General features: G+C 62.4%; 51 protein-coding genes, 1 other RNA gene and 1 pseudogene (2 of these 53 cut by a window edge). 35 read left to right on the top strand and 18 right to left on the bottom strand.

The genetic code is table 11. From position 1 onward, the window contains the following. From ACU8HS_RS16485 to ACU8HS_RS16505, 5 genes are all read left to right on the top strand, one after another. Positions 1–813, top strand: the 3' portion of a protein-coding gene (locus tag ACU8HS_RS16485) for an ABC transporter substrate-binding protein (protein WP_112757411.1). Its footprint begins 447 nt before the window's first position; only the last 813 of its 1,260 coding nucleotides appear in the window; its start codon lies beyond the left edge, outside the window; it ends in the stop codon at positions 811–813. A 281-nt stretch (positions 814–1,094) separates the two neighbouring features. Continuing rightward, positions 1,095–2,042 carry a carbohydrate ABC transporter permease gene (locus ACU8HS_RS16490; RefSeq protein ID WP_112564671.1) on the top strand — a complete coding sequence of 316 codons (948 nt, stop codon included), beginning with the start codon at positions 1,095–1,097 and terminating at the stop codon, positions 2,040–2,042. 13 nt (positions 2,043–2,055) lie between these two features. After that, positions 2,056–2,898, top strand: a complete 843-nt coding sequence (locus tag ACU8HS_RS16495) for a carbohydrate ABC transporter permease (protein WP_112564673.1) — start codon at positions 2,056–2,058, stop codon at positions 2,896–2,898. Then, positions 2,895–3,962, top strand: coding sequence for a Gfo/Idh/MocA family protein (locus tag ACU8HS_RS16500; RefSeq protein ID WP_112757409.1), 1,068 nt, complete (start codon positions 2,895–2,897; stop codon positions 3,960–3,962). Before ACU8HS_RS16495 ends, ACU8HS_RS16500 begins: the two co-directional genes overlap by 4 nt. Positions 3,963–3,972: 10 nt before the next feature. Beyond that, positions 3,973–4,974 (top strand): ABC transporter ATP-binding protein, encoded by a 1,002-nt coding sequence (locus tag ACU8HS_RS16505; protein ID WP_112703144.1) that lies wholly within the window; start codon positions 3,973–3,975, stop codon positions 4,972–4,974. A 157-nt stretch (positions 4,975–5,131) separates the two neighbouring features. Here ACU8HS_RS16505 and ACU8HS_RS16510 read toward each other — a convergent pair whose 3' ends face one another. From ACU8HS_RS16510 to ACU8HS_RS16530, 5 genes are all read right to left on the bottom strand, one after another. Next, a complete protein-coding gene (locus ACU8HS_RS16510; RefSeq protein ID WP_112703145.1) occupies positions 5,132–6,193 on the bottom strand; it encodes an ABC transporter ATP-binding protein in 1,062 nt (353 codons plus the stop codon). Between the two features lie 12 nt (positions 6,194–6,205). Beyond that, entirely contained in the window at positions 6,206–6,994 is a 789-nt protein-coding gene (locus tag ACU8HS_RS16515) for an ABC transporter permease (RefSeq protein WP_112564681.1), read from the bottom strand. Next, complete coding sequence (locus ACU8HS_RS16520; protein ID WP_112564683.1) at positions 6,991–7,884, bottom strand: ABC transporter permease; 894 nt, start codon at positions 7,882–7,884, stop codon at positions 6,991–6,993. Before ACU8HS_RS16520 ends, ACU8HS_RS16515 begins: the two co-directional genes overlap by 4 nt. 76 nt (positions 7,885–7,960) lie before the next feature. Further along, the gene (locus tag ACU8HS_RS16525; protein ID WP_112564685.1) at positions 7,961–9,064 is read right to left on the bottom strand and encodes an ABC transporter substrate-binding protein; all 1,104 of its coding nucleotides are present in this window, start codon (positions 9,062–9,064) and stop codon (positions 7,961–7,963) included. Between the two features lie 189 nt (positions 9,065–9,253). Then, on the bottom strand, positions 9,254–10,126 hold the full coding sequence (locus ACU8HS_RS16530) for a MurR/RpiR family transcriptional regulator (protein ID WP_112564687.1): 873 nt from the start codon (positions 10,124–10,126) through the stop codon (positions 9,254–9,256). 177 nt (positions 10,127–10,303) lie between these two features. Between ACU8HS_RS16530 and ACU8HS_RS16535 the strand changes: the two genes are divergently transcribed. The 7 genes from ACU8HS_RS16535 (at position 10,304) to ACU8HS_RS16565 (ending at position 19,081) form a co-directional block, all read left to right on the top strand. After that, positions 10,304–11,074: an N-formylglutamate amidohydrolase gene (locus ACU8HS_RS16535; RefSeq protein WP_112753292.1), complete on the top strand. Its 771-nt coding sequence runs from the start codon at positions 10,304–10,306 to the stop codon at positions 11,072–11,074. A 120-nt stretch (positions 11,075–11,194) separates the two neighbouring features. Then, entirely contained in the window at positions 11,195–12,742 is a 1,548-nt protein-coding gene (locus ACU8HS_RS16540; RefSeq protein ID WP_112753293.1) for an amino acid permease, read from the top strand. A 146-nt stretch (positions 12,743–12,888) separates the two neighbouring features. Further along, positions 12,889–14,253 carry a glutamine synthetase family protein gene (locus tag ACU8HS_RS16545; RefSeq protein WP_112753294.1) on the top strand — a complete coding sequence of 455 codons (1,365 nt, stop codon included), beginning with the start codon at positions 12,889–12,891 and terminating at the stop codon, positions 14,251–14,253. 101 nt (positions 14,254–14,354) lie between these two features. Further along, complete coding sequence (locus ACU8HS_RS16550) at positions 14,355–15,740, top strand: aldehyde dehydrogenase family protein (protein WP_112753410.1); 1,386 nt, start codon at positions 14,355–14,357, stop codon at positions 15,738–15,740. Next, positions 15,737–16,891 (top strand): iron-containing alcohol dehydrogenase, encoded by a 1,155-nt coding sequence (locus tag ACU8HS_RS16555; RefSeq protein ID WP_112753295.1) that lies wholly within the window; start codon positions 15,737–15,739, stop codon positions 16,889–16,891. The genes ACU8HS_RS16550 and ACU8HS_RS16555 overlap by 4 nt, the downstream gene beginning before the upstream one ends. A 237-nt stretch (positions 16,892–17,128) precedes the next feature. After that, positions 17,129–17,839, top strand: a complete 711-nt coding sequence (locus ACU8HS_RS16560; protein WP_112703150.1) for an AAA family ATPase — start codon at positions 17,129–17,131, stop codon at positions 17,837–17,839. A gap of 126 nt (positions 17,840–17,965) precedes the next feature. After that, positions 17,966–19,081, top strand: a complete 1,116-nt coding sequence (locus tag ACU8HS_RS16565; protein WP_112753296.1) for a helix-turn-helix transcriptional regulator — start codon at positions 17,966–17,968, stop codon at positions 19,079–19,081. 6 nt (positions 19,082–19,087) lie between these two features. Here the strand turns inward: ACU8HS_RS16565 and ACU8HS_RS16570 are convergent, their stop codons facing one another. Continuing rightward, positions 19,088–20,473: a L,D-transpeptidase gene (locus ACU8HS_RS16570; protein ID WP_113414140.1), complete on the bottom strand. Its 1,386-nt coding sequence runs from the start codon at positions 20,471–20,473 to the stop codon at positions 19,088–19,090. A 256-nt stretch (positions 20,474–20,729) separates the two neighbouring features. Between ACU8HS_RS16570 and ACU8HS_RS16575 the strand changes: the two genes are divergently transcribed. The 4 genes from ACU8HS_RS16575 (at position 20,730) to ACU8HS_RS16590 (ending at position 22,830) form a co-directional block, all read left to right on the top strand. Next, on the top strand, positions 20,730–21,569 hold the full coding sequence (locus ACU8HS_RS16575; protein ID WP_112703153.1) for a DUF4432 family protein: 840 nt from the start codon (positions 20,730–20,732) through the stop codon (positions 21,567–21,569). A gap of 83 nt (positions 21,570–21,652) precedes the next feature. After that, complete coding sequence (locus tag ACU8HS_RS16580) at positions 21,653–21,991, top strand: TIGR01244 family sulfur transferase (RefSeq protein WP_112564702.1); 339 nt, start codon at positions 21,653–21,655, stop codon at positions 21,989–21,991. A 131-nt stretch (positions 21,992–22,122) separates the two neighbouring features. After that, a complete protein-coding gene (locus tag ACU8HS_RS16585) occupies positions 22,123–22,464 on the top strand; it encodes a RidA family protein (protein WP_112703155.1) in 342 nt (113 codons plus the stop codon). A gap of 129 nt (positions 22,465–22,593) precedes the next feature. Beyond that, positions 22,594–22,830, top strand: a complete 237-nt coding sequence (locus tag ACU8HS_RS16590; RefSeq protein WP_447014713.1) for a hypothetical protein — start codon at positions 22,594–22,596, stop codon at positions 22,828–22,830. A 30-nt stretch (positions 22,831–22,860) separates the two neighbouring features. On the opposite strand, the pseudogene ACU8HS_RS16595 reads toward ACU8HS_RS16590, so the two are convergent. The 4 genes and pseudogenes from ACU8HS_RS16595 to ACU8HS_RS16610 form a co-directional block, all read right to left on the bottom strand. After that, positions 22,861–24,511: pseudogene (locus ACU8HS_RS16595) on the bottom strand (thiamine pyrophosphate-binding protein). A gap of 29 nt (positions 24,512–24,540) precedes the next feature. After that, positions 24,541–25,740 (bottom strand): CaiB/BaiF CoA transferase family protein, encoded by a 1,200-nt coding sequence (locus ACU8HS_RS16600; protein WP_112703158.1) that lies wholly within the window; start codon positions 25,738–25,740, stop codon positions 24,541–24,543. Positions 25,741–25,789: 49 nt separating this feature from the next. Next, positions 25,790–26,746: a DMT family transporter gene (locus ACU8HS_RS16605; protein ID WP_113414142.1), complete on the bottom strand. Its 957-nt coding sequence runs from the start codon at positions 26,744–26,746 to the stop codon at positions 25,790–25,792. A 1-nt stretch (position 26,747) separates the two neighbouring features. Beyond that, on the bottom strand, positions 26,748–27,692 hold the full coding sequence (locus tag ACU8HS_RS16610) for an alpha/beta fold hydrolase (RefSeq protein ID WP_447014714.1): 945 nt from the start codon (positions 27,690–27,692) through the stop codon (positions 26,748–26,750). Positions 27,693–27,851: 159 nt separating this feature from the next. Between ACU8HS_RS16610 and ACU8HS_RS16615 the strand changes: the two genes are divergently transcribed. The 4 genes from ACU8HS_RS16615 to metF all read left to right on the top strand — a co-directional run bounded on the left by ACU8HS_RS16615 (position 27,852) and on the right by metF (position 32,430). Further along, the gene (locus ACU8HS_RS16615) at positions 27,852–28,589 is read left to right on the top strand and encodes a ribonuclease T2 family protein (RefSeq protein ID WP_113414143.1); all 738 of its coding nucleotides are present in this window, start codon (positions 27,852–27,854) and stop codon (positions 28,587–28,589) included. Positions 28,590–28,697: 108 nt separating this feature from the next. Then, on the top strand, positions 28,698–30,347 hold the full coding sequence (gene ettA, locus ACU8HS_RS16620; protein ID WP_112564717.1) for an energy-dependent translational throttle protein EttA: 1,650 nt from the start codon (positions 28,698–28,700) through the stop codon (positions 30,345–30,347). Positions 30,348–30,504: 157 nt separating this feature from the next. After that, positions 30,505–31,530, top strand: coding sequence for an ArsR/SmtB family transcription factor (locus ACU8HS_RS16625; protein WP_112753304.1), 1,026 nt, complete (start codon positions 30,505–30,507; stop codon positions 31,528–31,530). Further along, the gene (metF, locus tag ACU8HS_RS16630; RefSeq protein WP_447014715.1) at positions 31,531–32,430 is read left to right on the top strand and encodes a methylenetetrahydrofolate reductase [NAD(P)H]; all 900 of its coding nucleotides are present in this window, start codon (positions 31,531–31,533) and stop codon (positions 32,428–32,430) included. Positions 32,431–32,853: 423 nt separating this feature from the next. Here metF and ACU8HS_RS16635 read toward each other — a convergent pair whose 3' ends face one another. The 5 genes from ACU8HS_RS16635 to ACU8HS_RS16655 all read right to left on the bottom strand — a co-directional run bounded on the left by ACU8HS_RS16635 (position 32,854) and on the right by ACU8HS_RS16655 (position 37,991). Further along, a complete protein-coding gene (locus ACU8HS_RS16635; RefSeq protein ID WP_447015915.1) occupies positions 32,854–33,747 on the bottom strand; it encodes a DMT family transporter in 894 nt (297 codons plus the stop codon). Positions 33,748–33,851: 104 nt separating this feature from the next. Continuing rightward, positions 33,852–35,078, bottom strand: coding sequence for a lytic murein transglycosylase (locus ACU8HS_RS16640; protein WP_112564724.1), 1,227 nt, complete (start codon positions 35,076–35,078; stop codon positions 33,852–33,854). A gap of 82 nt (positions 35,079–35,160) precedes the next feature. Further along, entirely contained in the window at positions 35,161–35,958 is a 798-nt protein-coding gene (locus ACU8HS_RS16645; RefSeq protein ID WP_112564726.1) for a glycoside hydrolase family 25 protein, read from the bottom strand. A gap of 120 nt (positions 35,959–36,078) precedes the next feature. Next, positions 36,079–36,732: a class I SAM-dependent methyltransferase gene (locus tag ACU8HS_RS16650; RefSeq protein ID WP_447015916.1), complete on the bottom strand. Its 654-nt coding sequence runs from the start codon at positions 36,730–36,732 to the stop codon at positions 36,079–36,081. A 14-nt stretch (positions 36,733–36,746) separates the two neighbouring features. Then, on the bottom strand, positions 36,747–37,991 hold the full coding sequence (locus tag ACU8HS_RS16655) for a DUF3419 family protein (RefSeq protein ID WP_112703166.1): 1,245 nt from the start codon (positions 37,989–37,991) through the stop codon (positions 36,747–36,749). Positions 37,992–38,188: 197 nt separating this feature from the next. Between ACU8HS_RS16655 and ACU8HS_RS16660 the strand changes: the two genes are divergently transcribed. Continuing rightward, positions 38,189–39,580, top strand: a complete 1,392-nt coding sequence (locus ACU8HS_RS16660; protein WP_447014716.1) for a serine hydrolase domain-containing protein — start codon at positions 38,189–38,191, stop codon at positions 39,578–39,580. Positions 39,581–39,603: 23 nt separating this feature from the next. Here the strand turns inward: ACU8HS_RS16660 and ACU8HS_RS16665 are convergent, their stop codons facing one another. The 3 genes from ACU8HS_RS16665 to ACU8HS_RS16675 form a co-directional block, all read right to left on the bottom strand. Beyond that, on the bottom strand, positions 39,604–40,572 hold the full coding sequence (locus ACU8HS_RS16665) for a transglycosylase SLT domain-containing protein (protein ID WP_112564733.1): 969 nt from the start codon (positions 40,570–40,572) through the stop codon (positions 39,604–39,606). Positions 40,573–40,733: 161 nt separating this feature from the next. Next, positions 40,734–41,369 (bottom strand): LysE family translocator, encoded by a 636-nt coding sequence (locus tag ACU8HS_RS16670; RefSeq protein ID WP_112564735.1) that lies wholly within the window; start codon positions 41,367–41,369, stop codon positions 40,734–40,736. Positions 41,370–41,426: 57 nt separating this feature from the next. Further along, a complete protein-coding gene (locus ACU8HS_RS16675) occupies positions 41,427–42,638 on the bottom strand; it encodes a pyrophosphate--fructose-6-phosphate 1-phosphotransferase (protein WP_447014717.1) in 1,212 nt (403 codons plus the stop codon). A gap of 464 nt (positions 42,639–43,102) precedes the next feature. Here ACU8HS_RS16675 and ACU8HS_RS16680 point away from each other — a divergent pair, with 464 nt between their 5' ends. The 14 genes from ACU8HS_RS16680 to ftsW form a co-directional block, all read left to right on the top strand. Then, positions 43,103–43,810, top strand: coding sequence for a TerB family tellurite resistance protein (locus ACU8HS_RS16680; protein ID WP_112564739.1), 708 nt, complete (start codon positions 43,103–43,105; stop codon positions 43,808–43,810). Further along, complete coding sequence (locus tag ACU8HS_RS16685; RefSeq protein WP_112703170.1) at positions 43,807–44,568, top strand: N-acetylmuramoyl-L-alanine amidase; 762 nt, start codon at positions 43,807–43,809, stop codon at positions 44,566–44,568. Before ACU8HS_RS16680 ends, ACU8HS_RS16685 begins: the two co-directional genes overlap by 4 nt. Positions 44,569–44,831: 263 nt before the next feature. Beyond that, on the top strand, positions 44,832–45,473 hold the full coding sequence (locus ACU8HS_RS16690; protein ID WP_112564743.1) for a lytic transglycosylase domain-containing protein: 642 nt from the start codon (positions 44,832–44,834) through the stop codon (positions 45,471–45,473). Positions 45,474–45,555: 82 nt separating this feature from the next. Next, positions 45,556–46,731: an FAD-dependent oxidoreductase gene (locus tag ACU8HS_RS16695; protein WP_447014718.1), complete on the top strand. Its 1,176-nt coding sequence runs from the start codon at positions 45,556–45,558 to the stop codon at positions 46,729–46,731. A 56-nt stretch (positions 46,732–46,787) separates the two neighbouring features. Continuing rightward, positions 46,788–47,182: RNase P RNA component class A (gene rnpB / locus ACU8HS_RS16700), an RNA gene on the top strand. 430 nt (positions 47,183–47,612) lie between these two features. After that, on the top strand, positions 47,613–48,050 hold the full coding sequence (gene mraZ, locus ACU8HS_RS16705; RefSeq protein WP_377310608.1) for a division/cell wall cluster transcriptional repressor MraZ: 438 nt from the start codon (positions 47,613–47,615) through the stop codon (positions 48,048–48,050). A gap of 17 nt (positions 48,051–48,067) precedes the next feature. Next, entirely contained in the window at positions 48,068–49,093 is a 1,026-nt protein-coding gene (rsmH, locus tag ACU8HS_RS16710; RefSeq protein WP_112757375.1) for a 16S rRNA (cytosine(1402)-N(4))-methyltransferase RsmH, read from the top strand. A 1-nt stretch (position 49,094) separates the two neighbouring features. Then, on the top strand, positions 49,095–49,526 hold the full coding sequence (gene ftsL, locus ACU8HS_RS16715) for a cell division protein FtsL (RefSeq protein ID WP_112753313.1): 432 nt from the start codon (positions 49,095–49,097) through the stop codon (positions 49,524–49,526). Next, positions 49,526–51,274: a peptidoglycan D,D-transpeptidase FtsI family protein gene (locus tag ACU8HS_RS16720; RefSeq protein ID WP_112703175.1), complete on the top strand. Its 1,749-nt coding sequence runs from the start codon at positions 49,526–49,528 to the stop codon at positions 51,272–51,274. Before ftsL ends, ACU8HS_RS16720 begins: the two co-directional genes overlap by 1 nt. Before the next feature lie 64 nt (positions 51,275–51,338). Continuing rightward, positions 51,339–52,799 (top strand): UDP-N-acetylmuramoyl-L-alanyl-D-glutamate--2,6-diaminopimelate ligase, encoded by a 1,461-nt coding sequence (locus tag ACU8HS_RS16725; RefSeq protein WP_447014719.1) that lies wholly within the window; start codon positions 51,339–51,341, stop codon positions 52,797–52,799. Further along, positions 52,796–54,229, top strand: coding sequence for a UDP-N-acetylmuramoylalanyl-D-glutamyl-2,6-diaminopimelate--D-alanyl-D-alanine ligase (locus tag ACU8HS_RS16730; RefSeq protein WP_113414152.1), 1,434 nt, complete (start codon positions 52,796–52,798; stop codon positions 54,227–54,229). The genes ACU8HS_RS16725 and ACU8HS_RS16730 overlap by 4 nt, the downstream gene beginning before the upstream one ends. 20 nt (positions 54,230–54,249) lie before the next feature. Then, positions 54,250–55,350, top strand: a complete 1,101-nt coding sequence (gene mraY, locus ACU8HS_RS16735; RefSeq protein ID WP_112564759.1) for a phospho-N-acetylmuramoyl-pentapeptide-transferase — start codon at positions 54,250–54,252, stop codon at positions 55,348–55,350. A 7-nt stretch (positions 55,351–55,357) separates the two neighbouring features. Then, entirely contained in the window at positions 55,358–56,770 is a 1,413-nt protein-coding gene (gene murD, locus ACU8HS_RS16740) for a UDP-N-acetylmuramoyl-L-alanine--D-glutamate ligase (protein WP_447014720.1), read from the top strand. A 1-nt stretch (position 56,771) separates the two neighbouring features. After that, on the top strand, positions 56,772–57,277 hold the 5' portion of the coding sequence (gene ftsW, locus ACU8HS_RS16745) for a putative lipid II flippase FtsW (RefSeq protein WP_112564763.1). The gene runs 649 nt beyond the window's last position; only the first 506 of its 1,155 coding nucleotides appear in the window; its start codon is at positions 56,772–56,774; its stop codon lies beyond the right edge, outside the window.

Consider the following 57,277-nt stretch of genomic DNA (forward strand, 5'->3'; position numbering starts at 1 on the left):
TTCGACAAGCTCGGCATCGCTGTTCCGAAGACGGAAGACGAGTTCTTTGCCGCCCTCGACAAGATCAAGGCCGACGGCACCTATATCCCGCTCGCCATGGGCACGAAGGATCTCTGGGAAGCCGCAACCATGGGCTACCAGAATATCGGCCCGAACTACTGGAAGGGCGAAGAGGGCCGCGAAGCCCTGATATCCGGCAAGCAGAAGCTGACGGATGCCGACTGGGTCAAGCCCTATGAAGAGCTTGCCAAGTGGAAGCCCTATCTCGGCGACGGTTTCGAAGCCCAGACCTACTCGGACAGCCAGAACCTCTTCACGCTCGGCCGCGCCGCCATCTATCCGGCCGGTTCCTGGGAAATCGCGCTGTTCAACACGCAGGCGCAGTTCAAGATGGGCGCCTTCCCGCCGCCGGTTCCGAAGGCCGGCGACCAGGGCTACATTTCCGACCATCCGGATATCGGCGTCGGCCTGAACGCCAAGAGCACCCACCAGGAAGAAGCCAAGAAGTTCCTCACCTGGGTCGCTTCGCCCGAGTTTGCCGATATCTACGCAAACGCACTGCCGGGCTTCTTCAGCCTGAATTCCAACCCGGTCAAGATGAGCGATCCGCTCGCTCAGGAATTCGTTTCCTGGCGCGGCCCGTACAAGTCGACCGTCCGCTCGACCTATCAGATCCTGTCGCGCGGCACGCCGAACCTCGAAAACGAGACCTGGGTTGAATCGGCAAACGTCATCAACGGCACGGATACGCCTGCCGCTGCTGCCGAGAAGCTCCAGAAGGGTCTGGACAGCTGGTACAAGCCGGCAAAGTGATGTGAAGGAAAACCCCTCCGCAACCCCTCCCCGCAAGGGGAGGGGCTTCGCGCGCCGCAGGTGTTGCGGTTCCGGCAGGGAGGGGATCGCGCCCAAAAGTCTTCTTCCCCCTTGCGGGGAAGAGGTCCGGCTGGCCGGAAGGGGTCTTTTGTCATGTCACAGGCATGGCAGTTCGCTATAGCGAAGCGACACCTGAGAGATGGACAAAGTTCAGCTTTTCGGCCCCAGTTTCGATCCGTGCTGTGCTTCCATGCCAGTCAATAACAACAAGGCGAGTGCTAATGAGCGAAGCCGACAACGCAGTCGACGTGGTCCCGATCAAGCGTCCGATACGCTGGCATATCGGGATTTTCCTTCTTCCGGCCTTCATCGTCTATTCGGCGATCATGATCCTGCCGCTGATCGAAACGCTCCGGCTTTCCTTCTACAATACGGTCGATGGGGCCTCGACCTTCGTCGGGCTCGCCAATTACAAGGTTCTGTTCGGCGATCCGCGCTGGGTGCATGATTTCTGGAATGCGCTGCGCAACAACGTGATCTTCTTCATCATTCACATGTGCGTGCAGAATCCGATCGGTATTGCGCTGGCGGCACTGCTTTCGACGCCGCGCCTGCGCTTCGTCGCCTTCTACCGCACGGCGATCTTCCTGCCGACGCTGCTGTCCTTCGTCATCGTCGGCTTCATCTGGAAGCTGATCCTGTCGCCGATCTGGGGTGTCGCGCCCTGGCTGATGAGCCTCGTCGGCCTGAAATGGGCCTTCGCGCCCTGGCTCGGCCAGTCCGGCCCGGCGCTGATCGCGGTCTCGCTGATCTCCAACTGGCAATATATCGGCATCCCGATGATGCTGATCTATGCCGCACTTCTGAGCATTCCGGAGGAAGTGATCGAGGCTGCCGAATGCGACGGCATTACCGGCTGGGCGCAGTTCTGGAAGATCAAGCTGCCGCTGGTGCTGCCGGCGATCGGCATCATCTCGATCCTGACCTTCGTCGGCAATTTCAACGCCTTCGACCTGATCTATACCGTGCAGGGGGCGCTTGCCGGCCCCGATATGTCGACGGATATTCTCGGCACGCTGCTCTACCGCACCTTCTTCGGCTTCCAGCTGCAGCTCGGCGACCGGTCCATGGGGGCGACGATCGCCACCGTGATGTTCCTCATCATCCTTGCCGGCGTGTCCTTCTATCTTTTCGCCATCCAGCGGCGCATGCGTCGCTACCAGTTCTGAGGAGTGTGAGCCTATGTCGAACAGAGCGCGCACATCCCCCATCCGCACCGGCCTCGTGCATCTGGCGCTGATCGCCTATACGCTGATTGCCGTCTTCCCGGTATTCCTGACGATCGTGAACTCCTTCAAGGACCGCAACGCGATCTTCCGCTCGCCGCTGCAGGTGCCGACACCCTCGACCTTCAGCCTGATCGGCTATCAGACCGTGCTGGGGCAGGGTGACTTTGCTACCTATTTCCAGAACAGCTTCATCGTGACGATCGTTGCGATCTTCCTCGTGCTGCTGTTCGGGGCGATGGCGGCTTTCGCGCTGTCGGAATATCGGTTCAAGGGTAACACCCTCATGGGCCTCTACATGGCGATCGGCATCATGATCCCGATCCGCCTCGGCACGGTCGCCATCCTGCAGGGCATGGTGGCAAGTGGCCTCGTCAACACGCTGACGGCGCTGATCCTCGTCTACACGGCGCAGGGCATCCCGCTTGCGATCTTCATTCTCTCGGAATTCATGCGCACCGTCTCCGACGACCTGAAGAATGCCGGGCGCATCGACGGGCTCTCGGAATATGCGATCTTCTTCCGCCTCGTGCTGCCGCTGGTGCGGCCGGCCATGGCGACGGTCGCCGTCTTCACCATGATCCCGATCTGGAACGACCTGTGGTTCCCGCTGATCCTGGCACCGTCCGAGGCGACCAAGACCGTGACGCTCGGCTCGCAGATCTTCATCGGCCAGTTCGTGACCAACTGGAACGCGGTTCTGGCGGCGCTGTCGCTGGCGATCCTGCCGATCCTCGTTCTCTACGTCATCTTCTCGCGGCAGCTGATCCGCGGCATAACCTCGGGAGCCGTCAAGTGAGCCAATCCGAAAAGCCGATCCGCGTGCTCGTTGCCGGCCTCGGCAATATGGGCCGCAGCCATGCGCTCGCCTATCACAACAATCCGGGCTACGAGATCGTCGGTCTCGTCAACCGCTCCAAGCCGAGCCAGTTGGCACCCGAGCTGGAGCAGTACACGATCCATCCCGATTTCATGACGGCACTTGCCGAGCTGAAGCCGGATCTCTGCTCGATCAACACCTATTCCGACAGCCATGCCGATTATGCGGTCGCCGCCTTCGAGGCCGGTTGCGACGTCTTCGTCGAAAAGCCCTTGGCAACGACGGTTGCCGATGCCGAACGCGTCGTTGCAGCCGCGAAGAAGGCGAAGAAAAAGCTGGTGATCGGCTATATCCTGCGCCACCACCCCTCGTGGATCAAGCTGATCGAGGAAGCGCGCAAACTCGGCGGTCCCTATGTCTTCCGCATGAACCTCAATCAGCAGTCCAGCGGCCCGACCTGGGCGACGCACAAGTCGCTGATGCAGACGACCTCGCCGATCGTCGATTGCGGCGTCCACTATGTCGACGTCATGTGCCAGATCACCGATGCCAAGGCAGTCGAAGTGCGCGGCATGGGCCTGCGCCTGTCGAACGAGATCGCGCCCGACACGTATAATTACGGGCATCTGCAGGTGCTCTACGAAGACGGTTCCGTCGGCTGGTACGAGGCCGGCTGGGGGCCGATGATTTCGGAGACCGCCTTCTTCGTGAAGGACGTCATGTCGCCGAACGGGGCCGTTTCGATCGTCATGGACCCGAAGGCGAAGTCCGACGATATCGACACGCATACCAAGACCTCGGTCATCCGGCTGCACACGGCGGAAACCGGGCCTGACGGCAAGTTCATCCGTCCCGATCAGGACATGACCATGACGGGCGAGCCCGGCCACCAGCAGCTTTGCGACCTGGAGCAGGCCTTCGTGCTGCGCGCCGTGCGCGAGGATATCGACCTTACCCGCCACATGGACGATGCCGTGGCTTCGCTGCGCATCTGCCTTGCCGCTGACGAAAGCGTGCGCACCGGCCGACCGGTTAGACTATAAGGAAAGACTAGTGGGATCGCTTCAACTCAAATCCATCCGCAAGGCCTACGGCACGCATGAAGTGCTGAAGGGCATCGACCTTGAGGTTAAGGACGGCGAATTCGTCATTTTCGTCGGCCCGTCCGGCTGCGGAAAATCGACCCTGTTGCGCAGCATTGCCGGCCTGGAAGACGTCACCTCGGGTGCCGTCATCATCAACGGCAAGGAGGAGACGCTGACGCCGCCGGCCAAGCGGGGCATTGCCATGGTGTTCCAGTCCTACGCGCTCTATCCGCACCTGACGGTGAAGGACAATATGGGCCTTGGCCTCAAGCAGGCAGGTACCGCCAGGGACGAGATCGAAAAGCGCGTTACCAGGGCCTCGTCGATGCTGTCGCTCGAACAGTATCTCGCCCGCCGCCCGTCCGAGCTTTCGGGCGGCCAGCGCCAGCGCGTGGCGATCGGTCGTGCGATCGTGCGCGAACCGGAACTCTTCCTGTTCGACGAGCCGCTGTCCAACCTCGATGCGGCGCTGCGCGTGCAGACGCGCCTTGAAATCGCCCGCCTGCACCGCAGCCTCAAGGCGACGATGATCTACGTCACCCACGACCAGGTCGAGGCCATGACGCTCGCCGACAAGATTGTGGTGCTGAATGCCGGCGCGATCGAGCAGATCGGCTCGCCGATGGAACTCTACAATCGCCCGGCCAATGTCTTCGTTGCCGGTTTCATCGGCTCGCCGCAGATGAACTTCATTCCCGGCGACAAGGTGGGCGACGGGCAAGCCAAGACGGTCGGCATCCGGCCGGAGCATCTGACGCTGTCGCGCGACAGCGGCACCTGGAAGGCGAAGACCGTGCATGTCGAGCATCTCGGTGCCGACACCATCGTCTACCTGGAATCCGAGCAGTGCGGGCTCATCACCGCGCGTCTCTTCGGCGAGCATAAGTATGAGCCGGATGAGATCGTCTATGCGACGCCGGATGGCACGCATATCCATCGCTTCGACGCAAACGACAGGGCGATCCGCTGATCGCTGGTCGAGTGAGGAAGCCCCGCCATCGAGCGGGGTTTTCTGTTCTTGAGACGCAAGCGCCTTCAACCGGGAACCGGGCGCATGACGCTGCGCTCGCAGCAAACGAAAAAAGGCGCCGTGCGGCGGCGCCTTCATCGCAAGTTTTTCTGTGCGATCAGTCGCGGATGACCAGCAGGTCGGCGGCCATGAAGCGCAGCGTTACGGTTTCGCCGGCCGACGGCGGCGTGACGCCGGGGCTGTTGAACATGTCGAAGGAGATGACGTTGCCGCCGACATCCATGCGGGTGCGGATGACCGAGCCGAGGAAGTGGGCGGAGACGACCTGACCGGTGAGCGCCGTATCGCTGCGCGCGCCTTCGGCGAGCGAGCCGGCCTCCGGACGCAGCGCCAGCTGGACGGTGTCGCCGGCCTTGTAGGTCTGGACCGACTGCTTCAGCGTGACACCCTGATCGCCGATCTGGATGCGGTTGCTGTCGGGATCGACCACCTTGGCTTCGATGAGGTTCAGCGTGCCGACGAAGGAGGCGACGAAACGCGTTGCCGGCGTGTTGTAAATCTCGTAGGGCGTGCCGATCTGGTCGGCCTTGCCGGCGTTCATGACGACGATGCGGTCGGAGATCGACAGCGCTTCTTCCTGGTCGTGCGTGACGAAAACCGTGGTGATGCCGAGCGACTGCTGGATCTGGCGGATTTCCTCGCGCAGCGATACGCGGATCTTGGCGTCGAGGGCCGACAGCGGCTCGTCGAGCAGCAGGACCTGCGGCTTGACGGCCAGGGCACGGGCAAGGGCGACGCGCTGCTGCTGGCCGCCCGACATCTGGTAGGGGAAGCGGTCGGCCAGATGCTCCAGCTTGATGAGGCCGAGCATTTCCTTGACGCGCTTGTCGATTTCCGGCTTTGCGGCGCCCGCGACCTTCAGGCCGAAGGCGACGTTGTCATGCACCGTCATGTTCGGGAAGAGGGCATAGGCCTGGAAGACCATGCCGATGTTGCGCTGGTTCGGCTTCAGCGCCCGCTGGTCCTTGCCGTCGATGGTCAGCGTGCCGCCGGTCGGCGTTTCGAAACCGGCGATCATGCGCAGAACGGTCGTCTTGCCGCAGCCGGAGGGGCCGAGGAAGGAGATGAACTCCCCTTTCTCGATGTTCATGTTGAAGTTCTTGACGACCTGTGTCTGGCCGAAAGATTTCTGAATGTTGGTCAGCGTAAGAAAAGACATGAGCCAAATACCTTATGCTTTAGCCGGGCGGGCTTTGCCAAAGCGTGAAACGAGGTTGAGCAGGCCCATGCTGAGCCAGGTGATCGAGAATGCGATAACTGCGAGCGCAGACGGCTCATAGGCCTTGTTCGCACCGACGAGCTGCAGGTAGGGGCCGAAGGCCGGGCGGTTCAGAAGGGCTGCGAAGGTGAATTCGCCCATGACGATCGCGAGCGTGATGAAGGCGCCCGAGAGCACGCCGCTCATGACGTTCGGGAAGATGCATTTGAACATGATCGTCGTCCAGCTGGCGCCGAGGCTTTCGGCCGCTTCCGTCAGCGTGCGCACGTCGATGGCGCGCATGGCGGTATCGACCGAGCGGTACATATAGGGCAGCGAGAGCGTGATGTAGGAGATGACGAGCAGGATGTTCGTTCCTGTCGTGAAGCCCGTCAGCGGCAGGATCGAGGACGAGTTATACATTCGCAGATAGCCGAAGACGATGACGATCGCCGGGATGACGAGCGGCAGCAGCGTGATGAATTCGACGATCTGGCGCATCTGCGGAACGCGCAGGCGAACCCAATAGGCCGTCGGCACGACGAGCAGCATGCCGAAGACGATGGTCAGCAGCGCCATCAGCATCGAATAGCCGAAGGTTTCCTGGAACTGCGGGTCGGAGAAGACGGAGCGGTAGGCATCGAAGCTGTAGACACCGCGGCGCATACGCAGCGAGAATTCCAGCGTGCCGAGGAGCGGTACGAAGAAGTAGATCGCACCGATGATGATGGCGATCCAGGCGCCGATACGTTGTCCGGTCATTTCTGCCACCGTTCGGCGCGCATGCGCAGCATGAGATAGAGGACGTTCGAAACGCCGGTGATGACGATCATGCCGAGCGCGATCGCGTAACCGAGGTTCGCGTTGTGAAGCACGTCGCCGCGGATCTGCGCATAGAGCAGGATCGGCACGATGTTGAGCGACGAACCGGTCAGCGCGTAAGCCGTGGCGATAGCACCGAAGGCATTGGCGAAAAGCAGCAGCGTCGTGCCGAGCAGGCTCGGCCACAGGATCGGCAGGGCGACCATGGTCCAGTACTGGCGGTTGGTGGCGCCGAGGATCTGGGAGGCTTCGCGCCATTCCTTTTTCATGCCGTCGAGAGCCGGCGTCAGGATCAGCACCATCAGCGGGATCTGGAAATACATGTAGGTGATAGTCAGGCCGAAGAAGGACAGCAGGTTGAAGCCCGTGCTGTAGAGATCGAAGCCGAACCATTCTCGCAGAAAGACAGTAGCAAGGCCGGTGCGGCCGAGCGTCGCCAGGAACGAGAAGGCGAGCGGAATGCCGGCGAAGTTCGAGGCCACGCCGGAGAAGGTGAGCAGCGTCGAGCGGACCCAGGTCGGCAGGCCGCCGAGCACGACGGCCCAGGCAAGGAAGAAGCCGATCAGCGCGCCGCCGAGGGCGGAAGCCACCGAGACCTTGATACTGATCCAGTAGGCGCTGAGGATCGACGGCGTGAAAAGGTCGCCGATGTTCCTGAAAGTGAATTGTCCCTCGGGCGTAAAAAACGCGCCCACGACCAGGTAGAGCGTCGGTATGATCAGGAATAACAGCGAGAATATAATGAAAGGCGCAATGCCCAGCCAGTCGATCACTCTGTCTTTGTTGATCAAGGGCGCGGCGCTGACCATAGGCGTTGAAACTGTGCTCATGGAAAAGCTCTTCCTGGGGCCACGGAACGAGAAAGGCCTCCCCGTCGATTAGAGACGGAGAGGCCGGGTCAGTCAATTACTTGACGTTGGCGCCTACAACGCTGTCCCACTGCTTGGTGATGACGGCAGCACCGGCGTTCTGTTCTTCAACAGACGGGAAGACGGCCTTTGCGTAGCCTTCAGCCGGCGGCAGCTTGTCGAGCAGTTCCTTCGGAACCAGGCCCTTCTGGGCGAGGTCGTTGAAGCGGATCGGGTGGCAATAGCCCTTCAGCCAGCCGATCTGGCCTTCGTCCGAGTACAGGAATTCCATCCAGAGCTTGGCAGCGTTCGGATGCGGAGCGAAAGCGGAGATTGCCTGCACGTAAACGCCGGCAACAACGCCCGTCTGCGGAACGACGACTTCGACCGGCGGGTTGCCGTTCAGGCTGTCGCGCCATGCGAGGCCGTTATAGTCCCAGCCGATGACGATCGGGGTGGAGCCCTGAGCGAGCGAGGCGGACTTGCCGATAACCGGAACGAGGTTGCCGGCCTTGTTGAGGTCGCCGAAGAACTTCAGGCCGGCTTCACCGGCCTTGGCGGCATCCTTTTCACCGGCAGCCAGGCCAGCGGCGTAAACAGCCTGGTAAGCCTGGTTGGAAACGCGCGGGTCGCCAGCGAGCGAAACGGTGTTTGCGTATTCCGGCTTCTTCAGGTCGGCCCAGTCCTTCGGGACGTTCTTGACGATGTCGGTGTTCACGATGAAGGTCAGGGCACCGTAGTAGTCGCCGTACCAGTAGCCTTCGGCGTCCTTGGCGGAGTCCGGAATGGAATCCCAGGTGGAGACCTTGTAAGGCTGGATCAGGCCGTCCTTCTTGGCGGACGGGCCGAAGGAGAGGCCGACGTCGACAACGTCGGGAGCCTGCGGGCCGGTGTTGCCCTTGTTGGCCTTGATGGCTTCGATTTCGTCGCCCGAACCGGCGTCCGGGTTCAGTTCGTTGACTTCGATGCCGTACTTTGCCTTGAAAGCAGCGATCAGATCGCCGTAACCGCACCAGTTGTGCGGCAGAGCGATCGTCGTCAGCGTGCCTTCCTTCTTGGCGGCAGCGATAAGATCGGCGCTCGGTTCAGCGGCTGCGATCGCAGTCGAAGCTACGATCATCGCAGTAGAAAGCGAAAGCAGTCGAGAAATGTTAGAGATCACTGTTGTTCTCCTTCGGGTTTTCAGTGTCCGATGTGCTGTTACTGTCGTTAGATGAAGCTTGTATGACAATTGCATGACGTTAATTTTGCCATGAATAGCAGGCGCTTGCGGCAGATGTTTCGTTTGCGACAGGCTGTTCTGTTTCCGCGAAATCCGTCATTGTTTTTGCCCTTGTTTTAGTTCTCCCTCCTAACCGGGTTTGCGGAAAAGCCGGGTCTGTTCGAACAGGCCTTCCAGCGTTTTCATGCGCTCCTTCGTCTCGTCCCAGGTCGAATTCTGCACCGCTTCGATGAGCGCCTCGACGATGAAGAGCGTGACGACGGAGGAATCCCATGCCGACGGCGCCTCGATCTGCACGCGAAAGGCGTGGCGGGCGAGCTTGGCTGCGGGCGAGGCCCACTGGTCGGTAAAGACGACGATCTCGGCGCCGCGCTTGGCTGCGGCGGTGGCAAGGCTGACCATTTCCTGCTCGTAGCGGCGGATATCGAAGATGATCAGCAGGTCGCCCGGATTCATATTGAGGACATATTGCGGCCAGCTCGACGAATTGGAGGAGAGCAGGGCGGTGTTCGGGCGGATGACCTGCATATGGGTGAAGAAATATTCCGCAAGCGCGCCGGTGATGCGGCCGCCGACGAAATAGAGCGTGCGTTTGCGGTCCGAGAGCAGGGCGGCGACATTGTCGAAGGTCGCGGTGTCGAGATCGCTGAGCGTCTGGCGCAGATTGCCCATGATGGCATCGGCGAAACGGTTCAATATATGCGTGCCGGGCGCGTTCTGAGCCCAGCGGTCGTGCTTGGCGATGGGGTTGGAAATCGTCGCCTCGACTTCCTGATGCAGGTGCTGCTGGAAATCGGGATAGCCCTTGTAGCCGAGCTTCTGGACCATGCGCACGACCGTCGGCGTCGATACGCCGGCATTTTCGGCGATGGTGGTGATGCTGCCGAGGCCCGAAACGGGATAGTTGTCGAGCAGGCTTTCGGCCAATTGTTTTTCAGCGCGCGTGAGCACGCCGAGATGCGAATGAATGACGTCCGAAACGGTCTTGGCCGCGACACTCACGTGATTTTGCTCCCCGGGATGGTCTGGCGCCACTTTCCCACCGAAAGTTAACAACGCTGTCACAATCCATGTCAATGACTGTCATGAAAAGAAATTTTCAGAGTGCGCTTGACACTCTCGTGAAGCTGAAGAATTCTTTTCTTATAAAGAATTTATTAAGCGATGGGGGAGGTGCCGTTGGTGCTGGCTCAGGCCCGAATTCTCAGCGAAGCGGACGGTGATTGCGTCGCAATCGAACGCGCTCACGGCCAGAGCCCGGTGCTGCTGGTCTGCGAGCATGCATCCCGCACGCTTCCTGAACATTTCGGCAATCTCGGCCTCTCCGACGAAGCGCTGTCGAGCCATATCGCCTGGGATCCGGGCGCGCTGGCCGTTGCCCGCGCCATTTCGTCCGCTCTGGATGCGACGCTGATCTACCAGCGCTTCTCCCGGCTGATCTATGACTGCAACCGGCCGCCGGACTCGCCAGGCGCCATGCCCGAGGTCAGCGAGATCTATGCGATACCCGGTAACAAGGATTTGAGCGAAGACGAGCGCAAGGCCCGCACGGAGGCGCTCTACCTGCCCTTCCATGACGGGGTGCGCGCGCTGATCCGCGACCGGCAGGCGAGGGGGCAGGATAGCGTGATCGTGACGATCCACAGCTTCACTCCGGTCTATAATGGCAGGCCGCGCGCCGTGGAGCTCGGTATCCTCCACGATGAGGACAGCAGCCTTGCCGACCGCATGCTGGGTTTTGCGGCCGAGGCGCCGCTTTACCGCACCGAACGCAACGAACCCTACGGACCGGAGGACGGCGTCACGCACACGCTGATCCTGCACGGCATTTCCAACGGGCTTCGCAATGTCATGATCGAGGTCCGCAACGACCTCATCGCAGACGATACCGGCCAAGGGGTCGTGGCCGACTATCTCACAAGGCTGCTCCAGCAAAGCCTGGACGCCTGAATAAAAAGAAGACCCCGGGGAGCAGTTTAACTGCGAACAGCCCGCAAGGCGAAAAGCCACGGGCACTATTGGCACAGGATCGCCGGCAATCCCGCGGGCGATTGTCAACAGGGGGAAGTCATGTCGGACTATTCCGAAAGTGATAAGAAGCAGGATATGCATATCCTGCATTCCATGGGCTATGCCCAGGAACTCGAACGGCGGATGAGCTCGTTCTCGAATTTCGCCGTTTCCTTCTCGATCATCTGCATCCTGTCGGGCGGCATCAACTCGCTCGCGCAGGCAACGGCGGGTGCCGGCGGTGCCGCAATCGGCATCGGCTGGCCGCTCGGCTGCTTCGTTTCGCTCGTCTTTGCCGTCGCCATGGCGCAGATCAGCTCCGCCTATCCGACGGCGGGCGGCCTCTATCACTGGGGGTCGATCCTCGGCAACCGCTTCACGGGCTGGCTGACCGCCTGGTTCAACCTGCTCGGTCTCGTCACGGTTCTCGGCGCCATCAACGTCGGCACCTATTATTTCTTCATGGGTGCCTTCGGCACGAGCTATCTCGGGCTGACGGACACGACGGTGGTGCGCATCGTCTTCCTGGTAATCATCACCGGCGCGCAGGCGCTCGTGAACCATATGGGCATCGGGCTGACCGCAAAGCTTACGGACTTCTCGGGCTACCTCATCTTCGCAACCGCGATCGTGCTTGCTGCCGTATGCCTGCTTGCCGCACCGTCCTACGAGTTCGGCCGCCTCTTCACCTTCGCCAACTATTCCGGCGAGGCTGGCGGCAACGTCTGGCCGACGACCTCGGGCGTCTGGGTGTTCCTGCTCGGCCTGCTGCTGCCGATCTACACGATCACCGGCTACGACGCTTCGGCCCATACGTCGGAAGAGACCGTCAAGGCGGCGCATTCCGTTCCGCGCGGCATGGTGTCCTCCGTGCTCTGGTCGGCGCTCTTCGGCTACATCATGCTGTGCGCCTTCGTTCTGATGCTGCCCAATATGGACGACGCGGCAAAGCAGGGCTGGAACGTGTTCTTCTGGGCGATGGACACGCAGGTCAATCCGGTCGTGAAGGACATTCTCTACCTCGCGATCCTCGTCAGCCAGTGGCTGTGCGGCCTTGCAACCGTCACCTCGGTTTCGCGCATGATCTTCGCCTTCTCGCGTGACGGCGGCCTGCCGGCCTCCAAGGCGCTGTCGAAGGTCAGCCCGAGTTACCGCACGCCGGTTGCCGCCATCTGGACGGGCTCGATCCTTTCGGTGCTGTTCGTCTGGGGTTCGTCGCTGGTTTCGATCGGCGAGACGCCGGTCTACACGATCGTCGTGTCGTGCACGGTCATCTTCCTGTTCTTCTCCTTCGCGATCCCGATCACGCTCGGCCTGTTCGCCTGGGGAACCTCGAAGTGGGACAAGATGGGGCCATGGAATCTCGGGGAGGGCATGTTCAAGCTCTTCGCCGTTCTCTCCATCCTCGCCATGGTCCTGATCTTCGTGCTCGGCATCCAGCCGCCGAACGACTGGGCGCTCTACATCACGGTCGGCTTCCTTATCCTGACGGGCATCGTGTGGTTCGGCTTTGAAAGCCGCCGCTTCAAGGGGCCGCCGATCGGCGAGGAAGTGGCAAGGCGCCAGGCCGAAATCGCAGCGGCCGAGAAGGCCGTCGGCGAAGTCTAAGAACTGAGGCTTCCCTCTCACATGGCGGGGCCGCACCGTGCGGCCCCATCACGGTTCAACGAAAAGGCATCGGGCGGGTTTGTCCCGGCGGTCGCATGCCGTTTCGCTGTCCCGATTTCCCAGGTTCAATTTCAGGCGGATACATCATGAGCAGCTACACTCTCGACGATCTCAGACAGGACGTTGCCGACGGGCGCATCGATACGGTGCTGGCCTGCCAGGTGGACATGCAGGGGCGCCTGATGGGCAAGCGTTTCCAGGCGGAATATTTTCTCGAAAGCGCCTGGAAGGAAACGCACAGCTGCAACTATCTGCAGGCGACCGACATGGAGATGGAAACCGTCTCCGGCTACAAGGCCACCAGCTGGGAAAAGGGCTACGGCGACTATACGATGAAGCCGGACCTTTCGACGCTGCGTATCATTCCCTGGCTCGAAGGCACGGCTCTGGTGCTCTGCGACGTGCTGGACCACCATACGCACGAGGAGGTTGCCCATTCGCCGCGCGCGATCCTGAAGAAGCAGGTCAAGCGCCTGGAGGCCATGGGCATGAAGGCCTACATGGCCTCGGAACTCGAATTCTTCCTGTTCGACCAGACATACGAGGCGGCGCAGGCGTCCGGCTACCGGAACCTGAAGCTCGCCAGCGCCTATAACGAGGATTACCACATCTTCCAGACGACCAAGGAAGAGGAGGTGATGCGGGCGATCCGCAAGGGGCTGCAGGGCGCCGGCATCCCGGTCGAGAATTCCAAGGGCGAGGCATCTGCCGGCCAGGAAGAAATCAACGTGCGCTACGCCGACGCGCTCACCATGGCCGACCGGCATGCGATCATCAAGAACGGCTGCAAGGAAATCGCCTGGTCCAAGGGCAAGGCAATCACCTTCCTCGCCAAGTGGCACTACAATGCCGCCGGTAGCTCCTCGCATATCCACCAGTCGCTCTGGAGCCTGGAAGAAAAGCCGCTGTTCTTCGACCATACCGGCCATCACGGCATGTCGCCGCTGATGCAGAACTATATTGCCGGCCTGCTCACCCATGCGAGCGAGATCACCTATTTCCTCGCGCCCTATATCAATTCCTACAAGCGCTTCATGGCCGGCACTTTCGCGCCGACCAAGGCGGTCTGGAGCAAGGACAACCGGACGGCCGGCTACCGCCTCTGCGGCGAGGAGACCAAGGCGATCCGCATCGAGTGCCGCGTCGGCGGCTCCGATCTCAACCCCTATCTCGCCTTCGCGGCGCTGATCGCGGCCGGCATCGACGGTATCGAGAAGAAGCTGGAACTGGAGGCGCCCTATGTGGGCGATGCCTATTTCGGCAAGGATATCCGCGAGATCCCGCGCACGCTGCGGGCCGCCACCAGGGCGATGACGGAATCGGAGATGCTGCGCGCAGCCTTCGGCGACGAGGTGATCGACCACTATACGCGCGCGGCCGAATGGGAGCAGGAAGAATACGACCGCCGCGTGACGGATTGGGAAGTGGCGCGAGGCTTCGAGAGAGCTTAAGAACATATCCGAAGCGGAAAGCCGCGCCCCCGGATTCTCCTGATGAGGAGGGCGTGGGCGCGACATTCGCGACGGCCCAGAAGAAAACAGGATTTTTGATCATGACAATGATCCAATGCATTTCGCCGGTCGACGGCTCCGTTTATGCGGAGCGTCCGGCTCTGTCGCTCGACGCCGCCAAGGAAGCGGTGGCGCGTGCGCGCAAGGCGCAGAAGGCATGGGCCAGACGCCCGCTCGAAGATCGCGTCCAGCTGGTGCTGAAGGGTGTCGCCCGTCTCAACGAGATGTCCGATGTCGTCGTGCCCGAGCTTGCCTGGCAGATGGGCCGGCCGATCAAATACGGCGGCGAATATCGCGGCTTCAACGAGCGTTCCAACTACGTCGCCTCGATCGCCGCCGACGCTCTGGCGCCGCTCGTCGTCGAAGAGAGCGACAGGTTCGAGCGCCGCATCGAGCGCGAAGCCCATGGCGTCGTCTTCGTCGTGGCGCCCTGGAACTATCCTTACATGACGGCGATCAACACGATCGCCCCGGCGCTGATGGCCGGCAACACGGTCGTGCTCAAACATGCGTCGCAGACGCTGCTCGTCGGCGAGCGGCTGGTGCAGGCCTTCGTCGAGGCCGGGATTCCCGAGGATGTGTTCCAGAACGTCTTCCTCGACCACGAGACGACCTCGGCGCTGATTGCCGCCGGCAGCTTCAACTTCATCAATTTCACCGGCTCGGTCGAGGGCGGCCGCTCGATGGAGCGCGCCGCGGCCGGCACCTTTACCGGCCTCGGCCTGGAGCTCGGCGGCAAGGATCCGGGTTATGTGATGGAGGATGCCGATCTCGATGCCGCCGTCGATACGCTGATGGACGGCGCGACCTATAATTCCGGCCAGTGCTGCTGCGGCATCGAGCGCATCTACGTGCATGAATCGCTCTATGACGCCTTCGTCGAGAAATCGGTCGCCTGGGTGTCGAACTACAAGCTCGGCAATCCGCTCGACCCCGAAACGACGCTCGGCCCGATGGCGCACAAGCGCTTCGCCAAGGTGGTGCGCGAGCAGATCGCCGATGCGGTTGCCAAGGGCGCCAAGGCGCTGGTCGATCCCAAGCTTTTCCCGGCCGATGACGGCGGCGCCTATCTCGCGCCGCAGATCCTCGTCAATGTCGATCATTCCATGGCCTTCATGCGCGAAGAGACCTTCGGCCCGGCCGTCGGCGTCATGAAGGTGAAGAACGATGACGAGGCGCTGGCGCTGATGAACGACAGCCAGTACGGCCTGACGGCTTCCCTCTGGACCAGGGATGCGGAGCGGGCAGGGCGGCTCGGCCGCGAAATCGAAACCGGCACCGTCTTCATGAACCGCGCCGACTATCTCGATCCGGCGCTGTGCTGGACCGGTGTGAAGGAAACCGGCCGCGGCGGCTCGCTGTCGATCATCGGCTTCCACAACCTGACGCGCCCGAAATCCTACCACCTGAAGAAAGTCACAGCATGAGCAGCGCCAACATCACCGCCAACTGGAGCTATCCGACATCAGTCAAGCTCGGCCGCGGCCGCATCAAGGAACTGGCCGACGCCTGCAAGAGCCTCGGCATGAAGAAGCCGCTGCTCGTCACCGACCGCGGCCTTGCCGCGATGGCGATCACCCGCAACGCGCTCGGCATTCTCGAAGACGCCGGCCTCGGCCGGGCGATCTTTGCCGATGTCGATCCGAACCCGAACGAGAAGAACCTCGAAGCCGGCATCAAGGCCTTCCGTGACGGCGGCCATGACGGCGTCGTCGCCTTCGGCGGCGGCTCGGGCCTCGATCTCGGCAAGTGCGTCGCCTTCATGGTCGGCCAGACGCGCCCCGTCTGGGATTTCGAGGATATCGGCGACTGGTGGACCCGCGCCAGCGTCGAAGGCATTGCGCCGATCGTTGCCGTGCCGACGACGGCCGGCACCGGCTCGGAAGTCGGCCGCGCCAGCGTCATCACCAATTCGGTGACGCATGTGAAGAAGATCATCTTCCACCCGAAGTTCCTGCCGGGCGTCGTCATCTCCGATCCGGAACTGACGGTCGGCATGCCGAAGATCATCACGGCCGGCACCGGCATGGATGCCTTCGCGCATTGCCTGGAAGCCTATTCCTCGCCCTTCTACCACCCGATGTCTGCCGGCATCGCGCTGGAGGGCATGCGGCTCGTCAAGGAATTCCTGCCGCGCGCCTATAAGGAGGGCACGGATCTCGAAGCCCGCGCCAACATGATGTCGGCCGCCGCCATGGGCGCTGTCGCCTTCCAGAAAGGGCTTGGTGCCATCCACGCGCTCTCGCACCCGATCGGCGCCGTCTACAACACCCATCACGGCATGACCAATGCCGTCGTCATGCCGGCAGTATTGCGCTTCAACCGTCCGGCGATCGAAGAGAAGATCGGACGTGCCGCTGCCTATCTCGGCATATCGGGCGGTTTCGACGGTTTTTACGACTACGTGCTGAAGCTGCGCTCGGAACTCGGCGTGCCGGAAAACCTTTCTGCCATGGGAATCACCCCCGACCGGATCGACGAACTGGCGGCAATGGCGATCGAGGACCCGAGTGCGGGCGGCAATCCGGTTGCGATGACGCTGGAAAATACCAAGACTCTGTTCAAGGATTGTTTCTGAACAGACAAGAGGCGGACCTGCAAACTGGCCCGGAAAGCCTTGGCTTTCCGGGCCTTTTTGCGTTTCAGGGCGTCCGTGTTCCTGAGGGTGCGAGAAATCGAGGCCGCAATTTCGGCGGGCGCGTTTAGAATTTGTTAACCACGATTGGAAAGGATGGGTTAACCGCACGATGCTCCGACAGTGCGAATAGAAAAAGAGCGATGCCGGCTCGCGCCATTCCCTTTCGAGGACTCACATATGCCAGTCATCACATTCGCAAATACCAAGGGCGGCGCCGGCAAGACCACGGCCGTATTGCTGCTTGCCACCGAGCTTGCCCGCCAGGGCTACCGCGTCACCATCCTCGATGCCGATCCGCAGCACTGGATTTCGCGCTGGCACGAAATCTCCGGCCATGTGCCCAATATCAGCGTCATCGATTTCGTCACGACGGCCTCGCTGCCGCAGCACATCAGCGAAAACAAGCAGAATACCGATTATTTCATCGTCGACCTGCCGGGCGCGCGCAATCCGCTGCTGGCGACGGCCGTCGGTCTTTCCGACCACGTGCTGATCCCGATCCAGGGCTGCGCGATGGATGCCCGCGGCGGCGCCCAGGTTCTCGAACTGCTGCAATATCTCGACGAGAAGGCGGGCATCAGGATCGGCCATTCCGTCGTGCTGACCCGCGTCAATTCCATGGTCACGACCCGCGCGCTGCAGCTCGTCAAGGCATTGCTGAACGAGCGACATGTGCCGGTTCTCGACACCGCGATCATCGAACGCTCGGCCTTCCGCGACATTTTCGATTGCGGCGGCACGCTGCACACGATGGACCCGATGCGCGTCAGCAACCTCGACAAGGCCCGCGAGAACGCCCACTGTTTCGCAGAGGAAATCATTCGCAAGGTGCCGGGCCGGCTTCCGGTGGCAGTTCGGCTGGCAAATGCGATGGGCCGCGCCGCCTGACCAGAATATCCGAGTAGAAAATTGATGCCTCGGCTGTCGCCGGGGCATTTTCTATTTGAAATTACATTTGCTCGCTGATGTAATGATTGGCAGATTGCAGGAATCCCTTCATCGGCGAAGAAATGCATGAGCATCACGCGGCAAGTCGACGACAAGCTTATCGATTCCATCTACGGAATCGTTTTCGGTGAAGAGCGATGGGATAGGTTCCTGACGGAACTGAACGGATTGCTGCCGGGCGGGGGAACCAGCCTGTTCTACCATGACGCGGCGCGGGCGGAAGGTTCGTCGCAATTCCACATCAACATGGATCAGGCCTGGATCGACACCTATTCGCGTTATTACTGCCGGCTGAACCCGTGGATATCGGGCCTGAACGCCACGCCCACCGGGCAGGGGGCGATCGGCGAGGATTTCATATCCTATGCGGAGCTTTCCAGGACCGAATTCTTCAACGACTTCTGGCACCGGCACGAGGGGCACGGCGCCGTCGGCATGGCGATCCTGCGGGAGGGGAGCCGGTCCTTCAATCTTTCGATCACCACGACCCGCTGGACCGATCCGGACGAGAGCCGGGCCTGTGCCGCACTGCTGACACGGATCGGGCCGCATCTGAAGCGCGCCTTTGTCGCGGTCGAATCCGGCGGCCGGCAAAAGAGCCCTTCGGAGATCGACGGGCGCCTGTTCGATGCCATCGGCGTCGGCGTGCTGCTGCTGAATTCGGAGCGGCGACTGGTCTCTGCCACCGCCATCGGGGAGGCGGTGCTCGAACAGGGGCGCGGTTTGTGGCTGTCCCCGCTCGGAATCCTGCATCTTGCCGACAGGGATGCCGATGACCGTCTTACGCTGATGCTGCGGCACGGGGAGGAGGCGGAACGCCAGCAGACGGTCATGGCCGATGGCCGGAAGATCACCCTGCTCAAGCTCGAAAAGAGCCGCCAGCCGCGATTTTTCGAGCGGCCGGTCGTCGCCATCCTGATCGAGCCGAAACAGACTGCCACAGGGCTGAGCGACGAGAAACTGCGCCGCGATTTCGGCCTCACGCCGGCCGAAATCAGGGTGGTGAGGGCGCTGATTTCGGGAGGTTCGGTTGCGGGGCTGGCGGCCGAGACCGGCCGTTCGCGGGAGACGATCCGCTCGCAGGTGCGGTCTGTCTACATGAAGACGGGCACCAGGAAGCAGGTGGAGCTCTTGCGTCTCATCCAGCTCGGCGAGCGCCCGGCCGGGACACCGGGCGAATAGATTTCCTCAATCGACGAATTCGACCGTCACGCCGGGCTTGACCATCTTGGCAAGCTCCGTCGCGTCCCAGTTCGTCAGGCGGATGCAGCCGTGGCTCTGGGTGCGGCCGATCCTGGAAGGGTCGGGCGTGCCGTGAATGCCGTAGGTGGGCTTGGAAAGCGCCATCCAGACGGTGCCGACCGGGCCGTTCGGGCCGGGCGGGATCTCAAGGATCTTGTCGTTGGCGCCCTGCTGGAAATTGATCTTCGGATTGTAGGTGTAGCCCGGATTGAAGGCGACGCGCTCGACCGTCACGGTGCCGGACGGCGAAGGCGTGTCGGTGGAGCCGATCGAGGCGGGATAGGCGGCAACGAGATTGCCGGCGTCGTCATAGGCGAAGACCTGCTTGCGGCCCTTGTCGGCGAGGATCTTGGTGACGGTGCCGGTCTTGTTCTCGCCGGGATTGACGACCTTGATGACGGTGCCGGGGATCGTGAAATCGACGCCGGGGTTCATTTCCTTCAGGAAGTTCTCGTCCATGTGGAAACGTTCGGCGAGCGCTTCGGTGACCGACGTATAGGCGAGCGACGGCAGCAGCGCCTTCTGCGAATAATCTTCCGGGATCTGCGCCACATAGGGGCCGGCGGCATCGGCGTCCGTGATCGTGTAATTGACGACCGGCAGGCCGCCGTTCATGCGCAGGTCTTCGAGGATCGCATCCGTATTGTTCGGATCGAGCTTGGTGCCGGTCATCTGTTCGTAGGCGTAGATCGCCTTGGTGACGTTGGAGCCCATATGGCCGTCGATGACGCCGGGCGAAACGCCGGAACGGTCCAGAAAGACCTGAAGCGCGACGATCTCGGGCTTCGACTTGTCCTTGAGGGTGATTACAGGCTCCTGCGGCGCCGGGCGCGGTTCGTCGGCCGGCGGAATCTGCTGATCGGGCTCGACTGCCGCGTAATCCTCCTGGCCCTGCTGATCGCCCGGATAGGGCTGATCCTCAAGCGGCCGGCGCTCGATCGCCGCATCCTGCGGAATGGAGCCGGTGACCGGCCCGCGCTCGGAATAGCGCGTGTCGCCGTAAGGGTTCTGGTCGGGATAGTAGGGATCGTTGTTATAGGCGTCGTTATAGGCTTCGCGGCTGGTGCGCGGCGAATAATAGCCGCGGGCGCGCATTTCGGTGGCGACGATATTGCCGTAGCGGTCGATCAGCACGCGGTTGCCGCGATAGTCGTGGGCATAGACGAAGCCGCGACCGGGCGGCACGTAATCGAGGATTTCGCCGCTCGGCGTCACCAGCACGATGTCGCTTCTGTTACGGCCATATTGCTGCGCGTCGGCCCGCGGGGCGACGGCGGCGAGCGCAAGAAGCATGGCCGAAAGGGAAAGGGCCGATTTCATAAAGCGATTCACGACTCACACCTCGATCAGTGGCTCGGCAGACACACACCTGCGAATCTTGACGCTAGTGTGGAAATTTTGAAGCCGTGCTGAACAAAACATAAAAACAGCAGTATTTCGCGTTTACTCATAAACGCTTGCGCGAAAATGACGTTCCCGTGAAGTCGCCGGTTGCGGCCTTTCCTGTTGCCGCTTTTGCCGGCCGATTGACTAGGCTGGCACCACCACCTAACCCTACGGCAGCCGAGAATCCCGGGAGGACAGACCGATGATCGAATTTGCCGCCGCGCGCGGGCCGCGCCTGATGCTGGATGAAACATCGGTTCTCGATATCGGCGGCTGCGTCGTGGAAGGCGTCGATCTCGCGCCGAAACGCGCCATTCCCGACGATGGCGATGCGCGAATCGATCACTCGCTGGAAGGCTTTCTCTTCACCTGCGGCCCCGACCATATCCGCCATCGCCAGCCGATACCGGGCGCTGACGGCAAGATCTATCCGCTGCATGGCTCGGCCTCCGGTCACGCGGCCAGGGTGCTGCGGACGACGTTCGAAAACGGCAATGCCGAATGCCGTGCCGATATCGACATCACCACGGTCGAAGGCCTGCCGCAGCGCATCGAACGCCTGTGGCGGATCGACGGGGCGACGGGCGAGGTCTTTCTGGAAGACCGCGTCGTCAATACGAGCGACCGGACGGTGCCCACCTTCCTGATGTATCATATGAACATCGGCGGCAAATGGCTGGACGCGGGGACACGGCTCGAAGGCGAAATGCTGGACGGAGGCGGTTTTCCCTGGACCTTCGGCGAGGAGCCGGGCGGCATCTTCTGCGTCGAAGCGCCCGCCACGGTTGATGGTTTTGCCGAAGTGCGGCTCGGTCCGATCGCCGCCGTCAACGGCAGGACGCTGCGGGTGCGCTTTCGCGCCGATACGCTGCCGCATCTGCAGATCTGGCGGAACCAGAAGGCGCCGGCCCATATTATCGGCATCGAGCCGGTGTCGCACCGCTGGGTGCTGCGCGATGAACTGGAGGCGGCCGGCGAGTTCAACTGGCTGAAGCCCGGCGAAAGCCGCAGCTACGGATTGCGTTTCGCGTTCGTCCAATGAAGGGGCGTTCGGCGAAGACGTGTTGACGCCTCCGGGTGTGCGTCGTAGACCTTCAGCCCACCATTTTCGAGGAGATTGAGACGATGGATATCCGCCAGATCGACGATGAATACTCCGTTTCCGGCCAGATCACGGTTGACGAACTCGACCAGATCAAGGCGCTCGGCTTCAAGTCCATCGTCTGCCATCGTCCGGATGGCGAAAGCCCGGACCAGACGCCCTTTGCCGTGATCGAAGCCCGCGCCAGGGAGCTCGGCCTGCAGATCACCCAGGTGCCCGTCGGCCCGATGGGCGTGACCGAAGAAGCCGTGCAGGGCATGGTGGACGCGCTCGACGAATTCGAGCGCCCGATGCTCGGCTATTGCCGCTCCGGCGCACGTTCGACGGCAATCTATCAGAAGACGCATCACATCCGCGCCTGACCCGGCTTTACCCGGAGCAATCCTGCGCCGCTTTGGTTCTTGCTCAAGCATCGGACTATCCGAAAACCGCTTCACACTTTTCGGTCCGATGCACTGACTCGGCGCTTTTATTTGATGAACAGGAGAACACGATGAGCATCAAGCGTATCGACATCGGCCCCCGCATGAGCGGCGCCGTCATTCACGGCAACACCGTCTACCTCGCAGGCCAGGTCGGCGAAGGCGAAAGCGTGACCGATCAGTGCAAGTCGGCGCTCGGCGAAGTCGACCGGCTGCTCGCCGCTGCCGGCAGCAACAAGTCGAAGATCCTGCAGACGATCATCTATCTCTCCGATATCGCCTATTTCGCAGAGATGAACGCCGTCTGGGAAGGCTGGATCGACCCGGCAAACCCGCCGGCCCGCGCCACCAGCGAAGCCAAGCTCGCTGCGCCGAAGTACAAGGTTGAATTCATCGTTACGGCTGCGATCTGATCTGGAGAACACGGAATGTCAACGAGGCGCCTGCTGACAGTATGTTTTGCCGGTTGCCTTGTTGCTTCCGTGGCTTCTGCGAAAGAGCTTCCCCCAATTCCCAAAGGCGATGAGCTGGGGGTGGCGTCAATGAGCATGACCATCGCACTGACCTGCGACATGCATTACAAGCGCCCGCAGCTCGTTCGAAATGCAAAAGCGCTCTTCCTTAAGTTTGCCCGAAAAGAACTGCCGGAGCCGCAAGCGGCAACAGAACGGGCGTTCAGCACGGCCCGTCGTGGTGCCTCGCAACAGTCAACCAGACAATATTCCAAAGAGAGCTGCGATCAGCTGGATAGAATGCTGAAACGCGAGCTTGCCCGCTGATATCCGGTCGGCGCGGTCCTATGTTTTCAATCAGGATTTCTCGCGGATCTGCGTCAGTGTCCGCGCCGGCGTGATCGCTTCCGGATCAAGCTTGATCTCGATGATCGCCGGCTTGCCGCTGTCGCGCGCCCTCTCGAACGCCGGCGCGAATTCCTCCGTCTTTTCGACCGTCTCGCCGTGGCCGCCATAGGCGCGGGCAAGGGCTGCAAAATCCGGATTGGTGAGATCGGTGGCGCTGACGCGGCCCGGATATTCGCGCTCCTGATGCATGCGGATCGTGCCGTAGATGCCGTTGTTGACGACGACCACGATGATCGGCAGGCCGTAGCGCACGGCGGTGGCAAATTCCTGTCCGTGCATCAGGAAGCAGCCGTCGCCGGCAAAGCAGATGACTTGCCGTTCAGGAAAGAGGTGCTTGGCGGCGACGGCGGCCGGCAGGCCGTAGCCCATGGAGCCCGAGGTGGGAGCGGCCTGCGTGTTGAAGCGGCGGAAACGGTGGAAACGATGCAGCCAGGTGGCATAGTTGCCGGCGCCGTTGGTGAAGATCGTGTCCGGCTTCGTATTGGCCTCCAGCCATTCCATGATCGGCCCCATATGGACCGCGCCCGGGCCTGACGCCGGCGGCTTCGACCAGGAGAGATAGGCCTGGTGCATGCGGCCCGTGCGTTCGGCCCAGCGCGGTTCTGCGGGGGCTTCGAGATCGGCGAGTGAAGCGACGAAATCGGCGGGGCTGGCGCAGATCGCGAGATCCGGGCGATAGACGCGGCCGAGTTCGGACGGGTCGGGATGGATGTGGACGAGCGACTGGGCCGGGTAGGGGATATCGATCAGCGTATAGCCCGAGGAGGGCATTTCCGACATGCGGCCGCCGAGCAGGATCAGCAGGTCGCTTTCCCGGATCTCATTGGCGAGCCGGATTGATGCCGATGCCGACATCGCCGGCATAGCAGGGATGCAGGTGGTCGAAGAGCATCTGGCGGCGGAAGGAACAGCCGACCGGCAGGCCGAAGCGTTCGGCAAAGGTCTGGAAGTCTGCGACGGCATCGGCATCCCAGCGGGTGCCGCCGAGGATGACCATCGGCCGTTCGGCCTTCAGCAGGCGCAAATAGAGATCATCGATCTGGCTGCGGCCGGGATGGGCTTCGACGCTGACGTAGCGCTTGGGCTTCGGGGCCTCGACCTCGTCGCGCAGCATATCCTCGGGCAGCGTCAAGACGACCGGCCCCGGACGGCCTGACGTGGCGACGGCAAAGGCGCGGGTGACGAATTCGGGAATGCGGGCGGCGTCGTCGATCTCGCCGACCCATTTGGCAAATTCGGTGAAGGCGCGGCGGAATTCGACTTCCTGGAAGGCTTCGCGTTCGCGCGCCTCGCGCTGGACCTGGCCGATGAAGAGGATCATCGGGATCGAATCCTGCCGGGCGATATGCAGGCCGGCGGAAGCGTTGGTCGCGCCGGGGCCGCGCGTGACCATGCAGATGCCGGGCTCGCCGGTCAGCCGGCCCCAGCAGTCCGCCATCATTGCAGCCCCGCCTTCCTGGCGGCAGACGACGACGTCGATATCGCTGTCGTGCAGGGCGTCGAGCACGGCAAGGAAGCTTTCTCCCGGTACGCAGGAGAGGCGCTTTACGCCATTTGCCTTCAGCGCCTCGACGATCAGTTGTCCGCCAGTCCTCTTCATGGCCTCTTCCTTCTCATGGCCTGTTGCTCTCATGACGACGTCTTCTTCTCCCATTGAAGAAGCTCGGCCAGAACCTCGTCATTGTGTTCGCCCAGGCGCGGGCTCGGCCGCTCGTAGCGCAGCGGCGTTTCCGACAGCACGACCGGGGTGCGCACGCCCGGGATCATGGTTCCCGCCGCGTCCGGCAGGTCGATGCGCAGGCCGCGGGCGACGATCTGCGGATCGGCAAACATTTCCTCGATCGTGTTGATCGCGCCGGCCGGCACGGCATTGTCCTCGCAGGCTTTCAGCAGGTCGGCCTTCCGCCATTTCAGCGTTTCGGTGGAGACCATCAGGCGCACCGCATCCCTGTTGGCGACACGGGCCTTGTTGGTCGCGAAATTCTCGTCATCGCCGACGACGAGGCCGAGGATGGCGCACAGGCGGCGGAACTGGGCGTCATTGCCGACGGCGAGGATCAGATAACCGTCTGATGTCGGCACGACCTCGTAGGGCGATATGTTCGGATGGGCGTTGCCGAGGCGCACGGGCGCGCGGCCGGAAACAAGGTAGTTCATATTCTGGTTGGCAAGCACGGCCGATTGCACATCAAGCAGCGCCATGTCGATCATCTGGCCTTCGCCCGTCTTCAGCGCGTGGATGAGGGCGGCTTCGATCGCCGAGACCGCGTAGATGCCGGTAAAGATATCGGCGATCGCCACGCCCGCCTTCATCGGCTGCCCGTCCGGGTCGCCTGTGATCGACATGAAGCCGGACATGCCCTGGACGATATAGTCGTAGCCGGCGAGATTGGCATAGGGGCCGGTCTGGCCGAAGCCGGTGATGGAACAATAGACGAGGCGGGGATTGATCGCTCTCAGGCTGTCATAGTCGAGACCGTATTTGACGAGGCCACCGAGCTTGAAATTCTCGATCAGCACATCGGCGGTGGCCACGAGGCGGCGCACCAGCGACTGGCCTTCCTCGCTTTTCAGGTCCGCAGTTATCGAGCGCTTGCCGCGATTGGCGGAATGGTAATAGGCGGCCGAGAGATTCTCGCCATCGGCTCCCTCGACAAAGGGCGGCCCCCAATGCCGGGTGTCGTCACCTCCGTCGGGGTTTTCCACCTTGATGACATCGGCGCCGAGATCGGCCAGCATCTGCCCGGCCCAGGGGCCGGCGAGCACGCGCGCAAGCTCGATGACCCGGATGCCCGCAAGCGGCGGCTTCTTGTTCTTGTCTTGCGTCATGTTCCTCCCGGTTTCCTCCCAAGCTCCTCCTCATGGGCGGTTGCGGATGTCAGGGCGCCCGCGTTGCCTCAGATGTATCGGATACGGGTTTGGAAGCAAAGCGCCGCTCGCGCCAGATGATGTAGAGGCCGGACGCGATGACGATGAGGATGCCGAGCCATTTCAGCGCATCCGGGAAATCGCCGAAGACCAGCCAGGCAAAGACCGTGGCCGAGACGATTTCCAGATATTGCAGGGGAGCGAGCGTCGAGGCGGGTGCCGCACGATAGGCGTAGGCGGCGAGAATGCCTGTGACCGCGGCGGCAATGCCGGTGCCGAGCAGGTAGGCGAAGGCCGGCAGATCGGGCATGGCCGTATCGATGATGTCGGAGCCGCTGCCGTAACCGACGAAAAGGATGACGGCGCAGAAGAAGATGCCCCAGAGCCCGGTCTGGAACTGCATGGCCCAGGGGTCTTCGCGGTGCGACAGAACCCGCGTCATCAGCGCGAAGACGGCGATGCAGAAGGCGCTGACCACGGGCAGCAAGGCGATATAGCCGACTTCTTCGAAACTCGGCTGGATGATCAGCATGGCGCCGAGAAAACCCACGGCGCAGGCGCTGTAGCGCCGCCAGCCGATGGTCTCCTTCAGGAAGATGCTGCCGAGGATCGTCAGGATGATCGGCTCGACGAAGAAGATGGCGATGGCATCGGCAACGGCCATGACCTTCAGCGTGGTGACGAAGCAGATCATCGAGGTCGTGACCATGGCGCCGCGGATCGCATGATACCAGCTCTGCTTCAGCGTGAACTGGATTTTCGCGCCGCGCAGGAAGACGAAGGGCAACATGGTCAGCGACTGGATGACGAAGCGGAAACCGGCGACTTCGGTAGACGAGATCGTTGCGGTCGCAAGCTTGGAGAAAATGTCGATCAGCGGCGAGATCAGCACCGAGAGCAGCATGAACAGCAGGCCGAACGTCACCTCCGAGGAGGCGGGAAGGCGGGCGGAAGTCATACTCGTCATCTCAGGTCCTTTCACTCGGGACCGTGCGGACGGCGGCGTCGCACCAGCGGGCGAAATCCGCGATCGGCTTCTCCGCGCCGATTTCGTTCAGCGTTTCATGTCGCAGGTCCTGATATATCTCAGTGCTGATACGGGAGAAGCCCTGGCTTTTCAAACGCTTTGACAGCCAGAAAACGGCTTTTCCCTTGGATGTTGCCGGATCCTGGCCGCCGCCGACCAGATGGATCGGCAGATCCTTCGGCAGCCTTTCAAGCCGCTCCTTGGCGATACCGCGGAAGGTGAGGGCGAAGACGTCGAGCCAGAGCGATACCGAAGCATCGAAGCCGCAGAGCGGATCGGCAATATAGGCATCGACCTCGGCCGGATCGCGCGACAGCCAGTCGAACCCCGTCCGGTGGCCGGGAATGGATTTGCCCCAGGCGGAGAATGTCAGCCGCGGCAGCATGTCGCTCGGCACGTCGGAGCCCTTGAGCATGCGCTCGGCCAGCAGGATCGCCTGGGCGACCCGGCCGGAAAGACCGACGGCGAAATTCGAGTTCCAGACGGCAAGTGCTGCGAAACGGCCGGCGAGATCTTCCGCGGCATTGAGCGCAATCAGGCCGCCCATCGAGTGGCCGAAGAGAATGACGGGCAGGCCCGGGTGACGGCCGGTGGCAAGGCTGTGGACGGCGGCGATATCGTCGACGACGTGTTCGATGCCGCCGCGTTTCGAAAAACGGCCGAGCGGCGCATCCGGTGCGGTCGTCTCGCCATGGCCGCGATGGTCGTGGGCATAGACGTGGCAGCCTCTGGCGGCCATGGCCCCGGCGAAGCGCCGGTAGCGGCGCGAATGTTCGGCAAGCCCGTGTGAAATCATCAGGATAGCGCGAGGCCGCCCTTCTGCGGGCTGGTGATGGCAGGCAAGCGAAGCCCCGGCATTATCAAGCCGTATCGTCTCGGAAAACATGCATTCCTCCCCCCGCACAACAGACCAGATATCGGGGCAAATGCAATATTGCGTTCCCGTCCATACATGAGAAAGCATGTGTCGCCTTGCGATTCAGGGTTGCGCAAACTTCGGCTTCGTGCTTGTTTGTTCCTGTAATGTTCTTTTTCGGGGCTATCAATGGGCAAGTTTCTTTTTTCGGTTTCCATCCTGTTCCTCTCGCTTTCGTCGGTCGGGTCGGTCTGCGCGCAGGAAAGCGGACGCACGCGTTTCATCCTTGCGGCAAGCTGGCAGCCGGCATTCTGCCAGACCAACCAGAAGAAGGCGGAATGCGCCAGCCAGAGCGGCGAGCGCTACGACGCCACCAATTTCTCCCTCCACGGCCTGTGGCCGATGCGCCAGGACTATTGCGGCGTACCGGCCGACCAGAAAGCCGCCGACAAGGATGGCCAGTGGACGAGCCTGCCGGCCGTGAACCTCTCGACCGAGACGAAGGCAGCACTCGACAAGGCGATGCCCGGCACGCAATCGGGACTCGAGCGGCATGAATGGATCAAACACGGCACCTGCACGAAGATGAGCGCCGACGATTATTTCGCCACCGCCGTCGACCTGATGGGCGACCTCAACGCCTCTGCCGTGCGCGAGCTCTTCGCCGCCAATGTCGGCAAGGTGCTGAAGGCGGAGGCGATCAAGGCAGCCTTCGACAAGAGTTTCGGCGCCGGCGCCAGCGACCGGGTGAAGATGAGCTGCCGGCGCGTCGGCAACACGCGCGTGATCAGCGAACTGACGATCGGGCTTTCGCAGGATGCCGTTTCGGCTCAGGCCAAGGAAAAGGGCCTCGGCGGTCTTATCCAGGCAGCCGGGAAGACCTCGTTCGGCTGTGACGAAGGCCTTGTGGATGCAGCCGGCTTCTGACGGAAACATGCCGAAATCCTGACGAAACAGGGTTTCGGCGTTGCTCGCGGGCGTGGTTTCGCCTACATAGCGGCCACGATTTCAAGTTTCCGTCCGGAGCATCCCAGCATGGCACGCCAGTTCATCTATCATATGTCCGGCCTCAACAAGGCCTATGGCAACAAGAAGATCCTCGAGAACATCCATCTTTCCTTCTATCCCGATGCCAAGATCGGTATTCTCGGTCCGAACGGCGCCGGTAAGTCGACCGTGCTGCGCATCATTGCCGGCCGGGACAAGGAATATACCGGCGAGGCCTGGCTCGCCGAAGGGGCGACGGTCGGCTACCTGGAGCAGGAGCCGCAGCTCGATCCGAACAAGACGGTGTTCGAAAACGTCATGGAAGGCGTCGCCTCCAAGACGGCGATCGTCGATCGCTATAACGAGCTGATGATGAACTATTCCGACGAGACGGCGGAAGAGGGCGCGAAGCTTCAGGACATTATCGACAGCCAGAATCTCTGGGATCTGGAAAGCCAGGTCGAAATGGCGATGGAAGCGCTGCGCTGCCCGCCGCGCGATTCCGATGTCACGACGCTGTCGGGTGGCGAGCGCCGCCGTGTTGCGCTTTGCCGCCTGCTGCTGTCGCAGCCGGACCTGCTGCTGCTCGACGAACCGACCAACCATCTGGACGCCGAAACCATCGCCTGGCTCGAAAAGCACCTGCGCGACTATCCGGGCGCCGTGATGATGATCACCCACGACCGCTACTTCCTGGACAACGTCACCGGCTGGATCCTGGAACTCGACCGCGGCCGCGGCATCCCCTACGAAGGCAACTACTCGGCCTACCTGCAGGCCAAGGCCAAGCGCATGCTGCAGGAAAACCGCGAGGAAGCATCGCGCCAGAAGGCGATCAGCCGCGAACAGGAATGGATCGCATCCAGCCCGAAGGCCCGTCAGGCCAAGTCCAAGGCCCGTATCAAGTCCTATGAACAGCTGGTGGAAGCCGCCGAAAAGCAGCGTCCCGGCGACGCACAGATCATCATCCCGGTCAGCGAGCGTCTCGGCCAGGTGGTCATCGAGATGGAGGGCATCACCAAGGGCTTCGAGGGCCGCACGCTGATCAACGACCTGTCGATCAAGCTGCCGCCGGGCGGTATCGTCGGCATTATCGGCCCGAACGGCGCCGGCAAGACGACGCTGTTCAAGATGATTACCGGCCAGGAAAAGCCCGATGGCGGTTCGATCCGCATCGGCGAGACGGTGCAGCTCGGCTATGTCGACCAGAGCCGCGACGCGCTCGACGGCAACAAGACCGTCTGGGAGGAAATTTCCGGCGGCGCCGAAGTCATCAAGCTCGGCAAGTTCGACATGAACTCGCGCGCCTATTGCGGCGCCTTCAACTTCAAGGGCGGCGACCAGCAGCAGAAGGTCGCCAATCTTTCGGGCGGCCAGCGCAACCGCGTTCACCTTGCCAAGATGCTCAAGGCCGGCGGCAACGTGCTGCTGCTCGACGAACCGACCAACGACCTCGATACGGAAACGCTGGGTGCGCTCGAAAGCGCGCTGGAAAACTTCGCCGGCTGTGCCATCATCATCAGCCACGACCGCATGTTCCTCGACCGTCTGGCGACCCACATCCTCGCCTTTGAAGGCGAGGGCCATGTCGAATGGTTCGAAGGCAATTTTGAAGATTACGAGCAGGACAAGATCCGCCGCCTCGGCCCCGATGCGCTGAACCCGGGCAGCCAGGCCCACAAGCGCCTGACGCGCTGATCGGTTCTTCACGCGTTGCGAGAGCCCCGGCTGGTCCGGGGCTTTTTCATGTCCGCCGTCGCTGTCGCCACAGGCAAGTTCGCAAATCGGCAAAATGCCGCTTGCCTCCGCTATCCAAATCACATAAAGATATCTTTATATGTTGATTGGGTAGGATATGAGCGAACCCTTAAGGCTTGGACTGGATGCGCTGGTGGACGTCTTGAAGGCGGCCGGCGAACCGACGCGCCTGCGGCTTCTGGCGCTGCTGGCGGCGGGCGATCTCACCGTGACCGATCTTACGGAAATTCTCGGCCAATCCCAGCCCCGCATCTCCCGGCACCTGAAGCTGCTCGGGGAGGCGGAACTTATCGACCGCTATCAGGAAGGTGCATGGGCCTATTTCCGGCTGGCCCATGAAGGCAAGGCTGCCGCTCTGGTGCGCAATCTCCTGAAGCACGTCTCGGAAAACGATCCGGTCGTGCAGCGTGACGGGGAGCGCCTGGCCGCCGTCAAGCGCCAGCGGGCCGAGCGGGCGCAGGCCTATTTCAGCCGCAACGCCGCCGAATGGGACGAGCTTCGCCGCCTGCACGCCGCCGACGAAGAGGTGGATGCGGCCGTCATCAAGCTGCTTGGTGCAAACCCGATCGATTCGCTGCTCGACCTCGGCACCGGCACCGGCCGCATGCTGGAACTGCTTGCCGGCCGCTATCGCCGGGCCATCGGCGTCGATGCCAGCCGCGACATGCTGAGCGTCGCGCGCGCCAATCTCGACAAGTCCCGCATCACCACCGCTTCGGTGCGCCACGCCGATATCCTGAACCTTCCGTTCGAGGGACAGGATTTCGATCTGGTGACGATCCATCAGGTGCTGCACTTCTTCGACCAGCCCGAGATCGCGATCACGGAGGCTGCGCGCATGCTGCGGCCGGGCGGGCGTCTCGTCATCATCGATCTGGCGCCCCACAATCTCGAATATCTTCGTGACGAACATGCCCATGTCCGGCTCGGCTTCTCGCACCAGGCCATGTCGGACTGGGTGCGCAAGGCGGGCCTCGATGTGGAGCAGGTCGTCGATCTTCATCCGGGTCAGCAGGGCGAGAAGGGCCTCACGGTTACGATCTGGCTCGCGCGCGATCCGAGGCGCCTCGTGGCTTCGCTGGAGAGCGAAGGCGCCGTACCTACATTTGCCGGGAGAGAATGAATGACCCAGAAAAACGACGCCCGCCGCGATATCAGGATCTCCTTCGAGTTCTTCCCGCCGAAGTCCGAGGAGATGGAGGGCCAGCTCTGGAGCACGGTGCGCGACCTGCAGGACTGGAACCCGGAATTCGTGTCCGTCACCTACGGTGCCGGCGGCACGACCAAGGCGCCGACTCTTTCCACGGTCACGCGTTTCCTGACCGACACGCCGCTTGCGACCGCCTCGCACCTGACCTGCGTCAGCGCCACGAAGGAGGAGACGCATCAGGTCGTCGACAGTTTCCGCAAGGCGGGCGTCACGCATTTCGTGGCGCTGCGCGGCGATGCGCCGGGCGGCGTCGGTGCGCCCTACCAGCCGCATCCGGGCGGTTATGCCAATGCGGCCGAGCTGGTGGCCGGCCTCAAGCAGATCGGCGATTTCGAAATCTCCGTCTCGGCCTATCCGGAAAAGCACCCGGAAAGCCACGACCAGGCGGCCGATATCGACATGCTGAAGCGCAAGGCCGATAACGGCGCCGACCGGGCGCTCACGCAGTTCTTCTTCGACAACGACAATTTCGAGCGCTATCTCGAGAAGGTGCGCGCGGCCGGCGTCAAGATCCCGATCGTTCCCGGCATCATGCCGATCCAGAACCTGACGCAGCTGAAGCGGTTTGCGGGCGCCTGCGGCACGGTCATCCCGGCCTTTCTCGACGAGCGTTTCGCCGGATATGACGACAGGCCGGACGAGCGCGCCAAGGTGGCTGCCGATGTCGCAGCCGAACAGATCGAGGATCTCATCCGCCGCGGCCTGCACGAGTTCCATCTCTACACGATGAACCGCGCTCCGCTGGTTTCCGCCGTTCTCGACAATCTCGGCCTTTCGCGCCGGCCGGCAAGAGCCGCGGGCGCTGCAGCCTGAGATCCGGATGCCGCAGACAGAGGAAAAGCGCATGCCGGGCGGGGCATGCGCTTTTCAATATCTGGGGCTGATTGTTTCAGGAGTTCGGTATTTCAGTCTTTACGCCTCGCACCAGCTCAGATGAAGAGCATGGATACGACGAATGCGAACGCTGCACTGACCAACAAGACATTCAAGGATTGTGTAAGTCCCATGTCTGCCTCCTCGCGTTAACCGGCTAATAATATGTCGGAAATGTGTTGGTTGGGAAGCGCTTCTTGTGCTGCACTGCCGAAGGGGGCGGTGGATAAGTCTAATAACGATCAGCCAAGATACTGAAACATAATAGGAAAACAAAACTCGCAAATTTTAACGCTTCGTTACAAAGCGCTAGCGGCGATTCATGCTTTTGGCGGAAGAATGGCGCGCCGCAGCATAATCCTTTCAGGCGATGGCGCGCGAGCGGCGATGGAGGCGGCCATCGAGTATGACAAGCCCGGCGCCGATCAGCGCCATGCCGGCGATGTCAGTCATTTCCAGCCGCTCGCCCAGAAACAGGAAGCCGAGAAGGATCGCGCCCGGCGGCACGAGCAGCGTCACCAGCGACGCGTTGGTGGCGCCAGCCGCGGCCATGATACGGAAGTAGAGAATATATCCGAAGGCGGTGGACAGAAGCGCAATTGCCAGAATGGCCGCTACGGCATTGACCGACGGAATGGCAAGCGTCCAGGGGTGATCCATGACGAGCGACAGCGGCAGGGCGACGAGCGAGGAGGCCGTCAGCTGGCCGGCGGCGATGACGGGCGGTGCGACGCTTCGGAAACGTTTGCCGTAGGTGGCGGCAAATCCGTAGGAAACGGCTGCGATAACCGGCAGCAGGAGCGCCCAGAGGGGCACGCCGCCGCCAGCGGTGACGCCGGGGCCGATGAGGATGACCGTGCCGAGCAGGCCGGTAAGGCAGCCGACGATCTTGGCGGTGGAGAGCTTCTCGTCCGATGTCAGGTAATTGGCGATCAGCACCGTCCAGATCGGCGTCGTGGCGTTGAGAATGGCGGCGAGGCCGGCGCCGATCCGCGTCTGGCCGAAGAAGATCAGGGCATGGGGCAGGGCATTGTTGAGGATGCCGAGAACGAGGAATTCGCGCCAGCGGCTCTTCAGCAGCGGATAGATGCCGAAACGTCCGCCGATATAGACATGCAGCGCAAGGGCGGCGATCGAGAGGCGCAGGAAGACGAGGGTCAGCGGCGGCACTTCTCCAACCGCGATGCGCGCGAAGAAGAAGGAGCCGCCCCAGATCAGGCCGAGAAGGACAAGTAGCCCCCAGGTCAGAGCACCCATTTTCTGTTCCACGCCGATTCCTCCCGTTTCAGGCAGGTTTAGCCGATCGGCGGCAGGCCGCCACCCGATTCATGCGCTCGCGTGGCGACAGGGATCTTCAGCGCTCAGAGCGCGCCGAGGAGGGCAGGGGTCGCCCAGCCGTCGGCCGGCATGCCGAGGCGCAGCTGCTCCTTCTGGATCGCGACACGGGTGCCGGAGCCGAGGATGCCGTCGATTTCGCCGACATCGTGGCCGAGCGAGTCGAGCTTCGTCTGCAGCTGTTTCATCTGGTCGTTGGAAAGGCCCTGCTCAGGCGTGCCCTTCTGGTAGGTCGGGGCGCCGGAAAGGCGGGTCGCGAAATAGGCGGCGGAGGTCGTGTAGATGAACGACTTGTTCCATTCCAGATAGATCTTGAAGTTCGGATAGGCGATGAAAGCCGGCCCGAGGCGGCCCTGCGGCAGAACGAGATCGCCTTCGAGATTGGCGAAGGCCGTATTGCCGTCGCGCGGCTTGACGCCGAGGCTGAACCATTCGCCTGCCGTCATCGTGCCGCCGAGGCCGGATTTTTCCCAGGGCAGGTCATCCGGCACGGTGACTTCCTGCAGCCAGGGCTGGCCGCGCTCGAAGCCCAGGTGCTGGATGAACTTGGCCGCCGTCAGGATCGCATCCGGGCCGCTCTGCTTGAGGCGCACATGGCCGTCGCCATCGCCGTCCATGCCATAGGCGACGATATCGCGCGGCAGCATCTGCACCTGGCCGATTTCGCCGGCCCAGGCGCCGGTATTGGTCTGCGGGTCGAGGTCGCCGTGCTGGACCATCTCGATGAGGGCGATCAGCTGCGGGCGGAAGAGTTCCGGGCGGCGGCAGTCATGCGAGAGCGTCACCAGCGCGTTGCGCGTGTTGAAATCGCCCTGAACGGCGCCGAAATCCGTCTCCATCGCCCAGAAGGCGGTGATGACGCCGGCGGGAACGCCGAATTCCTGCTCGGCGCGGGCGAAGACATCGGCATATTGCTTCATCTTCTGGCGGCCAATGTCGAGGCGGGCCTGGCTGACGGTGCGCTGCGAGAATTCCAGGAAGGTCTGGCGGAAGACGCCCTGGGCGCGGTCGCGGCTCAGAACCTTGGGGTCGATCTCGGCGCCGGCGAGTGCCTTGTCGGCCGCCTCGGCGCTGGCGCCGGCTGCGATCGCGTCCTTCTTGACGCCGTCGAGGAAGGCGGAGAGATCGCCGCCGCAGGGGGCAGCCGGGGCTGGAGCTGCCGTATCCGGCGCCTGCTGGGCGGCAGCGCCTGTCGCTAGCGCGCAGGCAAACAGAAGGGCAAGTGCAGAGCGGCCTTTAAGCGAGCGGTGCATGAAACGATCCTCGTGAAATCACATAGAATCCCGTCGCTTTCCCAGAGGAATGTGACGGAAGCAAGAAAGACGGTGCACGTTACTAAGAATTTCTATCCTTGGAAACGTCCGCCACCCAGTTGTTCCAGTTTTTCGCGGAACCGGCAAAGACATTGATGTCGGTCGGCCCCTTGATGCCGGGGATGACGCCTGTCGACGTATATTGCCAGAAGGCCCAGCGGCGATCGGCATAGGTCACTTCGGGGTGTTTGGCGGTCGAGCGCACCCAGAAGTGATAGTCCTGGAAGTATCCGGCGAGATTGTCGCGGTGGAAATCCACCGAAGTATAGATGATCGGCCGCTTGCCGTAATAGGCCTCCAGGCGATCCATGAAGCGCTGCATTTCCGAGCGGACGGTTGCCGGATCCGGGCGGAAGCGGCAGGTCTTCGATTCCGCGTTCCATTCCACATCGAGCACCGGCGGCAGGCGCATGGATTGCTTCGGCACGTTGCGGATGAACCAGTCGGCCTGGTCGTCGGCGGAAGAGCAGAAATAGTAGAAGTGATAGGGCGCGTGCGGAATGCCGGCGGAAGCGGCCTCGCGCCAATACTCGTCAAAACGCGGGTCGAGCCTGTCCTTGCCTTCGGTCGCCTTGATGAAGGCGAAGGCGACGCCGGATTTGCGCACCGTCTGCCAGTCGATATCGCCCTGCCATTTGGAGATGTCGATGCCGTGGATGGGGTTCTGCTGCGGGCGCTTGGCGCCGAAATCCTGGGGATCGGTATCCTTGAAGCGCGTCTTCGGCTTTATGGAAGCGGTTTCGAGATAGTCGTAACCCGTGGAGCTGCAACCGGCGAGCAGCAGGGCAAGCGGCAGGACGCAAAACAGAAGCCGACGCATGAATATTCCGTCGTGATGATGGATCTGCCCCACAGCCTGACCTTCGAAAACACGCGCCCAGCAGAGGGAATAACCCTCTTTTCCAATATCAACGTAAAAAATTGGTTATTTACAAGCGAATTATGAGCGCTTGCTGATAATCGCCGCACGCCAGGCGTAACCGCCGCCGATCGTCTCGAACGACAGGCGTGCGCCGTTTTCGGCCGCTTGCGCTTCCAGAACCTGGCGCAGGTTGGCGCGCGGTGTGACATGGAACTTGGCGAGCCAGGCCTGCAGAAGCTTGCGGAACCAGGCCGGCAGGCCTTCCTGCTGGCCGAAATCGACGATGTGGAGCTGCCCGCCGGGATTGAGCGCCGCGATCGAGGCGTCCACCGCGCGTTCCCAATCCGGGATCATCGAGAGCGCGTAGGATATCAGGATGCGGTCGAAACCGCTGGCACCGAATTCGCGCGGCGTATAGGCGGTCGCATCCGCCACACGGAAATCCGGGATGGTCGCCTTGGTGGCGAAGGTCTTGCGCGCCGAGATCAGCATTTCCTGGGAAATGTCGAGACCGTAGAGCCTCGCCGTCGGGAAATGCCTGTGGGCGAGCGCCATGTTGCGGCCGGTGCCGCAGCCGACTTCGAGCAGCGTGCCGCCTTCGGGAACGTCGAGATTGCGGATCGTGCGGTCGCGGCCGAGAAGGTAATATTTGCGGGTGAGATCGTAGAAATGGCGCTGGTAGCGGTACATGCCGTCCATCAGGTCGGCATGTTCCTCGCTCTTGACGGTCATTTCGCTCGCTTCGCTCACGCCTTCTTCCCGTAGATATGGAAGCCGCCGTAGATTGCCGAGCGGTCCTGGGTGGTCATCTCACGCGACTGTTCTTCGAAATAATGCCACTGCTCGCGGATTTCAGGGGCGAGGCGGCCTTCGATGATGCTCTTTTCGGCGGCCGTGCGGAAGATCACGCGCGCGCCTTCGCGGGCGGTGCGGGTGATCTCGCGCCAGACATCGTTGAGCTGCTGGTCGGTCATCCAGTCCTGCGCGTCGAGCAGGATATAACGGTCGCGCGATGCGGCGGGCTCGCCGGCCAGCAGCTCGGTGAAGCTTGCATGGTGGACGTTGACGCGATCGACATTGGCGCGGATCACGTCATAGTGCTCCGGCTTCAGGTAGGTCGGCAGCGGGCCTTCGTCGCCATCGGCATAACGGCGCGCGAAAGCCTGCCAGGCGAAATAGTTGTCGCGCATCGGGAAATGGCAGGCGAGCTTTTCCAGGCGATGCTTGAGAACCGGCGCGATGGAATTGTCGGCGGCAAGGCTGGCCAGCTCGTCATATTGCTGCGGCGGGATGCCGAGGCCGAAAAGCGAGCTCTTGCGGTTGGTGATCCAGCGCACGACCGGCTTTTCGAAGAGGGGAGCGATCTGATCGTCGAAGAACTGGCGCTGCTCGCGGATGGAGCGGGCCTTGGTCATTTCCTGCAGCTTCACGCCATGCAGGCGGGCCAGCAGATGGGCGGCGCCGATGAAGCGGCCGAGCAGGCCGGTTTCATAGATGTTGCGGTCGAAGACGGTGACGCGACGGCGGCCGAACTTGCGGGTGTTCCAGTAGGCGCGGGTCGTATTGTCGAGATTGGGCGACAGATAGCGGTCGAAAATCCGGCTGTTCGACTTCTCGTTCGGCATGGCCAGGAAGCGCACGAGATCGGCATGGCTCGGCAGGTTCCTGAAGGCGGCAAGCTTCAGCCTGTTCAGCGCGATATGGTGCGGATTGAGATCGACCACGTCGATCGAAGCCGGCGCCTTGGAGAGGTAGGCGAGCATGTTGCAGCCGCCGGAACCGATCGTGACGATGCGGTGATTGGGCTTCAGCTCCATCGCCTGCATGTCGAGATCGGGGTCCTCCCAGATCTGCGGGTAGACAAGGCCGGAAAAGAGAAGGCCGAAGAGACGCTCGGAGAAGCCGTCCTTGGAAAAAGCCTTGTGGCGGAGAAGCGCTGCCTTGAGTTTCCGGTTCTTGCGGAAGCCGGTATCCGGTGCAAATTCCGACATGAGTCTGTCACCTTTTTAGCGTTCAGGGCGTGTAACCCGGCTCTGCTACAGTTTGATGACGAGCCCTGTGGGCCAGGGCCTGCATCGATATCAGCGCGGAGTTCCGCGAAATTTGAAGTCGATTGAAGCACTTCTTTTCGCTTCGCTCTTTTCGCGGGCCGGGTTTCCTGCTTCTCTCCGCACTCGTGGAGGATTGCATGCGAGTTGTTCTGCGGATCGTCAGGGGCCTTGCCCTGCTTGTCGTTCTCATCGTCATCGGCGGGGGCGCGTGGCTTGCCGTCAGCCCGCCGGAGCTTTTGAAGGTGGGCAACGGTTATGCCGCCAAGATCGTCTGCTCCAATGTCTTCATTGCCGGCCGCGATCCCGACGCCGTGCTCTATGACGACGTGCAGGCGCCGGGAAACTCGCTGCTCAGGCTGATGCGCGTCGAGGTCGACCGGGACAGCGGGCGGGTGACATCGCGGTTCATGGGCATGTTTGCGCCGAGCTATGCGCTCTATCGCGGCGCGCTCGGCTGCACGAGCGTGCCGGACGGCGACTTCGATGCCGCCGCCCGCGCCGCGCCGCTGGTGCCGGCACCGCAGACGGGCGAAAACGATGCGGTCTGGCCGGAGGGCGAGCGCGTGGACGCCGCGGACGGCAATGCCGGGGTCGCTGCCCTTCTTTCCGATCCCGAACTTGCCGGGCCTGCCATGCGGGCGATGGTTGTCGTGCAGGATGGCCGCATCATTGCCGAGCGCTACGGGCCGGGCTTTTCCGCCGGCACGCCGCTGATCGGCTGGTCGATGACGAAGACGGTGAATGCCGCGCTGATCGGCCGGCTGATGCTGTCGGGCAAGATCTCCTTCGACGATACGCATCTTTTGCCGCAATGGGCCAAGGATACGCGCGGCGATATCAAGCTCTCCGATCTGCTGGGCATGGAAAGCGGGCTTGCCTTCAACGAGGATTATGGCGCCGTCGCCGATGTGACGCGCATGCTCTATCTCGATCCCGACATGGTTTCCCTGCCGGCCGGTTCGCCTCTGCTGGCGGCTCCCGGCACGGATTTCCACTATTCCAGCGGCACGGCCGTGCTTCTGTCGCGTATCTGGATGAACAAGGTCGGCGATCCGCAAGCCGCCTTCGACTATCCGCGCGACGCGCTGTTTTCTCCGCTCGGCATGACGAGCGCCGTTTTCGAGGCCGACGAACGCGGCACCTTCGCCGGCAGTTCCTATCTCTATGCCACGGGACATGACTGGGCGCGTTTCGGCCAGTTCCTGCTGCAGGACGGCGTGTGGAACGGCCAGAGGCTTCTGCCGGAGGGCTTCGTTGCGATGATGCGCACGCCGACGGCGAGTTCTAACGGCAAATATACCCAGGGCCAGGCCTGGCTTGCGGGGCCGGGCGGCGGGACGAGCGCCGAATTCGGCCTGCCGCAGGATACGTTCTGGCTGCAGGGGCATGACGGCCAGACGGTGGCGATCGTTCCGTCGGCCAATCTCGTCTTCGTGCGCATGGGACTGACGCCGAGCTGGCTGCGCTACAGGCCGCAGATCGTGCTGAAGGAAATTCTCAACGCGCTTCAATCGGCCAAAGCCGGCTGAAGCCTGTCACCGACGATATTGAATCAGTAATTGCCCTGGGCGATGTCGGTCATGCCCTTGCGCTTGGCGTCGTAATAATAGCCGCGCGCATAAAGACGAACGGCGTCGTCTTCCTTCTTGTCGGCCACCTGCCAGGCGCCCTGCAGGTACTTGCCCGCATATTTGATATTGGTTTCGGCGTCGAAGAGGCCGGCAGGGTTGCCGTCGTAACCCATCGATTTTGCGGTATTGTACTTGATCTGCATGAGACCGAAGTAGCCGCGCTTGTTGTAGGCCTTGGAATTGTAGCGGCTCTCGCGGTGAACGACGCGGTGGAGCAGCGATTCCGGAATCTCGTAGAGTTTGGAATATTTGGTGATGAGCTTGCTGATGATGCTCTTTTCGACGGTCGGCGCATCGTCGCTGTCGTCATCGCTGAACATCGGCGGAGCGGCCGGCGGGTCGATCGGGCCGGATTCGTCGAAGCCGTAGTCCATGGTGAAGCGCGGCGTGGTATCGACGGCGGCGAGGGCCGCGAGCGCGCCGTTCTGCGGCGTCGTGGCCGCGAAGGCAAGCTGCGTCGACGGGCTGGCGGGAGAAGCCGGGCGCGGCGTCGGGATGACGGACTGGATCGCCGTCATTTCCGGTGTGAGCGGAATGGGCGCGTAGCCGTTGGCGGCAACCTGCTGGACAGCGCCCTGCACGGCGAAATCGCCGGCCTGCTGCTGGACGGGGGAGACGACATTCGGCATGGCGGCTGCGGCAAGTACGGGCGCGCCGGCCATTGCCTGCGGATCGAGGGTGGCGACGGCCGGGCCGTTTGCGCCTTCGGCGGTCGGGATGGCGGCAAGCGTCGCATCCTCGCCCGGTTTCGGCATCGGAATGACGGTCTGTTCGGCGGTCAGCTCGGCCTGAGAGGTGTATTCGACGCTCGCGCATCCGGAAATGACGCCGCAGAGCATGGTGGAGACCACGAGGCTGCGTTTCAGGCCGGAAAATCCGATCGCTACCATTCTCTCACTTTCGTGAACCGCGCCGCCCCGGCAGCGTCTTAAAAGTTATCAAATACCTTAAGCCCAGGGACAGGCATTAACCTATTCGTGGCTTTCCGGCAACCACCGAATATTATTAGAGCCTTTCCCGGCAGAATGCTGCAATCTGACCGGGAAAGGCCCTAAGCTGCAATACGGCGATACCCGGCCGTTACGGCGCCGGCTGCGATGAGCAGAGTGCCGCCGGTACGGTTGACGGCGCGCTGCACGTTGGCTTTGCGAATCAGGCCGCGGGCCGCATGGGCGGCGAGCGCGTAGCAGGAGGCGTTGATGGTGGCGAGCACGAGGAATGTCGCTTCCATGACCAGCATCTGATTGAAGAAGGGGAGGGCCGGGTTGAGGAACTGCGGCACGAAAGCCACGAAGAAGACGATGCTCTTCGGGTTCAGCGCCGTCACCACATAGGCGTGCAGGAAGATCCGCAACGACTTTTCTTCCGGCAGGTTGTCGTTGTCGGCAATGTGTTCGCCGACGATCGGCGCCCGCCAGAGCTTGATTCCCAGCCAGATCAGATAGGCGCCGCCGATCCATTTCAACACGGTGAACAGCGTCGCGGATGCGGCAAGCAGGGCGCCCAGTCCGAAAAGCGACGCCGTCATGGCGGTGAAATCGCCAAGCGCCACGCCCGAAACGGTCGCCAGCGCCGTTTTTCGGCCATGACCAAGCGCATAGGAAACGACCAGCAGAATGGTCGGTCCCGGTATGGCGAGCATGATGGCGGATGCGGCCGCAAAGGCGAACCAGGCTTCAAGCGACATGGAATCTCCTCCTATTCCTGGAGAACAAGCAAAGACACCATATTAGCCATCCGTCAATCATGCCGCCCTGTATTTTTGCCCGACCTGGTTCATTACTTCGCCAAACCATGCGGTCGAAAGATCAAACGGCTTGCCGCCCTTGATGCGGGGAAATTCTATTGTGCGCAACTTGCCGTTCTGCCCTTCGTCATGGCCGGTTACACCCGAAACCCTGTTGAGAGCGCTTTCGACGGCGAGGTCGACCATGCTCTGGATCAGGCGCAGATCTTCGCTGTTTGCCGGCGCGGAGCGGGCGAAATAACCGGATTTCTGGACCAGCGAGCGCTCGGCGTCGAGCAGGCTTGCAAACTGTTTCTGGAACCAGGCGCCGACATTGATCGTATCGATCTTCACATGGCCGAAGGCGTCACGCTTGACCGTCTCGCCGGCGGCTTCGCGTTCGGCGACGATGGCGTCGAGGCAGGCGCCTTCCGATACGAAGATCGTGGCATGGCCGGTGCGGTCCATGATCTCCTTCAGGCGCGCGGCCTCGGCATCGAGGTCGAAGGCCATTTCCGGCAGGTAGACGGCGTCGATGCCCTTCATGCGCGCATTCATCATCAGGCCGTCGACATATTCGTTGCCCTTGGTGCGCTGGAGATAGGCGCGGGCCGTGGCTGCCGTCAGCCAGCCGCAGTGGCGGCCCATGACCTCGTGAATGACGAGCGTGCGCGGGGCGGCGGTCTGTTCGTTGCTGACATTGTCGAAGAAGTGGGCGCCGACTTCGGCAGCCGTCCAGGCGCCGAGCGACTGGCGGATGGGCACGACGTCGTTGTCGACGGTTTTCGGCAGGCCGACGACGGTGAGGTCATAACCGTTTGCCGCGAGATAGGCCGCCAGATCCGCGGCGGTCGTATTCGTGTCGTCGCCGCCGATCGTGTGCAGGACGGTGACGCCGTCATTGGCGAGGCGTTCTGCCGCGACCCGCAGCGGATTTTCGCCTTCCTTGACGAGGCCGCGCTTCACGCAGTCGGCGGCATTGGTGAGCTTGACGCGGCTGTTGCCGATCGGCGAGCCGCCATAACGGTGAAGCAGCGGCGCCTTTTCGCGCATCTGGCTGTTGATGGTGACGCTGTCGCCGAGCAGCACGCCCTGATAGCCGGACTTGTAGGCGATGAGGTCGATGTCGGGTGCGACGTCGCTATAGCGTTCGATGAGGCCGCCGACGGCGGATGAGAGGCAGGGTGCGAGGCCTCCGGCGGTCAGCATTGCGACTTTCTGTTTGGCCATAATCCCTCCTTTGGCGCCTGATGCGCGACTGCCTGCCGCTTGAAGCGGTCGCGATCTGTCCGATCCGCACTGGCGCGCTCCAAGCCGTCCTTTTCCATACGCGTTCCTGCAAAACCGCTGCCGGTTCTGCGCGACCTGCTTCAGGTAACGCATGGATGCGGCAGAGAAACTGGCCTGTAAAGTAAAGAATTTACGAAAAACGCGCCTTTCTGCAGGGGCGGCGCCGGAAGCGGCGATATAATCGGTTCAATGCCCGTCCACCTATCCATAAGTGTTGTGGAATCGCCGGCCGTTGTGCCGATAATGCAGAAAACGGGGACACAGCGGACGGTCGCGGCACCGGCGACAATTACCGAATTGTGAAAACTGTTTTCGGGCCTACGACCAATAGCCGCCTTGCAATGGCAACGATTATTTGGTCAAGGTGTTTCTTCCAAAACTTGCTGCATTGCGAGAAGATGACGATGTCTTTCTGGGAAAAACTGGTGAATGCCATTGGCAATACCGCGGGCAATGCGCTCTCTGCGGTCGTCGAGGCTATTCGCACGGTTTTCGAGGGCGACCCGGAGACGCGCCGCAAGGTCGCTTTCTCGGTTGCCGTCATCGCGCTCTCGGCCAAGATGGCGAAAGCCGACGGTATCGTCAGCGAGAAGGAAGTGCAGGCCTTCCGCGACATTTTCGAGTTTCCTCCGAGCGAGGCGAAGAATGTCGCGCGCCTCTACAATCTCGCCCGCCAGGACGTTGCCGGTTACGAGGCCTATGCGGCGAAGCTGTCCACGCTCTGCTCGACCTGCGCTGCCAATTGCCCGGTTCTGGAGGACGTGCTCGATGGCCTGTTCCATATCGCCAAGGCGGATGGGCTGATCCACGAGAACGAAATGAATTTCCTGCGCCATATCGCCGAAATCTTCCAGATGAGCGATGCCCGCTTCGAGCAGATCGCGGCGCGCCACGTCTCGGACGGGCGCGACCCCTACAAGGTTCTCGGGGTTTCGCCGGCAGACGATTTCCCGACGATCCGCCGCCACTACCACGTTCTCGTCAGCGAACATCATCCGGACCGGCTGATTTCGCGCGGCGTGCCGGAAGAATTCCATGCGATCGCCAATGAACGCATGGCGGCGCTGAACGACGCCTATGCGGCGATCGAAAAGGAACGCCGCGCCGCATGACCTCATTCGAGGCCGATTACAGGAAAGCCCGCGTCCAGCCTTCGCCGAACCACGGCGAACGTGCCGATGGCCGCAAGCCGGATATGATCCTGCTGCACTATACCGGCATGCCGAGCCCGGAAGGGGCGCTCGACTGGCTCTGTCGCGACGAAAGCCAGGTCTCCAGCCATTATTTCGTGCATATGGACGGCGAGGTCGTGCAGCTGGTGCCGGAAAGCCGGCGTGCATGGCATGCGGGAAAGAGCTTCTGGCAGGGCGAGACCGACATCAACTCGATGTCGATCGGCATCGAAATCGCCAATGCCGGCCATCCGGGCGGGCTCCCGGACTACCCGAAAGAGCAGATCGCGGCGGTGATCGAATTATGTCGCGATTGCGGCGAACGCTGGTCAATCGCGCCGGAAAGGGTGCTCGGCCACTCCGATGTCGCCCCGGTGCGCAAGGTCGATCCGGGCGAAAAATTCCCCTGGCGGGAGCTGTATCGGGCCGGCGTCGGCCATTGGGTGGAGCCGGCCGCCATTACCGGCGGGCGCTTCTTCCAGCGGGGCGACCGCGGGCAGCCGATCGAAGCGCTGCAGTCCATGCTGTCGCTTTATGGCTACGGAACTGAAATTTCGGGTGAATTCACCGACAAGACGGCCGGAGACGTGGAAGCGTTCCAGCGGCATTTCCGCCCGGAACGGGTGGATGGTATCGCCGATTTCTCGACGATCGACACGCTGCATCGCCTGCTGTCGGCGCTGCCGCGATATTCCTGATTTCCGACGGCCGGGCGGGCGGCGGGTTTTCGGTGTTCAGCCGGGAAAATCGGGCTGCCACATCATTTCCCTATTATCTCCTCATTGCGATGGTCTAAGAATTTCCGCTAAGCGGCGCCGATGGTTGTTCCCAAGCTAAATCGAAGGCGTCATGTGAAACGATAAGAATTGCCGCGGATCCTGATCATTTCTTGATCTTGTATTCCCCGTGACCGCGTGGCGCGCCGTCCGGAAATTCTTTGGGTCGGAGTGTTCAAGACTACATGAGAAAACTGATTGTTGTTGCTGCAGCATGCGTTGGCATGGTGCTGGCGGGAAATAGCTTTGCCTTTGCGAATGACTGGGGCGTAAGAGCCGATGCGCCCGCCAAGAAAGTGGAGCGCCCGCTGAAGAAGGCGGAGCGCAAGGTGAAGAAGACAGGGCGCCCGCTGAAGACGGCGCAGCGCCCGGTGAAGGCGGCCCAGCGTCCGCTCAAGACAGCGCAGCGCCCGCTGAAGACGGTTGAGCGCCAGAGCGGTTATCCCGTCGCCGATGTTTCCGGCAATTCCTATTCCGCGCTGATCAGCAAATATGCCAGGCAGTACAACGTGCCGGTGGCTCTTGCCAATGCGGTCATCCGTGTCGAGAGCAACTACAATCCCAACGCGCGCGGCAGCCATGGCGAAATCGGCCTGATGCAGATCAAGCCGGCCACGGCCCGCATGATGGGCTATACCGGCAGCGCCAAGGGCCTGTTCGATCCGGAAACCAACATCAAGTACGGCATGAAGTATCTTGCGGCCGCCCACGATCTCGGCGGCGGCGAGACCTGCAATACGATCCTCAAATACAATGCCGGCCATGGCGCGACGCGCATGAACCCGGTCTCCAAGTCCTATTGCGGCAAGGTTCTTGCAATGCTGTGAGCAGGAAACGCTGTTTCTCCGGCCGGAGCCGGATGATTCAGCGGGATTGCCATGCTATCGCTCGCTTTCAGCGAGGTGTGACATGGCAGTCGATTTCAGGTTCATCGTCATCGGCCGCGGCATGATGGGTGCCGCGGCCGCAAAATATCTGGCAAGACAGGCCGATGGCGTCGCCGTCATCGGCCCGGACGAGCCCGAGGACCGCAAGGCGCATGAGGGCGTCTTTGCCAGCCATTACGACGAAGGGCGCATCACCCGCACCATCGATCCGGATGGCGACTGGGCCTTGCTCGCCAATCGCTCGATCGCCCGCTACGGCGATATCGCCAGGGAAAGCGGCGTCGAATTCTATACGCAGGCGGGCTGCGTGGGCGTGGCGCCGGTCGAGAGCGACTATCTCGGCAATACGCAACGGGCCGCTTGCCTGCTCGGCGCCGAAATCGCCCTGCTCGACGAGGCTCGGCTGAAGAAGCAATTTCCCTATTTCGCCTTTCCCGCCGGCAGCGCCGGCATTTTCGAGGCGAAGGGAGCCGGGCATATCAGCCCGCGCAAGCTCGTAAGGGCGCAGTCGCTGCTGGCCGAAAAGGCAGGCGCGACCGTCATTCGCGACCATGTCGCGTCGATCCGGGAAGAGGGCGGGGCGGCTGTCGTCACGACGGCGGGCGGGAGCGTCTATCGCGCCGAAAAGGCCCTGCTTGCCGCCGGCGGTTTTTCCATTTCGCAGAATCTCTTGCCGCAATCCGTTGACATGACGGTTTACGGACGCACCGTGGCCCTTTTCGAAGTGGCGGAAGAGGATGCGCATCGCTTTGCCGGCATGCCGTCGCTGATCCTCCATGCGCCCGGCATCGACATCTACCTGCTGCCGCCGATCCGTTATCCCGACGGCAAGCTCTATCTGAAGATCGGCGGCGATCCCGACGACCTCGTGCTGGACAACGATGCGCAGATGCGCGCCTGGTTTCGCACCGAGGGACGTGCGCCGGCCCGCGAGCATCTGACCGGGATCGTCGGCCGGATCGTGCCGGAGCTTGAGGCGCGGTCGGTTTCCTCCGCGTCCTGCGTCGTCTCCTATACGAAGAGCCGTTATCCGATGATCGGCTATACCGCTTCGCCGCATGTTGCGGTCCTGACCGGCTGCATGGGCACCTCGGCCAAGAGTTCCGACGAAATCGGCAGGCTGGGGGCTGCGCTCATTTTGACAGGCGGAATCAAGGATCAGGGCTACGCCACGGATTTCGCACCTTATTTCCGTTAAGCTTCCGGCCCATATTTCGTTGGCTTTTGCGGGCTTCCTCGTTTAAGGGAGCCCTGCCAGTTGGCCGGGCAGCCGCGCTTTACCAATGCCGAAAGGCGGTAGGGTGAGGAAAGTCCGGGCTCCACGGAAACACGGTGCCGGATAACGTCCGGCGAGGGCGACCTCAGGGAAAGTGCCACAGAAAGCAAACCGCCCGTCATGACGGGTAAGGGTGAAAGGGTGGGGTAAGAGCCCACCGCATCTCCGGCAACGGATATGGCACGGTAAACCCCACCGGGAGCAAAACCGAATAGGGATGACGCGGCGGGCGAAAGCCTTGCCGGCCGGTTTCCAGGCCAGTCATCCGGGTGGGTTGCGTGAGGCAGCGTGCAAGCGTTGTCCCAGATGAATGGCTGCCACGTTCCGGTTCGCCGGAGCCATACAGAACCCGGCTTACAGGCCAACTGGCGATTGACTTCCCGGGCGTCCGCATTGCGGCCGAACACGATTTTTTCCCTTTCAAGCCATTGAAATGACGAGAATTGCAGCAAGGTCGCATGGATCCCGTGCGGCCCGATTTCCGGCATTGTCCGACAGCTTGCGATGGCGTGAGAGAATCGCTTTCCTAACCCTTTGTTAAACTTAACAGCCTATAAATGTTCGGTACTGCGCCCACCTCAAAATGGGCTCATCCCATTGACGCCCATACGGTCCCATGCTATCCCAAGTGCGCACTGCATCAGGGCAATCATCTGCCCATCAATCGCAAAGCAAAGGCGCCTTCCGGACCGGAAGCGTCGGGAGGGTCTTGGCTCTTTCGGCTTGCGTAGCTGTGCCTGATTTTGAGGGTTTCGGGCGGCGAACGGCTTTCCGGGCTCTTTCGGAAACGGATGTTTCGTGTCATGAGCCGCTTCCTTTCGAATGCGACCAACAGGATCGATGCCAAGGGCCGGGTTTCCGTGCCGGCGGCGTTCCGTTCCGTGCTGGCGCAGCGCAATATCCCGGAACTGTACTGTTTCCAGGATTTTGTGTTTCCGGCGATCAGCATCGGCGGCCCGGACCTTCTGGAAAGGTTCGAGCGGCAGATCGCTGCGGAAGATCCGTTTTCGCCGGATGCGAACGAGATGTCGCTTCTCATCCATGGGGGCGGGGTCTTCATGAAGCTCGACGCCGAGGGTCGGTTGATGGTCACGGATTTCATTCGCGACTTTACCGGCATTACGGACGAGGTGGCCTTCGTGGGTCGGGCGGATCACTTTCAGCTCTGGCGGCCGCAGGCATTCGCGGCAGCGCAGGCGCAGGCACGAGAGGAGCGCAGGCTGGCGGGCAGGCGTTCCTGAGAGAACGAGGGAGCGGAATGGTGGCGAATCCTGGCGGAGGTTCAACTGAAGCCGGTGGCGGACCGGTTCGCCACATTCCGGTTCTTCTCAGGGAAGTGCTTGCGGCGCTGGAGCCTTCTTCCGGCAAGGTCATTCTCGACGGCACCTTTGGCGCGGGCGGTTATACGTCCGCCATTCTGGCGGCCGGTGCCGATGTGATCGCGCTCGATCGCGATCCGACGGCGATTGCGGCCGGGCAGGCGCTTGTCGCGGCCCATCGCGGCCGTCTCAAGCTTATCCATTCGCGCTTTTCCGAGCTTGCCGACCATGCGCCTGAGGGCGGGCTTGACGGCGTGGTGCTCGATATCGGCGTTTCCTCCATGCAGATCGACGAGGCCGAGCGCGGCTTCTCCTTCCAGAAGAACGGTCCGCTCGACATGCGCATGTCGGCTGCGGGCGTTTCGGCCGCCGATGTCGTCAATCGGGCGAAGGTCGCCGATCTCATCCGCATCTTCCATTATCTCGGCGAGGAAAATCAGGCGCCGCGCATTGCGCATGCGATCGAAAAACATCGCGCCGAAAAGCCGTTCGAGACGACGCGCGATCTTGCCGGGCTGATCGAGCTGGTGACGCCGCGCAAGATGAAGGACAAGATCCATCCGGCGACGCGCGTCTTCCAGGCGCTGCGCATCTTCGTCAACGACGAGCTCGGCGAGCTGGCGCAGGCGCTGTTTGCGGCCGAGCGGGCGCTGAAGCCGGGCGGTCGTCTCGTCGTCGTCACCTTCCATTCGCTGGAAGACCGGATCGTCAAGAAATTCTTCTCCGACCGGGCCGGCAAGGCATCGGGTTCGCGCCATCTGCCGATCGCGCATGAGCGGGCTGCGACCTTCGCGCCGGTCGGCAAGTCGATGGTATCAGCCAGCGAAGAAGAGGCGCAGGCCAATCCGCGTGCCCGTTCCGCCAAGCTGCGTGCCGGCCAGCGCACCGCTGCCCCCGCCGAAGCCGAGGACATGTCGCTCTTCGGATTTCCCAATCTTGCCAGCCTCGGAAAGCTTGGAGGTTGATATGCTGAGAACGTTCGATCTTGTGCTCATCGGCGTCATGACGGCGGCTGCCGCCGTCACCTACACGATCAAGCATCGCGCCGAGCTGAAGCTCGAGGAGGTTCATCGCCTCGAGGCGGAGATCAAGCTGGAGAAGGACACGATCGATCTCCTGAAGGCCGACTGGGCGCTGCAATCGCAGCCGAACCGGCTGGAGCGGCTGGTCAATGTCTACAATAGCGAGCTGCAGCTGCAGCCGACGGATTCGACCGCGCTTGCCCATGCGCGCGAACTGCCGATGCTGAAATCCGAAGTTCCGCCGCCCGACATTGCCGAAGCCAAGGCCGGCGCCAAGCCCGGCTCTGCCGCCAAGGCGCAGCCGGTTCCGATGCCGGCGCCGCGCCAGGCCGAAGAGCAGGAGCCGGACGAGATCGAAACGGGAGCGCTGGAATAATGTCCTTTCTTTCCCGCATCATGGTGCTGAAAAGCCAGGCGCATTTTTCCGCCGGCGTCTATAACCGTTTCGGGGCTCCGTCCGGCATGGCGATCGAGGGCTCGCGCAAGCGCAAGTCCGGGCAGGCCAAAAGCCGCGTGGGCCTGCTCATCGTCGGCTTCACCGCCCTCTATGCCGTCATCGGCGGACGTCTCGTCGAATATGCGATGAAGGAGCCGGAATCGGTTTCGTCCATCCTGCCGCCCGACCGGCTGATGGCATCGCGTCCCGATATCGTCGACCGCAACGGCGAAGTGCTGGCGACCGATATCCGCACGGTTTCGCTGTTTGCCGAGCCGAACAAGATCGTCGATGCCGACGAGGCTGTCGAGAAGCTGCAGACTGTGCTTTCCGACCTCGACGTCAAGGACACCTACAAGAAGCTGTCGAACCGCACCTCGCATTTCGCCTGGCTGCGCCGCCAGCTGACGCCGAAGCAGCAGAGCCAGATCCTGGCGCTCGGCATTCCCGGCATCGGCTTCCGGCCGGAAAAGCGCCGCTTCTATCCGGGCGGGGCGACGGCCGCGCATATCCTCGGCTACGTCAATATCGACAACCGCGGCGTTGCCGGCATGGAGAAATATATCGACGATCAGGGGCTTGCCGATCTCGCCTCGGTCGGCATGACGAGCAACCAGCCGCTGGAGCCGGTCCGCCTGTCGATCGATGTGCGCGTGCAGGCGATCGTGCGCGATGTCGTTGCCAATGCCGTCGTCAACTACAAGGCCAAGGGGGCAGGGGCCGTCGTGCTCGACGCGCATACGGGCGAGGTGCTCGGCATGGCCTCGGCGCCGGATTTCGATCCGAACAATCCGCAGGAAGGCTCCAAGGACGGCTGGCTGAACCGCATGTCGAACGGCACGTTCGAAATGGGCTCCACCTTCAAGACCTTCTCGACCGCCATGGCGATCGACAGCGGCAAGGTTTCCCTCAAGGACAGTTTCGACGCCACCAACCCGATCCGCATCGGCGGTTTCACCATTCACGATTTCCACGGCCAGCGCCGCTGGCTGACCGTGCCCGAAATCTTCGAATATTCGTCCAATATCGGCACGGCGCGGATGATCGATATCGTCGGCATGGAGATGCAGAAGGACTATCTGACGCGCCTCGGCCTGCTGACCAAGATGCAGACCGAGCTGCCGGAAGTGAAGATGCCGAGCCAGCCGCGCGTCTGGAAGAAGATCAACTCGATCACGATCTCCTTCGGCCATGGTGTGGCGACCACGCCGCTGCAGACGGCGGTTGCCGGGGCGGCGCTCATCAACGGCGGCAAGCTCATCGAGCCGACTTTCCTGCCGCGCAGCCGCGAACAGGCCGATGAAGTTGCCGAGGTCGTCGTCAAGAAAAGCACCAGCGACGATATCCGCTATCTCTTCAAGCTGAACGGCAAGAAAGGCTCCGGCCGCAATGCCGACGTGCCGGGCTTCAATGTCGGCGGCAAGACCGGAACGGCCGACAAGGTGGTCAACGGCCGCTACGCTACCAATCTGAATTTCAACGCTTTTCTGGCGGCTTTCCCGATTGATGATCCGAAATACGTGGTGCTGACCTTCTGCGACGAACCGCTTGACGGCGAGCAGCATCAGCGCATCGCCGCCTATACGGCAGCCCCCATGGTCAAGAACATCGTGCGCCGCGCCGCGCCGATCCTCGGTGTGGAACCGGAATTTGGCGAAGACGGCTCGGCCTTGTTGGTGTCTTATTGAGTGTGAATCAATGTCGGCGTCGATTCGTAAGGGGCGATCGACCTGAACCAGAAAAGTGCATTCGATGAAATTGCGGGACATCGCCGGAAATGCGTTTCCGGAACTCAAAGCTGAACTCGAAGGGCCGGCCGGGGCGCTGGAGATAACAGGATTGTCTTCCGACAGCCGGAAGATCGCACCCGGAATGGCTTTCGTGGCAATTGCCGGCTCCAAGGCCGATGGTGCGGGCTTCATTGCCGATGCCGTTGCCAAGGGCGCTGCCGTCGTCATCGCAGCCCATGCGACCGAAACCTCCGTGCCGGTGCTGGTCGTTGCCGAGCCGCGGCGTTTCCTCTCCGTTGCCGCCTCGCGCTTCCATGGCCGCCAGCCGGCGACGATGGTCGCGGTGACGGGGACGGCGGGCAAGACTTCGGTCGCATCCTTCACGCGGCAGATCTGGGCGCATGCCGGCCATGCGGCCGCGATGATCGGCACGACCGGCGTCGTTTCGCCGACGCGCAACGAATATGGCTCGCTGACGACGCCCGATCCGGTTTCGCTGCACAAGCTGCTTGCCGAACTTGCCGACGAAGGCGTGACACATGCTGCGATGGAGGCTTCGAGCCACGGCCTCGACCAGTATCGCCTCGACGGCGTGACGCTGGCGGCTGCCGCCTTCACCAATCTCGGCCGCGACCATATGGATTACCATCCGACGGTCGAGGACTATATGGCCGCCAAGATGCATCTCTTCGACCGGGTGCTGCCGAAGGGCTCGCCCGCCGTCGTTTTCGCCGACGATCCGTGGTCGGAGCAGGCGATCAGGGCGGCAACGGCTGCCGGCCACGATGTGCGCACGGTCGGGCGCAAGGGCACTTATCTGACGCTGAAGCGCGTGGAGCATTTCCGGCACAAGCAGGTGGCGGAAATCCATGCCGAAGACGAGATCTTCGAGGTCGATATCCCGCTCGCCGGCGATTTCCAGATCGCCAATGCGCTGGTTGCGGCAGCCCTTGCCATGTCGACGGGCGTGCCGGCGAAGGTGGCGATGGCAGCGCTCGAAAAGCTGCAGGGCGCTTCCGGCCGTCTCGAGCTGGTCGGTCACACCAGGGACGGCGCGCTTGCCTATGTCGATTACGCCCATAAGCCGGATGCGCTGGAAAACGTGCTAAACTCGGTGCGGCCGTTCACGACGGGCCGCGTGATCGTCGTGTTCGGCTGCGGCGGCGACCGCGACCGCGGCAAGCGGCCGATCATGGGCGAAATCGCCTGCCGGCTGGCCGATGTCGTGATCGTCACCGACGACAATCCGCGCTCGGAAGAGCCGGCCGCGATCCGCGCCGAGATCATGGCGGCGGCCAAATGCGCTTCGGAGATCGGCGATCGCGCCAAGGCGATCCGCGAGGCGGTGCTGCAGCTGAAGTCCGGCGATACGCTGATCGTCGCCGGCAAGGGACATGAAGAAGGGCAGACGGTCGGCAGCGTCACGCTGCCGTTTTCCGATCATGCCGAAGTGCGCAAGGCTTTGGAGGAGCGGGTATCATGAACTGGCTCTGGACCACCGAAGACATGGTCGCCGCGATGGCGGGCCGCCCGTTCGGCTCGCTGCCGCAGGGCATTACCGGCATTTCCATCGACAGCCGCTCGATTGCGCCAGGCGAGGCCTTTTTCGCGATCAAGGGCGACCGCGTGGACGGGCACGATTATGCTTCGATGGCCGTGGCAAACGGCGCGTCGCTGCTGGTTGTCAGCGAGGCGCGCCTGCCGGCCATGGGGCGGCTGACGGTGCCGATGATCGTGGTCGAGGACGTGCTTGCCGCGCTTGGCAAGCTGGGACAGGCATCGCGTGAACGCTCGCGGGCGAAGATCATCGCCGTCACCGGTTCGGTCGGCAAGACGACGACGAAGGAGATGCTGCGCCATGTCTTGTCTCCCTCCGGCAAGGTGCATGCGTCGGTTGCTTCCTTCAACAATCACTGGGGCGTGCCGCTGACGCTCGCGCGCATGCCGATCGACACCTATTTCGGCGTCTTCGAGGTCGGCATGAACCATCCGGACGAGATCCGGCCGCTGGTGGCGATGATCCGCCCGCATGTCGCCGTCGTCACGACGGTCGCGCCGGCCCATCTCGGCAATTTCCAGAGCATCGAGGAGATCGCCGCCGCCAAGGCCGAGATCTTCGAAGGGCTGGAGCCGGGCGGCGACGTGGTTCTCAACCGCGACAACGACCAGTTCTCCTTCCTGGAGCAGGCGGCGCAGGCGCTTGGCATCACCAGAATCCATTCCTTCGGCCAGCACGCCAAGGCGGAATTCCGTCTTGCCGAATTCAACGGCTCGGATGAAAGCTCGACACTCTGGATGACCGTCGGCGGCGATACAAAGGAAGTGCGCATCGGCGCGCCGGGCCGCCACATTGCCGAAAACGCGCTGGCCGCACTGGGCGTCGTGACGATTGTCGGGGCCAGTCTCGACAAGGCCATCGAGGCGCTTGCGACGCTGAAGCCGGAAAAGGGCCGGGGCAAGCGCTACCGCCTTCCGATCGGCAACGGCAGCTTCACGCTGATCGACGAAAGCTACAACGCCAATCCGGCCTCCATGCGCGCGGCGATCGCGCTGCTGGCAAGCGCCGAACCGACCGGGCGGGGGCGGCGCATCGCCGTGCTCGGCGACATGCTGGAAATGGGCGAGTTTGCGCCGCAGGTCCATGCCGACCTTGCCGGGCCGCTGCTGGCGGCCGGCCTGGAACATGTCTGGCTCGCCGGGCCTGAAATGGTGGCGCTGAAAGAATCGCTTCCCGACAGCGTCGCGGTCGAGCATCGCGAAAAGACGGAAGAATTGTTGGAATTCGTATTGAACTCGGTCGCACCTGGCGACGTGTTGATGGTGAAGTCGTCGCTGGGGATCGGTTTCGGCAAGATTGTCGCCGCGCTCCTTGACAAGTACCCGCCAGTTTCCGACACGCAACGCGAACCATGATCGGGCAAAAGGGGCCTTGAATGCTGATTTGGCTAGTTGAACTGTCGGAATATTTCAAATTTCTGAATTTGTTCAGGTATATTACCTTCCGGGCTGGTGCCGCTCTCTTCACCTCCGCTCTCATCGTCTTCCTCTTCGGGCCTGCCATCATCAACTCGCTGCGCATCCGGCAGGGCAAGGGCCAGCCGATCCGTGCCGACGGGCCGCAGACGCATTTCAAGAAGGCGGGCACGCCGACCATGGGCGGCCTGATGATTCTCGCCGGCATCGTCGGGGCGTCGCTGCTCTGGGCCGATCTTTCCAACGTCTATGTGGTGGCCACGCTGCTCGTGACGCTCGGCTTCGGCGCCATCGGCTTCTATGACGATTATCTCAAGGTCACGAAGCAGAGCCACAGGGGCTTTTCGGGAAAGGCGCGCCTCGGCATCGAATTCGTCATTGCCGGCATCGCCGTCTATTTCATGATGCGCACGGCGCTCGTCTCCGGCCCGGCCGGCTCGACCTTCGGCTCCTCGATCGCATTCCCCTTCTTCAAGGACTTCCTGATCAATATCGGCATCATGTTCGTCGTTTTCGGCGGTTTCGTCATCGTCGGCGCCGGCAATGCCGTGAACCTGACCGACGGCCTCGACGGGCTTGCCATCGTGCCGGTCATGATCGCCGCAGCCGCCTTCGGCATCATCGCCTATCTTGCCGGCAACGCGGTCTTTGCCAATTACCTGCAGATCAATTTCGTGCCGGGTACCGGCGAGCTTGCCGTGGTGCTCGGCGCGGTCATCGGCGCAGGCCTCGGCTTCCTCTGGTTCAACGCGCCGCCGGCCGCCATCTTCATGGGCGATACCGGGTCTCTCGCCCTCGGCGGCACGATCGGCACGGTTGCCGTTGCCACCAAGCACGAGATCGTCATGGCGATCGTCGGCGGCCTCTTCGTCATGGAAACGCTGTCGGTCATCATCCAGGTCGGTTTCTTCAAGATGACCGGCCGGCGCGTCTTCCTCATGGCGCCGATCCACCATCATTTCGAAAAGAAGGGCTGGACGGAAAGCCAGGTGGTGATCCGCTTCTGGATCATCGCCGTCGGCCTTGCCATGCTCGGCCTTTCCACCCTGAAGCTGCGGTGAGGCGGTCATGATCCCGGTCACGACGCTTGCGGATAAGAAGGTCGCTCTTTTCGGTCTCGGCGGTTCCGGCTCGGCCACGGCCAGGGCCTTGATTGCAGGCGGGGCCGATGTCACGGCCTGGGACGACAATCCCGACAGCGTCACCAAGGCTGCGGCAGACGGCATCCGCACCGCCGACCTTCGCACGATCGACTGGAGCGCGCAGGCGCTCTTCGTGCTTTCGCCGGGTGTGCCGCTCACCCACCCGAAGCCGCATTGGACCGTCGATCTTGCGCGTGCCGCCGGCGTCGATATTGTCGGCGATGTCGAGCTCTTCGTGCGCGAGCGGCGCGCGCATGCGCCCGATTGCCCGTTCATCGCGATCACCGGCACGAACGGCAAGTCGACGACGACGGCGCTGATCGCCCATATCCTGAAAGCGAGCGGCCGCGACACGCAGCTCGGCGGCAATATCGGCACGGCCGTGCTGACGCTCGATCCGCCGAAGGCCGAGCGCTATTTCGTCGTCGAGTGTTCTTCCTACCAGATCGACCTGGCGCCCACGCTCAACCCGTCCGCCGGCATCCTGCTCAACCTGACGCCCGATCATCTCGACCGGCACGGCACGATGCAGCACTATGCCGATGTCAAGGAACGGCTGGTCGCCGGCAGCGCTGTCGCCGTTGTCGGCGTGGACGACAGTTTCTCGGCGCTGATCGCCGACCGCATCGAGCGGGCAGGGGTGAAGGTGACGCGCATTTCGCGGCGCAACGTGCTGGCTGACGGTATCTATGCCGAGGGCAGCCGGCTCATCCGGGCAACGGGCGGCGCCATGCTGCCCTTCGTCGATCTCGACGGTATCCAGACGCTGCGCGGCAGCCACAACGCGCAGAATGCCGCCGCCGCCGTCGCGGCCTGCCTTGCCGTCGGTGTCTCTCCCGACGATATTCGCGCGGGTCTTGCATCCTTCCCCGGCCTCAAGCATCGCATGCAGCCGGTCGGCCGCCGCGGCCATGTCACCTTCGTCAACGATTCCAAGGCGACGAATGCAGATGCCGCGGCTCCCGCGCTTTCGAGCTACGACCGGATCTACTGGATTGCCGGCGGCCTGCCCAAGGCGGGCGGGATCACGACGCTTGCGCCTTTCTTTCCGCGCATCGCCAAGGCCTATCTCATCGGCGAGGCGGCGGCGGAATTTGCCGCCACACTGGGCGAGGCGGCACCCTACGAAATATCGGGTACGCTGGAACGGGCGGTGGCGCATGCGGCAGCTGACGCGGCCAAGGATGAGACCGGTCCGGTGGCCGTCATGTTATCCCCGGCTTGCGCAAGCTTCGACCAGTACAAGAATTTTGAAGTCAGGGGCGATGCCTTTGTCAGCCATGTGGCTGCCCTTGACGGCGTGACGATGCTGATCAATTCGGCAACAGGAGGCAAATGACATGGTGAGCCGCGCGGAACGTGGAGCATTGGCCGATTGGTTCTGGACCATCGACCGTTTCTTCCTGGCCCTGTTCCTGTTCCTGATGGGCATAGGTTTCATGCTCTCCTTTGCGGCTTCTCCGGCGGTTGCCGAACGCATCGGGCTCGAACCCTTCCACTTCGTCAAGCGCCATGCGGCCTTCATGATCCCGTCGATCGCCGTTATGCTCGGCCTTTCCTTCCTGACGCCGCGCCAGGTGCGGCGCACCGCGATCATCCTGCTGATCGTGGCGCTCGCGATGATGCTGCTGGCGCTGTTCTTCGGTGTCGAGGTCAAGGGGTCACGCCGCTGGGTCACGCTTGCCGGCATCTCCATCCAGCCCTCGGAATTCATGAAGCCGGCCTTCGTCGTGGTCTGCGCCTGGCTCTTTTCCGAACATGCCCGCCAGCCGGAAATTCCGGGCAACCTCTTTGCCATCATCCTGTTCGGCATGGTCGCGGCCCTTCTCGTGGCTCAGCCCGACCT

Source organism: Rhizobium sp. KDH_Rht_773_N, from assembly GCF_052946295.1.

Excerpts from the sequence above, each read along its gene's own strand:
- ACU8HS_RS16720 (WP_112703175.1), top strand. The coding sequence starts at position 49,526 with ATGTCCTTTCTTTCCCGCATCATGGTGCTGAAAAGCCAGGCGCATTTT.
- ACU8HS_RS16545 (WP_112753294.1), top strand. The coding sequence starts at position 12,889 with ATGAGCAGCTACACTCTCGACGATCTCAGACAGGACGTTGCCGACGGG.
- ACU8HS_RS16510 (WP_112703145.1), bottom strand. The coding sequence starts at position 6,193 with ATGTCTTTTCTTACGCTGACCAACATTCAGAAATCTTTCGGCCAGACA.
- ftsL (WP_112753313.1), top strand. The coding sequence starts at position 49,095 with ATGCTGAGAACGTTCGATCTTGTGCTCATCGGCGTCATGACGGCGGCT.
- ACU8HS_RS16730 (WP_113414152.1), top strand. The coding sequence starts at position 52,796 with ATGAACTGGCTCTGGACCACCGAAGACATGGTCGCCGCGATGGCGGGC.
- ACU8HS_RS16590 (WP_447014713.1), top strand. The coding sequence starts at position 22,594 with ATGAGCATGACCATCGCACTGACCTGCGACATGCATTACAAGCGCCCG.
- ACU8HS_RS16605 (WP_113414142.1), bottom strand. The coding sequence starts at position 26,746 with ATGACGAGTATGACTTCCGCCCGCCTTCCCGCCTCCTCGGAGGTGACG.
- ACU8HS_RS16625 (WP_112753304.1), top strand. The coding sequence starts at position 30,505 with ATGAGCGAACCCTTAAGGCTTGGACTGGATGCGCTGGTGGACGTCTTG.
- ACU8HS_RS16515 (WP_112564681.1), bottom strand. The coding sequence starts at position 6,994 with ATGACCGGACAACGTATCGGCGCCTGGATCGCCATCATCATCGGTGCG.
- ACU8HS_RS16695 (WP_447014718.1), top strand. The coding sequence starts at position 45,556 with ATGGCAGTCGATTTCAGGTTCATCGTCATCGGCCGCGGCATGATGGGT.
- ACU8HS_RS16540 (WP_112753293.1), top strand. The coding sequence starts at position 11,195 with ATGTCGGACTATTCCGAAAGTGATAAGAAGCAGGATATGCATATCCTG.
- ACU8HS_RS16610 (WP_447014714.1), bottom strand. The coding sequence starts at position 27,692 with ATGTTTTCCGAGACGATACGGCTTGATAATGCCGGGGCTTCGCTTGCC.
- rsmH (WP_112757375.1), top strand. The coding sequence starts at position 48,068 with ATGGTGGCGAATCCTGGCGGAGGTTCAACTGAAGCCGGTGGCGGACCG.
- ACU8HS_RS16725 (WP_447014719.1), top strand. The coding sequence starts at position 51,339 with ATGAAATTGCGGGACATCGCCGGAAATGCGTTTCCGGAACTCAAAGCT.
- ACU8HS_RS16645 (WP_112564726.1), bottom strand. The coding sequence starts at position 35,958 with ATGCGTCGGCTTCTGTTTTGCGTCCTGCCGCTTGCCCTGCTGCTCGCC.
- ettA (WP_112564717.1), top strand. The coding sequence starts at position 28,698 with ATGGCACGCCAGTTCATCTATCATATGTCCGGCCTCAACAAGGCCTAT.
- ACU8HS_RS16585 (WP_112703155.1), top strand. The coding sequence starts at position 22,123 with ATGAGCATCAAGCGTATCGACATCGGCCCCCGCATGAGCGGCGCCGTC.
- metF (WP_447014715.1), top strand. The coding sequence starts at position 31,531 with ATGACCCAGAAAAACGACGCCCGCCGCGATATCAGGATCTCCTTCGAG.
- murD (WP_447014720.1), top strand. The coding sequence starts at position 55,358 with ATGATCCCGGTCACGACGCTTGCGGATAAGAAGGTCGCTCTTTTCGGT.
- ACU8HS_RS16555 (WP_112753295.1), top strand. The coding sequence starts at position 15,737 with ATGAGCAGCGCCAACATCACCGCCAACTGGAGCTATCCGACATCAGTC.
- ACU8HS_RS16560 (WP_112703150.1), top strand. The coding sequence starts at position 17,129 with ATGCCAGTCATCACATTCGCAAATACCAAGGGCGGCGCCGGCAAGACC.
- ACU8HS_RS16650 (WP_447015916.1), bottom strand. The coding sequence starts at position 36,732 with ATGACCGTCAAGAGCGAGGAACATGCCGACCTGATGGACGGCATGTAC.
- ACU8HS_RS16490 (WP_112564671.1), top strand. The coding sequence starts at position 1,095 with ATGAGCGAAGCCGACAACGCAGTCGACGTGGTCCCGATCAAGCGTCCG.
- ACU8HS_RS16600 (WP_112703158.1), bottom strand. The coding sequence starts at position 25,740 with ATGACGCAAGACAAGAACAAGAAGCCGCCGCTTGCGGGCATCCGGGTC.
- mraZ (WP_377310608.1), top strand. The coding sequence starts at position 47,613 with ATGAGCCGCTTCCTTTCGAATGCGACCAACAGGATCGATGCCAAGGGC.
- ACU8HS_RS16615 (WP_113414143.1), top strand. The coding sequence starts at position 27,852 with ATGGGCAAGTTTCTTTTTTCGGTTTCCATCCTGTTCCTCTCGCTTTCG.
- ACU8HS_RS16640 (WP_112564724.1), bottom strand. The coding sequence starts at position 35,078 with ATGCACCGCTCGCTTAAAGGCCGCTCTGCACTTGCCCTTCTGTTTGCC.
- ACU8HS_RS16675 (WP_447014717.1), bottom strand. The coding sequence starts at position 42,638 with ATGGCCAAACAGAAAGTCGCAATGCTGACCGCCGGAGGCCTCGCACCC.
- ACU8HS_RS16660 (WP_447014716.1), top strand. The coding sequence starts at position 38,189 with ATGCGAGTTGTTCTGCGGATCGTCAGGGGCCTTGCCCTGCTTGTCGTT.
- ACU8HS_RS16580 (WP_112564702.1), top strand. The coding sequence starts at position 21,653 with ATGGATATCCGCCAGATCGACGATGAATACTCCGTTTCCGGCCAGATC.
- ACU8HS_RS16635 (WP_447015915.1), bottom strand. The coding sequence starts at position 33,747 with ATGGGTGCTCTGACCTGGGGGCTACTTGTCCTTCTCGGCCTGATCTGG.
- ACU8HS_RS16550 (WP_112753410.1), top strand. The coding sequence starts at position 14,355 with ATGACAATGATCCAATGCATTTCGCCGGTCGACGGCTCCGTTTATGCG.
- ACU8HS_RS16575 (WP_112703153.1), top strand. The coding sequence starts at position 20,730 with ATGATCGAATTTGCCGCCGCGCGCGGGCCGCGCCTGATGCTGGATGAA.
- ACU8HS_RS16655 (WP_112703166.1), bottom strand. The coding sequence starts at position 37,991 with ATGTCGGAATTTGCACCGGATACCGGCTTCCGCAAGAACCGGAAACTC.
- ACU8HS_RS16565 (WP_112753296.1), top strand. The coding sequence starts at position 17,966 with ATGAGCATCACGCGGCAAGTCGACGACAAGCTTATCGATTCCATCTAC.
- ACU8HS_RS16680 (WP_112564739.1), top strand. The coding sequence starts at position 43,103 with ATGTCTTTCTGGGAAAAACTGGTGAATGCCATTGGCAATACCGCGGGC.
- ACU8HS_RS16690 (WP_112564743.1), top strand. The coding sequence starts at position 44,832 with ATGAGAAAACTGATTGTTGTTGCTGCAGCATGCGTTGGCATGGTGCTG.
- ACU8HS_RS16495 (WP_112564673.1), top strand. The coding sequence starts at position 2,056 with ATGTCGAACAGAGCGCGCACATCCCCCATCCGCACCGGCCTCGTGCAT.
- ACU8HS_RS16685 (WP_112703170.1), top strand. The coding sequence starts at position 43,807 with ATGACCTCATTCGAGGCCGATTACAGGAAAGCCCGCGTCCAGCCTTCG.
- ACU8HS_RS16665 (WP_112564733.1), bottom strand. The coding sequence starts at position 40,572 with ATGGTAGCGATCGGATTTTCCGGCCTGAAACGCAGCCTCGTGGTCTCC.
- mraY (WP_112564759.1), top strand. The coding sequence starts at position 54,250 with ATGCTGATTTGGCTAGTTGAACTGTCGGAATATTTCAAATTTCTGAAT.
- ACU8HS_RS16670 (WP_112564735.1), bottom strand. The coding sequence starts at position 41,369 with ATGTCGCTTGAAGCCTGGTTCGCCTTTGCGGCCGCATCCGCCATCATG.
- ACU8HS_RS16520 (WP_112564683.1), bottom strand. The coding sequence starts at position 7,884 with ATGAGCACAGTTTCAACGCCTATGGTCAGCGCCGCGCCCTTGATCAAC.